55 protein-coding genes (2 of these 55 cut by a window edge) are annotated in these 57,161 nt (G+C 68.4%); 19 read left to right on the top strand and 36 right to left on the bottom strand.

The window, feature by feature from the left end:
• Together ACIQI8_RS23205 and ACIQI8_RS23210 are read right to left on the bottom strand one after the other, a co-directional pair.
• Positions 1-1,122: the 5' end (the start) of a bifunctional polysaccharide deacetylase/glycosyltransferase family 2 protein gene (locus ACIQI8_RS23205; RefSeq protein ID WP_402353590.1), read on the bottom strand. It extends 1,215 nt beyond the left edge of the window; only the first 1,122 of its 2,337 coding nucleotides appear in the window; its start codon is at positions 1,120-1,122; its stop codon lies beyond the left edge, outside the window.
• An 18-nt stretch (positions 1,123-1,140) separates the two neighbouring features.
• On the bottom strand, positions 1,141-1,530 hold the full coding sequence (locus ACIQI8_RS23210; RefSeq protein ID WP_402353593.1) for a hypothetical protein: 390 nt from the start codon (positions 1,528-1,530) through the stop codon (positions 1,141-1,143).
• A 335-nt stretch (positions 1,531-1,865) separates the two neighbouring features.
• Here ACIQI8_RS23210 and ACIQI8_RS23215 point away from each other — a divergent pair, with 335 nt between their 5' ends.
• A complete protein-coding gene (locus ACIQI8_RS23215) occupies positions 1,866-2,903 on the top strand; it encodes a chitinase (protein ID WP_402353596.1) in 1,038 nt (345 codons plus the stop codon).
• 37 nt (positions 2,904-2,940) lie between these two features.
• Here the strand turns inward: ACIQI8_RS23215 and ACIQI8_RS23220 are convergent, their stop codons facing one another.
• From ACIQI8_RS23220 to ACIQI8_RS23235, 4 genes are all read right to left on the bottom strand, one after another.
• A complete protein-coding gene (locus tag ACIQI8_RS23220) occupies positions 2,941-3,354 on the bottom strand; it encodes an imidazolonepropionase-like domain-containing protein (RefSeq protein WP_402353599.1) in 414 nt (137 codons plus the stop codon).
• A 7-nt stretch (positions 3,355-3,361) separates the two neighbouring features.
• Positions 3,362-4,561 (bottom strand): cyclic dehypoxanthinyl futalosine synthase, encoded by a 1,200-nt coding sequence (mqnC, locus tag ACIQI8_RS23225; RefSeq protein ID WP_402353602.1) that lies wholly within the window; start codon positions 4,559-4,561, stop codon positions 3,362-3,364.
• 71 nt (positions 4,562-4,632) lie between these two features.
• Complete coding sequence (locus ACIQI8_RS23230) at positions 4,633-5,379, bottom strand: prepilin peptidase (RefSeq protein WP_402353604.1); 747 nt, start codon at positions 5,377-5,379, stop codon at positions 4,633-4,635.
• A gap of 54 nt (positions 5,380-5,433) precedes the next feature.
• The gene (locus ACIQI8_RS23235) at positions 5,434-8,463 is read right to left on the bottom strand and encodes a BTAD domain-containing putative transcriptional regulator (protein WP_402353607.1); all 3,030 of its coding nucleotides are present in this window, start codon (positions 8,461-8,463) and stop codon (positions 5,434-5,436) included.
• Between the two features lie 296 nt (positions 8,464-8,759).
• Between ACIQI8_RS23235 and ACIQI8_RS23240 the strand changes: the two genes are divergently transcribed.
• Positions 8,760-9,413 carry a hypothetical protein gene (locus tag ACIQI8_RS23240; protein WP_402353609.1) on the top strand — a complete coding sequence of 218 codons (654 nt, stop codon included), beginning with the start codon at positions 8,760-8,762 and terminating at the stop codon, positions 9,411-9,413.
• Positions 9,410-10,459 (top strand): hypothetical protein, encoded by a 1,050-nt coding sequence (locus ACIQI8_RS23245; protein ID WP_402353611.1) that lies wholly within the window; start codon positions 9,410-9,412, stop codon positions 10,457-10,459. The genes ACIQI8_RS23240 and ACIQI8_RS23245 overlap by 4 nt, the downstream gene beginning before the upstream one ends.
• Before the next feature lie 17 nt (positions 10,460-10,476).
• Here the strand turns inward: ACIQI8_RS23245 and ACIQI8_RS23250 are convergent, their stop codons facing one another.
• The 5 genes from ACIQI8_RS23250 to ACIQI8_RS23270 form a co-directional block, all read right to left on the bottom strand.
• Entirely contained in the window at positions 10,477-10,788 is a 312-nt protein-coding gene (locus tag ACIQI8_RS23250) for a hypothetical protein (RefSeq protein WP_402353614.1), read from the bottom strand.
• Positions 10,789-10,962: 174 nt separating this feature from the next.
• Positions 10,963-11,442 (bottom strand): hypothetical protein, encoded by a 480-nt coding sequence (locus ACIQI8_RS23255; RefSeq protein WP_402353617.1) that lies wholly within the window; start codon positions 11,440-11,442, stop codon positions 10,963-10,965.
• A gap of 10 nt (positions 11,443-11,452) precedes the next feature.
• Positions 11,453-11,995 carry a barstar family protein gene (locus ACIQI8_RS23260; RefSeq protein WP_402353620.1) on the bottom strand — a complete coding sequence of 181 codons (543 nt, stop codon included), beginning with the start codon at positions 11,993-11,995 and terminating at the stop codon, positions 11,453-11,455.
• Between the two features lie 7 nt (positions 11,996-12,002).
• Entirely contained in the window at positions 12,003-16,559 is a 4,557-nt protein-coding gene (locus ACIQI8_RS23265; RefSeq protein WP_402353622.1) for an RHS repeat-associated core domain-containing protein, read from the bottom strand.
• A 167-nt stretch (positions 16,560-16,726) separates the two neighbouring features.
• Positions 16,727-17,374, bottom strand: a complete 648-nt coding sequence (locus ACIQI8_RS23270; RefSeq protein ID WP_402353625.1) for a hypothetical protein — start codon at positions 17,372-17,374, stop codon at positions 16,727-16,729.
• 66 nt (positions 17,375-17,440) lie between these two features.
• Here ACIQI8_RS23270 and ACIQI8_RS23275 point away from each other — a divergent pair, with 66 nt between their 5' ends.
• The gene (locus tag ACIQI8_RS23275; protein WP_402353628.1) at positions 17,441-17,761 is read left to right on the top strand and encodes a hypothetical protein; all 321 of its coding nucleotides are present in this window, start codon (positions 17,441-17,443) and stop codon (positions 17,759-17,761) included.
• Between the two features lie 61 nt (positions 17,762-17,822).
• On the opposite strand, the gene ACIQI8_RS23280 is transcribed toward ACIQI8_RS23275, so the two are convergent.
• The 10 genes from ACIQI8_RS23280 to ACIQI8_RS23325 all read right to left on the bottom strand — a co-directional run bounded on the left by ACIQI8_RS23280 (position 17,823) and on the right by ACIQI8_RS23325 (position 25,250).
• Positions 17,823-18,239, bottom strand: a complete 417-nt coding sequence (locus ACIQI8_RS23280) for a pilus assembly protein TadG-related protein (protein ID WP_402354142.1) — start codon at positions 18,237-18,239, stop codon at positions 17,823-17,825.
• A gap of 41 nt (positions 18,240-18,280) precedes the next feature.
• Positions 18,281-18,691, bottom strand: a complete 411-nt coding sequence (locus ACIQI8_RS23285) for a TadE/TadG family type IV pilus assembly protein (RefSeq protein ID WP_402353631.1) — start codon at positions 18,689-18,691, stop codon at positions 18,281-18,283.
• Positions 18,691-19,152, bottom strand: coding sequence for a TadE/TadG family type IV pilus assembly protein (locus ACIQI8_RS23290; RefSeq protein ID WP_402353634.1), 462 nt, complete (start codon positions 19,150-19,152; stop codon positions 18,691-18,693). Before ACIQI8_RS23290 ends, ACIQI8_RS23285 begins: the two co-directional genes overlap by 1 nt.
• A 31-nt stretch (positions 19,153-19,183) precedes the next feature.
• Positions 19,184-19,435, bottom strand: coding sequence for a hypothetical protein (locus tag ACIQI8_RS23295; RefSeq protein WP_402353637.1), 252 nt, complete (start codon positions 19,433-19,435; stop codon positions 19,184-19,186).
• A 58-nt stretch (positions 19,436-19,493) separates the two neighbouring features.
• Positions 19,494-20,417: a type II secretion system F family protein gene (locus ACIQI8_RS23300; protein ID WP_402353640.1), complete on the bottom strand. Its 924-nt coding sequence runs from the start codon at positions 20,415-20,417 to the stop codon at positions 19,494-19,496.
• Complete coding sequence (locus tag ACIQI8_RS23305) at positions 20,414-21,388, bottom strand: type II secretion system F family protein (protein WP_402354145.1); 975 nt, start codon at positions 21,386-21,388, stop codon at positions 20,414-20,416. The genes ACIQI8_RS23300 and ACIQI8_RS23305 overlap by 4 nt, the downstream gene beginning before the upstream one ends.
• 70 nt (positions 21,389-21,458) lie before the next feature.
• Positions 21,459-22,763, bottom strand: coding sequence for a CpaF family protein (locus tag ACIQI8_RS23310; protein WP_402353643.1), 1,305 nt, complete (start codon positions 22,761-22,763; stop codon positions 21,459-21,461).
• Positions 22,760-23,608, bottom strand: coding sequence for a hypothetical protein (locus ACIQI8_RS23315; RefSeq protein ID WP_402353646.1), 849 nt, complete (start codon positions 23,606-23,608; stop codon positions 22,760-22,762). The genes ACIQI8_RS23310 and ACIQI8_RS23315 overlap by 4 nt, the downstream gene beginning before the upstream one ends.
• Positions 23,609-23,625: 17 nt before the next feature.
• Positions 23,626-24,339: a hypothetical protein gene (locus ACIQI8_RS23320; protein WP_402353649.1), complete on the bottom strand. Its 714-nt coding sequence runs from the start codon at positions 24,337-24,339 to the stop codon at positions 23,626-23,628.
• 455 nt (positions 24,340-24,794) lie between these two features.
• Complete coding sequence (locus tag ACIQI8_RS23325) at positions 24,795-25,250, bottom strand: hypothetical protein (RefSeq protein WP_402353651.1); 456 nt, start codon at positions 25,248-25,250, stop codon at positions 24,795-24,797.
• Between the two features lie 273 nt (positions 25,251-25,523).
• Between ACIQI8_RS23325 and ACIQI8_RS23330 the strand changes: the two genes are divergently transcribed.
• Together ACIQI8_RS23330 and ACIQI8_RS23335 are read left to right on the top strand one after the other, a co-directional pair.
• Complete coding sequence (locus ACIQI8_RS23330) at positions 25,524-26,204, top strand: hypothetical protein (RefSeq protein ID WP_402353654.1); 681 nt, start codon at positions 25,524-25,526, stop codon at positions 26,202-26,204.
• Complete coding sequence (locus tag ACIQI8_RS23335; RefSeq protein ID WP_402353657.1) at positions 26,197-26,694, top strand: hypothetical protein; 498 nt, start codon at positions 26,197-26,199, stop codon at positions 26,692-26,694. Before ACIQI8_RS23330 ends, ACIQI8_RS23335 begins: the two co-directional genes overlap by 8 nt.
• Here the strand turns inward: ACIQI8_RS23335 and ACIQI8_RS23340 are convergent.
• Genes ACIQI8_RS23340 through ACIQI8_RS23350 form a run of 3 tightly spaced genes read right to left on the bottom strand, consistent with a single transcriptional unit; the run spans position 26,684 to position 29,167 of the window.
• A complete protein-coding gene (locus ACIQI8_RS23340; protein WP_402353660.1) occupies positions 26,684-28,162 on the bottom strand; it encodes a hypothetical protein in 1,479 nt (492 codons plus the stop codon). The genes ACIQI8_RS23335 and ACIQI8_RS23340 overlap by 11 nt on opposite strands.
• Before the next feature lie 5 nt (positions 28,163-28,167).
• Positions 28,168-28,860: a hypothetical protein gene (locus ACIQI8_RS23345; protein WP_402353663.1), complete on the bottom strand. Its 693-nt coding sequence runs from the start codon at positions 28,858-28,860 to the stop codon at positions 28,168-28,170.
• A complete protein-coding gene (locus ACIQI8_RS23350; protein ID WP_402353666.1) occupies positions 28,850-29,167 on the bottom strand; it encodes a hypothetical protein in 318 nt (105 codons plus the stop codon). The genes ACIQI8_RS23345 and ACIQI8_RS23350 overlap by 11 nt, the downstream gene beginning before the upstream one ends.
• A 379-nt stretch (positions 29,168-29,546) precedes the next feature.
• On the opposite strand from ACIQI8_RS23350, the gene ACIQI8_RS23355 reads away from it, so the two are divergent.
• The 10 genes from ACIQI8_RS23355 to ACIQI8_RS23400 all read left to right on the top strand — a co-directional run bounded on the left by ACIQI8_RS23355 (position 29,547) and on the right by ACIQI8_RS23400 (position 37,312).
• Positions 29,547-30,230, top strand: coding sequence for a hypothetical protein (locus tag ACIQI8_RS23355; RefSeq protein WP_402353669.1), 684 nt, complete (start codon positions 29,547-29,549; stop codon positions 30,228-30,230).
• A gap of 164 nt (positions 30,231-30,394) precedes the next feature.
• Positions 30,395-31,054, top strand: a complete 660-nt coding sequence (locus ACIQI8_RS23360) for a hypothetical protein (protein ID WP_402353672.1) — start codon at positions 30,395-30,397, stop codon at positions 31,052-31,054.
• Positions 31,039-32,076, top strand: coding sequence for a hypothetical protein (locus tag ACIQI8_RS23365; protein WP_402353675.1), 1,038 nt, complete (start codon positions 31,039-31,041; stop codon positions 32,074-32,076). Before ACIQI8_RS23360 ends, ACIQI8_RS23365 begins: the two co-directional genes overlap by 16 nt.
• 62 nt (positions 32,077-32,138) lie before the next feature.
• The gene (locus ACIQI8_RS23370) at positions 32,139-32,441 is read left to right on the top strand and encodes a hypothetical protein (RefSeq protein ID WP_402353678.1); all 303 of its coding nucleotides are present in this window, start codon (positions 32,139-32,141) and stop codon (positions 32,439-32,441) included.
• A gap of 1 nt (position 32,442) precedes the next feature.
• On the top strand, positions 32,443-33,693 hold the full coding sequence (locus ACIQI8_RS23375; RefSeq protein WP_402353681.1) for an enoyl-CoA hydratase/isomerase family protein: 1,251 nt from the start codon (positions 32,443-32,445) through the stop codon (positions 33,691-33,693).
• A 53-nt stretch (positions 33,694-33,746) separates the two neighbouring features.
• A complete protein-coding gene (locus tag ACIQI8_RS23380; protein WP_402353684.1) occupies positions 33,747-34,664 on the top strand; it encodes a hypothetical protein in 918 nt (305 codons plus the stop codon).
• A gap of 267 nt (positions 34,665-34,931) precedes the next feature.
• Positions 34,932-35,471 carry a hypothetical protein gene (locus ACIQI8_RS23385; RefSeq protein WP_402353687.1) on the top strand — a complete coding sequence of 180 codons (540 nt, stop codon included), beginning with the start codon at positions 34,932-34,934 and terminating at the stop codon, positions 35,469-35,471.
• An 85-nt stretch (positions 35,472-35,556) separates the two neighbouring features.
• Complete coding sequence (locus ACIQI8_RS23390; protein ID WP_402353690.1) at positions 35,557-36,171, top strand: hypothetical protein; 615 nt, start codon at positions 35,557-35,559, stop codon at positions 36,169-36,171.
• Between the two features lie 65 nt (positions 36,172-36,236).
• A complete protein-coding gene (locus tag ACIQI8_RS23395; protein WP_402353693.1) occupies positions 36,237-36,710 on the top strand; it encodes a hypothetical protein in 474 nt (157 codons plus the stop codon).
• Positions 36,707-37,312 (top strand): hypothetical protein, encoded by a 606-nt coding sequence (locus ACIQI8_RS23400; protein WP_402353696.1) that lies wholly within the window; start codon positions 36,707-36,709, stop codon positions 37,310-37,312. Before ACIQI8_RS23395 ends, ACIQI8_RS23400 begins: the two co-directional genes overlap by 4 nt.
• Before the next feature lie 584 nt (positions 37,313-37,896).
• Here ACIQI8_RS23400 and ACIQI8_RS23405 read toward each other — a convergent pair.
• From ACIQI8_RS23405 to ACIQI8_RS23430, 6 genes are all read right to left on the bottom strand, one after another.
• Positions 37,897-38,505, bottom strand: coding sequence for a hypothetical protein (locus ACIQI8_RS23405; RefSeq protein ID WP_402353699.1), 609 nt, complete (start codon positions 38,503-38,505; stop codon positions 37,897-37,899).
• Positions 38,483-39,130 (bottom strand): hypothetical protein, encoded by a 648-nt coding sequence (locus tag ACIQI8_RS23410; RefSeq protein WP_402353702.1) that lies wholly within the window; start codon positions 39,128-39,130, stop codon positions 38,483-38,485. Before ACIQI8_RS23410 ends, ACIQI8_RS23405 begins: the two co-directional genes overlap by 23 nt.
• Before the next feature lie 40 nt (positions 39,131-39,170).
• The gene (locus ACIQI8_RS23415; RefSeq protein ID WP_402353705.1) at positions 39,171-40,550 is read right to left on the bottom strand and encodes a hypothetical protein; all 1,380 of its coding nucleotides are present in this window, start codon (positions 40,548-40,550) and stop codon (positions 39,171-39,173) included.
• A 12-nt stretch (positions 40,551-40,562) separates the two neighbouring features.
• Positions 40,563-42,083, bottom strand: coding sequence for a putative T7SS-secreted protein (locus ACIQI8_RS23420; RefSeq protein WP_402353708.1), 1,521 nt, complete (start codon positions 42,081-42,083; stop codon positions 40,563-40,565).
• Positions 42,080-42,295, bottom strand: coding sequence for a type VII secretion target (locus ACIQI8_RS23425; protein ID WP_402353710.1), 216 nt, complete (start codon positions 42,293-42,295; stop codon positions 42,080-42,082). The genes ACIQI8_RS23420 and ACIQI8_RS23425 overlap by 4 nt, the downstream gene beginning before the upstream one ends.
• Before the next feature lie 209 nt (positions 42,296-42,504).
• Positions 42,505-42,810 carry a WXG100 family type VII secretion target gene (locus ACIQI8_RS23430; RefSeq protein WP_401714300.1) on the bottom strand — a complete coding sequence of 102 codons (306 nt, stop codon included), beginning with the start codon at positions 42,808-42,810 and terminating at the stop codon, positions 42,505-42,507.
• 245 nt (positions 42,811-43,055) lie between these two features.
• Here ACIQI8_RS23430 and ACIQI8_RS23435 point away from each other — a divergent pair, with 245 nt between their 5' ends.
• Positions 43,056-47,630 (top strand): FtsK/SpoIIIE domain-containing protein, encoded by a 4,575-nt coding sequence (locus ACIQI8_RS23435; RefSeq protein ID WP_402353713.1) that lies wholly within the window; start codon positions 43,056-43,058, stop codon positions 47,628-47,630.
• Positions 47,631-47,648: 18 nt separating this feature from the next.
• Here ACIQI8_RS23435 and ACIQI8_RS23440 read toward each other — a convergent pair whose 3' ends face one another.
• Positions 47,649-49,466 carry a serine/threonine-protein kinase gene (locus ACIQI8_RS23440; RefSeq protein ID WP_402353716.1) on the bottom strand — a complete coding sequence of 606 codons (1,818 nt, stop codon included), beginning with the start codon at positions 49,464-49,466 and terminating at the stop codon, positions 47,649-47,651.
• A 91-nt stretch (positions 49,467-49,557) separates the two neighbouring features.
• Complete coding sequence (locus tag ACIQI8_RS23445) at positions 49,558-50,406, bottom strand: menaquinone biosynthetic enzyme MqnA/MqnD family protein (protein ID WP_402353719.1); 849 nt, start codon at positions 50,404-50,406, stop codon at positions 49,558-49,560.
• Positions 50,407-50,702: 296 nt separating this feature from the next.
• Here ACIQI8_RS23445 and ACIQI8_RS23450 point away from each other — a divergent pair, with 296 nt between their 5' ends.
• Positions 50,703-50,906 (top strand): cold-shock protein, encoded by a 204-nt coding sequence (locus tag ACIQI8_RS23450; RefSeq protein ID WP_003992177.1) that lies wholly within the window; start codon positions 50,703-50,705, stop codon positions 50,904-50,906.
• 166 nt (positions 50,907-51,072) lie between these two features.
• Complete coding sequence (locus ACIQI8_RS23455; RefSeq protein ID WP_402353721.1) at positions 51,073-51,726, top strand: class I SAM-dependent DNA methyltransferase; 654 nt, start codon at positions 51,073-51,075, stop codon at positions 51,724-51,726.
• A 6-nt stretch (positions 51,727-51,732) separates the two neighbouring features.
• On the opposite strand, the gene kstD is transcribed toward ACIQI8_RS23455, so the two are convergent.
• From kstD to ACIQI8_RS23475, 4 genes are all read right to left on the bottom strand, one after another.
• Positions 51,733-53,538 (bottom strand): 3-oxosteroid 1-dehydrogenase, encoded by a 1,806-nt coding sequence (kstD, locus tag ACIQI8_RS23460; protein WP_402353724.1) that lies wholly within the window; start codon positions 53,536-53,538, stop codon positions 51,733-51,735.
• Between the two features lie 118 nt (positions 53,539-53,656).
• Entirely contained in the window at positions 53,657-54,790 is a 1,134-nt protein-coding gene (locus ACIQI8_RS23465) for a sugar ABC transporter substrate-binding protein (protein ID WP_402353727.1), read from the bottom strand.
• A gap of 144 nt (positions 54,791-54,934) precedes the next feature.
• Positions 54,935-56,848 (bottom strand): AMP-dependent synthetase/ligase, encoded by a 1,914-nt coding sequence (locus ACIQI8_RS23470; RefSeq protein ID WP_402353729.1) that lies wholly within the window; start codon positions 56,846-56,848, stop codon positions 54,935-54,937.
• Positions 56,849-57,054: 206 nt separating this feature from the next.
• A protein-coding gene (locus ACIQI8_RS23475; RefSeq protein ID WP_402353732.1) for an acetyl-CoA C-acetyltransferase crosses the window boundary here: on the bottom strand, positions 57,055-57,161 show its final stretch. The gene runs 1,204 nt beyond the window's last position; 107 of the gene's 1,311 nt are visible here — the last part of the coding sequence; its start codon lies off the right edge, out of view; its stop codon occupies positions 57,055-57,057.

The following is a 57,161-nucleotide window of genomic DNA, read 5'->3' on the forward strand; positions in this document are numbered from 1 at the left end:
GGGTACGGTCCACTCGGCGACGGCGACGGCCATCACAAGTGCCTTGCCCTCGTAGAGGGTTGTGCCGGTGGCGGTGCGGTGGGCGGCCTGGAGGCGGGCCTGGGCGACCTGGGTGCCGGTAGGGGCACTCGCGTTTCCGTTCGCGTTTCCGCTCACGTTCCCCTCGACGCCAGCCGCTCCGCCCGCGCCCGGCACCCCGGTCGCCGAACCGGCTGTCGCCGCCCGGCGGTTACTGGCGCCGTCCTTCTCCACGACCCCGCTGATGGTGGTGAAGGTGTAGCCCTTCGCCTTCATCTTCTTGATGTACGTCGGCAGCGCCTCGACCGTCTGCTCACGGTCACCGCCCGCGTCGTGCATGAGGACAGCCGCACCCGTCGTGCCCTTGGGCGTGGCCCAGCTGACGATCTTCGAGACGCCCGGCTTCTTCCAGTCGTCGCTGTCGGTGTCGACGAAGACGCTCGTGTAGCCGTCGGCGCCGAGCTTCTTGTAGACGGGCCAGCTGTAGTTGTCGATGGCGTCCGTCTCCGAGGAGTACGGCGCGCGGAAGAGCGTGGTCGTGATGCCGGCCGCGCCCGCCAGCGCGAGCTGCGTCTGCTCCATCTCGCGCTTGATGCGGGAGTCGCTCTGGTACGACAGGTCGACGTGCGTGAAGGTGTGGATCCCCACCTCGTTGCCCTGCTGGACCATGTCCTTCACGATGCTCGGATACCGCGAGACCATCGAGCCGACCAGGAAGAACGTGGCCGGGACGTCGTTCTCCTCCAGGATCTTGAGCACCTGGGGCGTGTACGTGGGGTTCGGGCCGTCGTCGAAGGTGAGCGCGATCGTCTTCTTCGGTACGGAGATCGTCGTGGCCTGGCCGCCCCGGAAGGTGACGATCGGCCCGCCGTTGAGGATCTTGTCCGGGACCTTGCTGGAACTGGCCCCGTCGCGCACGCGCTGGTCACCGCCGACCTCGGCGCGCAGATAGCCGTCGAGCAGCATGATGCAGGTCAGCGCGAGAAGGAGCAGCAGGGCGAGGATGACTCGCGGTTTCTGCAACGCCGCGGCCTTGCCCGCCGCCCGCTCGATGCGGGTGGGGGCACGCCGACGGCCGCGTGAGGGCGTCGTCGTCGTGGACATGTGGGTGTGCCGTTCCCCTCAGTTGGCGTTCGCGGCGGCGGACGCGGACGAGGACGAGGTCGGTGAGGGGGACGTGGAGGGGATGCCCGACGGCGGTGCGGACGGGAGGCCGCTGGGACGGCCGCCCAACTGACGGCCGATGCCGCCCTGTTGGCGATATCCGGCGGGGGCGTCGCCGTTCCCTGGTCCCGCCTGGCCGGTGCCGAAGGGCAGGAGCGAGGACGGGTTGATCGACGTGCCGATGCCCATGAAGGCGAGGACGAGCACGGCCGCGTACCCGAGACACAGGACGCTGACAAAGAGACCGATCCGGCGCAGCAGCTTCGAGCGGCGTCCGGAGTTGTCAACGAACACGGGTCCCTCGGCGGACTCGTTGCCGCGTTTGCGGCGGCGACCGCGTACGGTCACGCGGTTTTCGATGGCAGGCTCGGAATGCATTCCCCGGACATTAGAGAGCCTTTATGTGTCCGGGTTCTGTTTTCTTGTGAGGCGCATATGAGAGACCTCATAACCTGTCTCTTGCCTATGAGATTCCACGAACGCCTGCACGGTCCCACCTGAGGGAGTAGGCGCCCAATGCCCCATTTATTCCGCCCGATTGACCCGATTCACGCCACATCTCCCATGTGTTTCCTGTACGTTGGCCGTCTTCATGAACAGCAGTCCCGTGTGAGACGTTCTCTATTTGAATGGGACTTTGTTTCACGCCTGAGACAGAAATCACGAGAGCGGGTGCATGTTCAATGCGGGGTTTCCTGAAGCCGGCGGCCGGGGTCACGTGTCTGTTTGCCCTGGCCACGACGGGATGCTCCAGCGCGGCGTCGGATCCTCCGAAACAGGCCGCGACCGCCGGTTCGACCCCCTCGCAGGAGGCGACCCAGGGGGCGACCGAGGAAGCGTCCAGCACGTCCTACGCCCCGTACGTCAGCGCGACGACCGCGTCCGACAACGACGCGGCCGGCTCTCCGACGACGTACAACCTTGCCTTCGTGATCGCCTCCGGCAGTACGTGCACGCCCGAGTGGAACGGCACGGAGGCCATCGGCGATTCGGCGGTGACGTCTCGGATCTCCGAGCTGAAGGGTGAGGGTGCGAGTGTTCGGGTCTCCTTCGGTGGGGCTTCCGGGAAGGAGTTGGCCTCGACCTGCGGCAGCGCGGCTGCGCTGGCCGCCGCGTACGGGAAGGCGTTGGACGCGGCCGGTTCCTCTCAGGCCGACTTCGACATCGAGGGCGATGAGTTGAGCGACTCCGACGGGGTCGCTCTGCGGTCGGAGGCGATTGCGTTGCTGCAGAAGGAACGGAGCGGCCTTCAGGTGACGTTCACGCTTCCCGTGATGCCGAGCGGGCTCGACTCCGACGGGGTCGCTCTGCTGGAGTCGGCGAACAAGTACGACGTTCAGGTGTCCACGGTGAATCTCATGACCATGAACTACGGGGAGTCGTACGACGCCGACATGGGGGACTATGCGGTGACTTCGGCGAAGGCCGCGCATACGCAGTTGGAGAAGGTGTTCGGGCTGTCCGATGCGGATGCCTGGCGGGGGATGGCGTTGACCTCGATGATCGGGGTCAACGACGTGGCCGGGGAGACGCTTTCCCTCTCGGACGCGGCGGATGTCCGGGCGTTCGCGGAGGAGAAGGAGATCGCGTGGGTTTCCATGTGGTCGACGTTCCGCGATCAGCAGTGTGAGGACGGCTCCGCCGGGGCTGACGATGCGGCGACTGATTGCAGTGGGGTGACCCAGGACGCGGGGGCGTTCGGGGAGGCGTTCGCGGGGTGACGCTGGGTGGGATCGTGGGCCAAAAGCAGGGGCGTTGCTAGCGCCGCCGGTGCACCAGTCGGCCTGCGCATACTGTCGCGATGCAGGCGCCGGTCTCGTCCAGTACCGCCAAGTCGGCGCGGCCCTGCTCCTGTAGGACCGGGGTATGCGTTGCCGAAAGGACCCGCACGTCGTTCCGGCCCGCCGCCGCCCGCAGCTCGGGTGAGTCGACGTACCGCTCCAAGACCGCCGTCGCGCCCGACTTCAAGACCCCGTGGATACGTTCCCTCGGGCTAGGGGCATCCGGCAGCGGGCCCTCGTGGATGCGGGCCGGGCCCAGGACGCCCGGCCAGGTCCGTACCCGGGCGTCGGGAAACCGTGCCCGGACCTCCGCCAGCGTTCCCACGCCCGCGATCCGGGCGCCCTCGACCGCGACCGCGTCGCCTTCGTCCGCCGTGTGGATCGTCAGCACAGGGGCGTCAGTTGGAAGCGAGGAGCTTCAGCTCGGGGTGGGCCGTGCCGCCGGCGATCGCGGTGGAGGAGATGTGGGACATGACCCGCTCGTCGACGGGGTCGTTCGCCGGGTCGTCGTGGACGACGAGGTGCTCGTACGTCGTGGCCCGCTGGGCGGGGACGCGGCCCGCCTTGCGGATCAGGTCGATGATCTCCATGCGGTTGGAGCGGTGCTTGGCGCCGGCGGAGGAGACGACGTTCTCCTCCAGCATGATCGAGCCGAGGTCGTCCGCGCCGTAGTGCAGGGAGAGTTGGCCGACCTCCTTGCCGGTCGTCAGCCAACTGCCCTGGATGTGGGCGATGTTGTCCATGAAGAGACGCGCGATGGCGATCATGCGCAGGTACTCGAAGAGCGTGGCCTGCGTGCGGCCCTTCAGATGGTTGTTCTCGGGCTGGTAGGTGTACGGGATGAAGGCACGGAAGCCGCCCGTCCGGTCCTGTACGTCACGGATCATCCGCAGGTGCTCGATGCGCTCGGCGTTCGTCTCGCCGGTGCCCATGAGCATGGTCGACGTGGACTCGACGCCCAGGTTGTGCGCCGCCTCCATGATCTCCAGCCAGCGCTCGCCGGACTCCTTGAGGGGCGCGATCGCCTTGCGGGGGCGCGCGGGGAGCAGCTCGGCGCCGGCGCCCGCGAAGGAGTCGAGGCCGGCCGCGTGGATCCGGGTGATGGCCTCCTCGACCGACACCCCGCTGATCCGGGCCATGTGCTCGACCTCGGACGCGCCGAGGGAGTGGATGACCAGCTGGGGGAACGCGCCCTTGATCGCCGCGAAGTGCTTCTCGTAGTACTCGACGCCGAAGTCCGGGTGGTGGCCGCCCTGGAACATGATCTGCGTGCCGCCGAGCTCGACGGTCTCCGCGCACCGGCGCAGGATGTCGTCCAGATCCCGCGTCCAGCCCTTGGCGGTGTCCTTGGGAGCGGCGTAGAACGCGCAGAACTTGCACGCCGTGACGCACACGTTCGTGTAGTTGATGTTGCGCTCGATGATGTACGTCGCGATGTGCTCGGTGCCCGCGTACCTACGGCGGCGTACGGCGTCGGCGGCGGCGCCGAGCGCGTGCAGCGGGGCGTCGCGGTAGAGGTCGAGGGCCTCTTCCGGGGTGATCCGCCCGCCGGCGGCGGCACGGTCGAGGACGGACTGAAGGTCGGCCTTCTCAGTCACCGGGGCGTGCCTTTCGTCAAGGTTCGGGACGGACTCGGCAAGCCTACGCCAGCCCTCCGACAAGGTCGCCGTCAGGCCGCGTACGCCCCGATCAGCAGTCCTACGAACGCCCCCGCGAGCAGGAACGGCCCGAACGCGATCGCCGTCTTGCGCCCCGCCCGCCGCCCGACGACCAGCGCACCGCCGTACAACCCGCCGAACAGGAACGCGGCGAACGTGCCCAGCATCACCGTCGCCCACCCGTACCACCCGAGCACCGCGCCAAGGCCGAGCGCCAGCTTCACATCGCCGAAGCCCATGCCACCGGGGTTGATCAGGAACAGCAGGAAGAACCCGCCGCCGAGCGCGAGGGCGCCGTACAGCGCGGTCAGCCAGTCCCCCGCGTGCTCCGGTACGAACGCCACGGCCCCCAGCAGCGCGAGCGCGGCGCCCGCCAGGGGCAGGGTCAGCGGGTCGGGCAGCCGTTGCACCCGGAAGTCGACGAGCGTCAGCAGCACCCCGACCGGCGCGAGCAGCAGCCACACCCCGAGTTCGGGCCGGGTACCGGTGGCGGCGGCGAGTGCGGCACAGACGAGGGCGGTGGACACGGCGGTCACGGGGGTACGGGGGCCGTAGCGGGACTCCGTCGCAGCGCACTCCCGGCACCGGGCCCACCCGATCCAGCCGCCGAGCCGGCCACCGATCGCATGCCCGCGCGGGCACGTGTCCCGCCAGGCCTCGCCCATCGGCGCGGAGAAACGGTAGGCGGCGCGCGGCAGCAAGGCTCCCGCCACCGCGCCCCACAGCGCGGAGACGGCGATCAGTACCCCCGTACTCACTCCGTGCTCATTCCGCAGTCACTCCGCCGCTCACTCGGCCGTTCACTGCGTCGCTCAACTCACCGCCGCGACGCCGTTGCGCCACGTCGGCAGGAGTTCGTCGAGCAACGCCTCGGTCCGCGGCGGCAGTCCGCGCGCGCCGCTGCGGGTGATGAGGTCGGCGGCGACGGACTGGAGGCGGGCCGGGTCGCCGGTGGCGTGGGTGGCGCGGAGGAGTTCGTTCCAGAGCCGCTCGTCGCCGGGGGCGGAGTTGAGGGCCGCGTTCAGGGCCTCGATGGCCTTCTCCGCGCGGTTCTTCTCCAGATGGAACGCGGAGAGGGCGAGCCCGATGTCCGCGACGAGCAGCGGGAGTTGGGCGTCGATGATCTCGTGGGTGAGCCAGCGGTAGCGGCCCTCGGGCCGGTCGGCGAGCAGCGGCCCACGGACGAGGACCAGCGCGTCCGTGAGCAGACGGCCGCGCACGGCCCGGCTGTCGATCCCCTTGCCCTGTGTGGCCTCGTGGTACAGCGAGCGCAACACATCCAGATCGGAGACGACGGACTTGGCGAGCACGAGCCGTCCGGTGGAGTCGGCGGTCAGGCGCGGGGTGCCGTCGGGGTCGGCGCCGAGCCAGGCGCGCAGCCGGTCGAGGAGCGCGTCCCGTACGTCCGCGGTGACGCCTCGGGGCCACAGCGCGGAGGACAGCACGCGCGGGTGCACGCCCTCACGGTGCAGGAGCAGCAGCGCGAGCGCCTCGTGCAGCAGTGCGCTGCGCTCTCCGTCCGGCGTGTCGAGACCGATGATCTCGTACGGTCCGACGAGCCGCGCGTACACCGCTGGCCGTCCCTGCTCGCTGATGTCGACGAGGAACGGCGGTGCGGTCGTGGGCCCTTGGGGATCGCGCTCGGGGTCGGCCTCGACGAACAGGTCGACGACCGCGCGCTGTTGGGCGGACGGCAGCATCTGGGCGTCGAGTTCGAGCCCGAGGAGGGGCGCGAGGAGCTTGCCCTCGTCGGTGATCTCCATCTCCCAGGCGGCGCCGGGCAGTTCACCGGTCTCGGTGCCGACGAGGTAGCCGATGCCCAAGTGCCCGGCGCCGGAGGCGAGTTCGGCCAGCTTGACGGCGTCCTCGGCGGACGGGGTGGCGGCGAGCAGGACCAGGTGCGGGGCCCAACGGGTGTGCTGGGCGGGCCCGGTGCGACCGGTCAGTACGGAGTGGTGGCCCGCCGCCCCGAGCGCTCCGCGCCGCTGCCGGGTCTCGGCCTCCATGGTCTCGATCAGGTCGTCGATGCCGTCGAGGTGGCGCAGCCGGTTGGGCGCGAGCGGGGTGAGGTCCTCGCCGAAGCCGACGAGGGTGATGGTCATGCGGTCCGACCACCCGTTGGTCGCCAACTCGGCGGCCACGGAGGCGAACACGGCGGCCCGGTCGGCCTCCCGCCCGCTCAGCGAGACGATGCCGGGCACGGACTCCAGATTCAGCAGCAGCCGCGAGTCGTCCATCGTGCCGAGGCTGACGAGCCCGGGATAGGGAGCGGCGGTGTCGACATCCTCGTACCGCTCACCGTCCGTGCGCGACAGCATCCAGAAGGTCTGATCCTGCCCGAGCTGCCAGGGGGCCGGGGGCTTGCCCGCGGGCTGGGCGAGTTGCAGATGCAGATCGCCGTTCGTCAGCCAGGCGGCGTAGACGGTCGGCAACGCCCGCGACTCGGCGGCGAGTTGCGCGGACAGCCCACGCAACGACCGATCAAGCAGTCGTACGCCTTCGGGGTCGGCGCCGACGAGAAGGGCGTCCTGCGCGTCGGCGGCGTCGCCCGTGGGCGTGGGCGGCTCCATCCCGCGCCGCCCGCCGACGGCACCGAACGCCGACTGCCACAAGGCCTGTCGGCGGCGACGGCCGAGGGCGAGGAGGAGACCGGCGGCGAGGAGGGGTGCGCCGAGGAGAGCCTCGGGAAGCCCGAAGGAGTCACTGCCGGCAGAGTGGGAGGCGGGGGCGGAGGCGTGCGGCTGTCCGGCACTGCCTCCGCCACCGGCGTCGGCACCGGGTCGCTGCGCGGGCAGGGTGAGGTGGGCGGTGCCTTCGCCACGACCGCCCTGCGCGTGCTGCCCCCCGCTCTGGGCCTGGTCACCGCTCTTCGCGTAGTCATGGATCTGCTGCTGAAGCTGATCCGAGGCGTTGGAAGCGTTGGACGCATTGGCGTCGGGCGCGTTGGCGTCGGGCATCTCGACGAGTTCGCCGCCGTGGGCGTCGCCGGGCATCTCCATGATCCAGCCGGGCCGGATGAGACTGGCCTCGGACAGCTTGGACCCGTCGGGCTGCACGCGGTCCTTGTTGAGCTGGTAAATCTCCTTGTACCGGCGGCCGTCGCCGAGGTGCCGCTGGGCGATCTCCCAGAGGGAGTCGTGGTGGCGCCCCTCGGGCGGCTGGATCCGGTAGTACTTCGTGTCGGCCTGCTGGGCGGTACCGCCGGCGTCGGCCTGCGCGGCCGCGTGGGAGGCCTGTTCGGCGAGCGCGGCGGCGGTACCGGCCGCCTGCTCCTGCTGCCGCGCGAAGAGCCCCGGGGTCTGCTGGGCAGCGGCGACAGTGGGCTTCTGGTTCCCGTCCATGCTGTGCTGCCCGAGCTGCGAGAGCCCTGGCGTGAGGCTGGCCGCGGTGGCCCCGACCAGCAGCAGCGCGGCGACGAGCTGCCGGGCGAGCAACTGACTGGGCCCGGCGCCGGGCACGCGCCCCGGCACGCCGACCCCGGACATGGCGGCCTTCACTTCCACCAGCACACAAGCGGTGAACTGCGCCCAGGCCAGCCAGACGATCACCGTGAGGATGTTCAGGAAGGTGGTGACCGTGATCTCTTTCTGCAGCCAGTCCAGACTCGGCGCCCCGCCGGGGAACGGCCACCCGATACCCATGGCGAGCGCTGCCGGCACGCCGACGACCAGCACGAGCAGCGCCACGAACGCGAAGAACGCCTTCACGAAGTCGCCGAAACTACGCCGCCGGATCCGGACGGGCTGGGGCGTCCGGTTCCGGGGTGCCGACGAGCTGCCCGTCGAATTGCCGGTCGAATTGCCCGTCGAGCTTGATGAGCTTGCGGTGCGGCGTCGCGGCATGGCGGGTGTCCTGGGTCGTGTCGAGGTGTGTGGGTCGTACGGGGGCGAGGCGCGGGGGCGGGGTTCGAGACGGGTACCGAGCCTACAGAGATCCTATTGACTCTTATTTGCATCGTCGAAGGTCTGATACGGAGGTGAGACCCACCCTCGCCCGATACCGCACCGCCCGCCCCAAAAGCCCGACTCACCCCCCACGTTCCCCACACAATCCCCCCACCGGCCCCCAAGGCCCCCTTACCCACCCCTGATAGCTTCGTTCTCTCTTGCACACACGCCAACCTCGGGGGAGATCAAACGTGGCCCGCCGCGCTCTGACCACGACCGCCACCGCACTCACCATCGCGGCGAGCTTTCTGCTCACGGGGTGTGGTGGGGGTGACGATTCGTCTTCGGGGGACATCAAGGGGGCGGACACGGGGGCGGGGAGTCCGTCGGCGTCCGCCTCGACGTCCACCGCGTCGTCCGACGTCAAGCGTCCGGTGATCACTCTTCCGAGCAGCTTCAAGCTCACGTTCGAGAACTGGACGAGCGGCGACGGTGAGGAGCGGGCGGTGTTGAACGACGCCAGGGAAGAACTCCGGGCCGGGTACGCGGCGATCATCGCGAACGACCCGGACAGCAAGGCCGTCGCCTTCTACGACACCGAGGGCGTCATCAGGCAGACCAAGAAGTGGATCAAGTCCTACACGGACAAGAACGTCACCGTCATCGGCGCGTTGCCCGCCTTCGATCCCAAGGTTACGATGGCGAGCACCGGCGACGGCGCGTCCCTTACCTACTGCACGGACGAAAGCCAGGCGAAGACCAAGAACCGGAAGACCGGCGAGGTCCTGGGGAATCCGGCGGGTACGGACCCCGAGGTCGCCTATGTGGTCTCGCTGGCGAAGAGCGCCCAAGGGGTCTGGCAGAACACGTCCGTGAGTTCGAAGCGTGGCGGGTGCTCCAAGTGAACCTGGGGCACAGGGCGGTACCGGTTGTCGCCACGTCGCTCGTCGTGGCTTTGCTGGGCTCCACTCCCGCTGATGCGTTCGGCGGTTCCGACACCCGAGGCGAGGCGGAGGGCAACCAGATCTCCGCCTCCGCCAAGCACTCCCGCATCAGAGTGACCCAGGTGAGCGGTCCCACCGGTGGCAAGCAAGGCAGCCTGTCGTCGACGGACGTCAACTGGAAGCCTCCGCCGTGCTGGTACGAACCCGTCTTCTCGCCCGAGCAATTGAAGACCTTCTCGGAGAACGAGGGCGACGGTGATGTCGGCCTGCGGACGTCCTGGTACGGAACGGAACTCTGGACCGACCACTTCCGGGACGAGAAGGACGCGAACAACATCTTCCGGGCCCCGTCCACCGTGAAGGGCTACAAGAACTACAACCTCGGCAAGGACGGCTACTTCTGGCGCGGCGTGGCCCCGGACGTCTTCAACCTCGACGACACGTCACTGTGCACCCGGCTCATGTTCTGGCAGGACGCCGGCACGATTCCCGACGATCCGAACGCCCCCACGCCGAAGACCCTCGCCGAGTACGCCTACAACAAGGTGAAGGTCCCCAGCACCGAGATCGAGGTGAAGCCGGCAGCCAAGTCGACGGTGAACCTGCCGACTTGGGTATGGCTGGACAAGGGCACCTTCAAGGACGTCAAGGTCCGCGCGGAACTCCCCGACACGGGCCTGTGGGCGGAGACGACGGCCAAGCCGGTCGCCCTGCACCTGGACCCGGGCACGGCCGACGCCATGACCTACCCGGGCTCCGGCAACTGCACGATCAACGACGACGGCTCGATCGGCACCCCCTACACCAAGGGCGACGCCGACAAGACCCCGCCGTGCGGCATCAGTTACCTCCGCGCCACGGACGGATCCCCCTACCGCCTGAAGGCCAGCATCACCTGGCAGATCACCTGGCAGGGCAGCGACGGAACCAACGGCGACCTCCCCGACGGCACCTTCGACACGACCCAGGACATGAACGTCCAGGAGATCCAGGCGGTCAACCGCTGAGCGGGCGAGGACCACCCTTACGAGTCCTCACCTGACTCCCGCACCACCACAACGAGTTGCACGGGCGCCTCGACGTCATCGTGCTTGACGCCGACCAGGACGACCTTCCCCGAAACCCTCCACGCGGTGGGGTCGACACAGTCCGCACCGCCGGTCAGGTCCTCGCCGTCGACCGTCTCAGGCCGATCTCCGACAGCCCCGGACTCCAACTGGGACACAACGCGCGGGAGTTCAGCGGAAGCGGCGTCGTAAAGGCCGTCGATGTACGTGTCCGGGTCGGGCCACTCGTCCTCGACCTCGCGGTGCCACACCGTGAACTCCACCTGCACGGACGGCCCATCACCCTGAATCCACGCCGTGACGTCACCCCGACTCCAGGTCGTGGCCCACGCCTTCGCGGGATTCCTGCGCTCCCCCGTCCACCCCGCCCCGACAAGCACCGCTTCCACGGCCGGACCGGTGAGCTCGTCAAGGCCGACCACCCGTCCAGTTCCCCGCCGACGTCAGGACCGGCGCCCACGCACACCCCGCCACGCGTCCCCGGCCACGTCCTCGGCCCGCAGCCACCAGCCCTCCAGCGTGTCCCGCACCGTCGCCCGCAGCCATCGCCACTTGAACCACGGCGGCAGCTTGCGGATTGGGACGAACGTCAGGGTGTCCCTGATCGCGTTCGCGGCGACGCCCCGGGGGCCCTCGGCGCGGAGCGCGGCGTACAACTCCGGTGTCAGTTCGCCGTGGAGTCGCGCCACAGTGCCCGCCGCGGTGAACGCGAACTCCCGTCGAGGACCGTCCAGCACTCGCATCGCACGCAGGATCCGTGGTGAGGACACGTCCGGCGGGCAGGTGGCCGCCAGGCCGATCACCGCGGTGCCGAGATGCTCCTCACCGCGCTCGAACGCGGCGTCGACCGCGGCGGGGTCGTCGATGCGAGACAGCCCTTCACCGCTCAGCCAGCTGTACGGGACTCCCTTCGCCGTGCTCACTCGGCCGACTTCAATGCCACTCCTCGGGATCGAGAGCGGCACCGACAAACCCGTCACCCACCGTGATGGTGAGGTCGGGTTGCCCGATGCGAAGTGCGATTCTGTCGGGATCGAAATCACGGAACTCGAACACGAAATGCTCCGCGATCGCGGGCCGGTCCAAGGGAAAGCCGTCTAGGTCCACGGCGGAATTCGCACGGTCCGCCCCCTGGCAGAGAACCGACACGAACAGGGGAAAGAACTCCGCTTCCAGAAGCTGATCCGCGGCACCGATGACGCCCGCGATCCCCACGCCACCCGTGACCGCACCACAGAGGTCGTCCAGGCAGTCGACCAGGGCGTCCCAGTTCCTGCCGAAATAGGCCGGGAACTGCAGGACTTCCGCGAACGAACGGTAGATCCCTTCCTCGGTCATGAGATCTCGCGAGTCAAAGCGGTGGACACGGCCGCCTTTCGCCTCCAGGGCCGCCAGCTGCCGTTGCACCTCGGCCATGCCCTGCGGCCCGAAGATGACCCAGGGGGCCGAGGTTCCCGTGATGTCGAAAGTGGTCATTCCTGGATCACCCTGTGAATTCTCCGACGTAGTAGAAGGTTCCATAGTGGTCCGGCGTGTAGTACGCGGGGCCGGGACCGTCCTTAGGGGTGAGGAGGCGTTCGGGGCCTCTGATCTCCTTGCCGCAGCCAGGCGCACTGCACTGCGGGAGGTCGACCTTGGCGTTGACATCCCATTCCTTGTACTTGCCCCCGGGCAGGACAGACTTGTTGTTACCCCAGTTGGCGTTGCCATGATATCCGTCGACCTTCCCGATTCCGCCGGGCCGGGAATTGACCTTGTCCAGCATGTCCGCTGCGTGCTGCGGCGCGGGGCCGGGGAGAATTCCGAGCCCCTCGGGGCTCCCGGTGTCACCACCGTGCTGATGGCACAGCGGGGCGAGACCCGACGGGTCGGACCAGCTATGGGGATTGTGAACGTAGGCGACGGGGTTGGGCGCCGGGAGCAGGCCCAGGGGATCGGGGCTGGTGTAGCGGGCGGTCTCGGGGTCGTAGTGCCGGTGGTGGTTGTAGTGGAGACCGGTTTCCGGGTCGTGGTACTGGCCGGGGAAACGTAGCGGGGTGTATGCCGTCGCCTCCCGGTTCCAGGCCGTACTTCCCCAGAGGGTGGACCGAGTGTGCCAGGCGACCTCACCGTCCGGGGAGACCAGTTCGGTGGGGGTACCCACAAGATCGGTGACGATGGCGAAGAAGCGCTCGTCGATGGACTCCTGGGGCGTCTCGGCAGACCAGATGCGTTCGGCCTGACTCAGGGGAGAGAGCCCGTCGTGGTCCCAGGTGAGCGTGGTGCGTACGCCTGTGTCACTCTGCTCTGCGGTCTGCTCGCAGAGTGTGTTGCCGTCCCAGGTGAAGACGGTGTGCTCCAGAACGGTCTTCCCGTCGCCCCCGAGACGGAGCTTTCCGGTTCGTCGGCCCAGCGGGTCGTAGGTGTAGTGCCAGCGGCTGCCGTCCGGTGTGGTGACGGCAGTGATCCGGTCCTCGGCATCCCATTCGTACCGCCAGATGTCCGGTTTACGGGACAGCCGGGTCTTGCGGCGTACGACCACGCGTCCCTGAGCGTCGTACTCGTAGTGGACGCCGCCGGCCCTCGTCAGCCGCGTACCCGCGTATGCGCGCGACCCGGTGGCGTCGTGGCCCGGGTGCTTGGCGGGCCACGAGGCCTCGGTCTGGTTGCCCGCGGAGTCGTAGGCATAGCGCTCGCTCCAGTCCGCCGCGTGTACCGCCGTGACGCGGCCCTGGGTGTCGAGGTCGAAGCTCCGGCTGCCTGTGCGGGAGTCCTGGACACCGACGAGATAGCCGTCAGGGCTGTAGGCGTAGGAGCGCTCAGCGCTCCTGTGCTCTCCGGGAGCGGTACTCACCTGTGTGATCAGTCGGTCAAGGCTGTCGTAACCATGGGTGAGAGTGAATGCACCGTCGATACGGCGGGTGACCTCGCGGTCCGCCGCGTCGTGCACGAAGTCGATGACGTGCCCCGCTGTGGCGAGGCGAACACCGCGCCCCGCACCGTCGTACGCCCATGTGCTGCGAGCGCCCGACGGGGTGGTCCGCAGCGTCCGGTTGCCGGCTGCGTCGTAGGCGAAGCTCATGGTCCGGCCGTCGACGGTCTCCCTGACGCGACGGCCGGCGGCGTCGAGTTCCACCCGCACGCTGCTGTCCGGACCGACGGCCCCGGTCAGTGAACCGTTCGCCGTGTACGTATAGAGAGTTGTCGTGCCGTCCGCATGCTTCGCGACGGTCTGACCCAGCACATCCCTTTCGTAGCGGATGGTTTGGTGAAGGGCATTGGTTCGGGTGGCGAGGCGTCCCGTGGCGTCGTAGGTATAGCGGGTGGTGCGTCCGTCGAAATCGGATTCGGCAAGGAGTTGGCCGGCCGGGTCGTAGGTGTAGTCCCAGGTCAGCCCCTGCGGGTTGGTCACTTGGGTGAGGCGGAGCTGGGCGTCATGCGTGAAAGCGTGGCGTTCGCCGCCGGGACCTGTGCGCGCGATGAGCCGGTCGAAGTGCGTGTACTCGAATGTGCTCGGCCGCCCGACGGCGTCGACATGGCGAACGCAGTTGCCTTCGCCGTCGTAGTCCCAGCTCTCCTGCGACCCGTCCGGGTCGGTACGGCGGGCGAGCAGGCCCTCGACCGTCCATTCCAGGCAGGTCTCGTGGCCGAGTGCGTCGGTCACCGTGGTGGTCAGGCCGGCGGAGTTGTACACGTACCGCGTGGTGCTGCCGAGGCCGTCGGTTGCTGTCAACGGAAGGCCGGCAGCGTTGTTCACGTAGGTGGCGGTACGGCCGGACGCGTCCCGCGCCTCGACCAGGCTGCCGTCCGTCCCCCGGATGTAGTGCGTGGTGGCGCCCACGGGGTCGGTGATGGCGGTGACGTTTCCACGCTCGTCGTTGGTGTACTGCCAAGAGGAGTTGTCCGGCAGGATCACCTCGGTGGGAACGTGCCGGTCGTCGTACGCGACGCGGACGACCGATCCGTCGGGCCGGGTCACCTCGACCGGTTGCCCCACCGTGTTGTTCACGAAGGTTGTGCGATACCCGAGTTGATCCGCGGTCGCGATGACATGCTGGTGGTCGTCGTAAGTGGTGACGACCGTGCCGCCGAGGTGGTCGGTCTCGGCGACGACCAGACACCGGTCGTCGACGACGAAGCGGGAAACGGCGCCCTCGGCCGTGGTGACGGTGGTGACACGGCAGTCGGGCCGGGCGGGATCCGTCCCGTCGTACGCGACAGTGATCGCGATGTGCCCGGCCTCGCCGCCCTCGGCGACACAGCGGTCCTGGTCGTCGTAGGCGTAGTGGTAACGACTGTGGTTCGTGTCCTCCCACGAGGTGACCCGCAGTCGCTCGTCGTACGTGAACTGGAGCGGCAGACCCGAGGAGTTCGTCACCGCGGTGAGATTGCCGTCGGTGTAGCCGTACTGTTTCACCGCGAGGTCCGAGCCGTCCTTCGCCGCACCCGCCAGGGCGAGCAAGGTGACACGCCCCTCGTCCACGGTCAGCTTGAGGTGGTAGCCACCGGAGTGGCGGACGGCCTGTGGGGTGCCCTCGGCGTCGTAGTCGAAGTCGACGGTGTTGTCGTTGCGGTCCGCTATTCGCGTGAGCAGACAGATTCCGTCACGTGGGGCGGCGAACAGCCGACTGTGCCCGGTCAGCGGGTCCGTGATGCGGTAGCCGCCGTCGGCCAGACGCGACAGTGGTCGGCGGGGCCCCTGTCCCGGCAGTACCGGCGTCTGGGGGTCCTCGGGGTGCGGATAGGCGAGCAGCAGCCCGTCCTCGGTGACGAATACGACTCCATGGGCGTCGACTTCGAGGCGCTGGTCGATCGTCGAGGCCCAAGTGGGGCCGAACCACCAGCCGCTGCGGTAGTCCGAGGCGACCCGACGCGTGAAGGCGAGCGGGAGGACGCCGGGCAGGGTGACGTCGGTCTGCGGCAGGTACATCGCGCCGGACGCCATGTCGATGGGGTCACTGCCCTTGGAACGCACAAGGTTTTTGAGGCGGTTGTACGCGCCTTCCGCGCCGTCTGCGAGCATGCCGCGCGCGTTCTTGCCCAGCCCACGCAGGCCGAGCCCCACGGTCTTGAGATCCTTCGCCGCGGCCAACCCGCCCTTGAGCCCCTTGGCAAGACCGCCCAGAGTCGTCAGACCCTTCATGCCGGGTATGCAGTCCAGCGCGGCAAAACCCACATCCCATAGAGACGCCTGTCCCTTGGAATACTTGTAGAGCGTGTCCGCCAACACCACCAGTGCGGCGATGAGCACGATCGCACCCAGAATCGGCCCACCGATGATCATCGCGACGATGCCCAGCACCGCCACGACCACCTTGCAGACGGTGACAATGGTGTCCCAGTTGTCCTCGAACCAGTCCCCCACGTCCTCCCACCACGACCGGTTCTGAATACCGGCATCGGAAGCCTCGTCGATCTTCCGCTTCGCGTCCCGCGCCGCCTCGTCCCGCATCTGGCGTGCGTCGGCGGCCATCTTCTTCGCGGCGGCGAGGGCATCCTGGGCGTCGGAGACGTCCGACTGGGCCTTGGTATGGGCGGACTTGGCGTTCTGCACGTCACGCGTGGCCGCACGGACCTTCGCCTCATCCGGCTTGTCCGCATCCGACTTACTGCCGGTGGGGTCGTCCTTGTACTTGTCCGCTTCCTTACCGGCCCGCGTCACCCACGAATCAGCAGACGACAGACGCGACTGCGCGGACGACAAGTTGCTACGGGCCTCCCGTGCCTTCACCAACGCCTTGTCCGCCAGCGCCTGCGCCCGCTCCAGCCTCGGCCAGAAATCCGCCAGCGCACTCCCGCACAACTCGTACGACTTCTTCAGCTTCTTCAGATTCTTCGGCACACCCGAGAACTGATCCCGGAACACCTCCGCCGACTTCCCCGCCCACTGCAACGTCGCATCGTCCTCAGCCATCCCCTTGACCAGACGCAACGCATCGGACACGTCATCAGCGAAGTCGTGAAGGGTCTTGGCCAACGTCCGCACACGATCCGGATCCCCCGGCGTCGGGTCCTTGTCCAGATCCAGCACATGCCAGTCCGCCGGCCGATACCCCGCCATCCCGCAACCCCCGTCACGCGCACCACACCATCAACATCTGTATGCACACGCGAACTTACACGGCACCCACGCTCGAAGCGAAGGACGCCGTCAGCACAACCGGCGCACCCCGACACAATCCGCTAGCGGGTGGTCCAGAAGGGCGACCCGGGGTGCCCCTCGCCCCGTCAACCCGTGAACCGGAACGTCGACGTGATCGCGTCGAAGATGTCGAAGAACGAGTCGGCAAGATCGAGCACTTGACTGCTCCCCGCCACCAACGCCGCCTTCCCCTCCTGCCCCGGCACCGGAATGAACGTCTGCATCAGTACGGCCCGCACCGTCCGGTTCAACGCGTCGTCCGGTACGACGATGTCCTCGACGCCGAACGTACGGGCCGCCGCCCCCACCCCCGGCAGGTCGACCGTCGTCACCTTGCGCCAGGAGTCGCCCTCCTTCTTCGCCTCCTTGGCCGACAGGCCGGCCGCGATCGCCGCGGGGTCGGTGGAGAGCGGAGCGCCGTCGCGGGTGCGGCCGCCGACCATGGAGACCGTCACCGACGCGGTGATCGGAGTCGCGCCGCCGAAGGTCTCCGCCATGCAACCGCAGTACAGCGCACCGGACTTCCAGGCCTCACCGGCGGCCTTCTGCAGGAAGGCGGTGTACGTGTCCCGGTACTGCGCCAACTCCGGGTGCTGCTCGACCCGTTCGGTCACCATCCGGTGGATCGAGTCGTCCCGCGACTCTGGCCGTACGTCGAACTCCCACCATGATTCGGGCACCTTGATCAGGAACCCTCCGCGCTCGATCGTGAGCGCCTCCATGTATCGGGCCATGACGTCGGTCTCCGTTCCGTTGTACGGTGCCGCCAGACTACGAGATCGGGATCGGGGGACGGTCACATGGGCAAAGGCAAGAGCGACCTCGCGCTGCCGCTCAGCGAGCTGGAGGAGTACGGGGGCAAACTGCGCTCCCTCAAGACCCGCCTCAACCACACCAAGAAGCTCTTCGAGTCCTACCGCGACGACATCGGCGACGGCGGTGTCAACGACGCCCTCGGCGACTTCGAGTCCAACTGGGAGGACGGCCGCGAGGACATCACCCAGCAGCTCGACTCCCTCGCCGAGATGTCCGACGCGGTCGTCCGGGAGTTCCGCAAGCTGGACCTCGACCTGGAGAAGAAGGTGAAGGACGGGGTCAAGGAGGAGGAGCAGAAGAAGTGACCGGCCATTCCCCCTCGAGAATCCTCCGGGGCCACTCGGTGTCCTCGGTGTCCTACGCCCCTCACCCCACCTCGTTCCGCGCCACCGCCTGTCCGTGCACGACCACGTCCCCGCCGTAGAACATCCCGCTGAAGACGGGCGCGTACGTCAACTGCACCTCGACCTCGACCTGTTCGGCGTCCGCCTGCACACAGTGGGTCGCCGCGATGTCCGCGCCCCGCATGTCCATCTGGCGGGCGAAGGTCTTCACCCGGGCGTCGCAGTCCTGGTAGTTGATCGGCGCGGGACCGCCCTCGTCGTCGTAGAGGGCGTCGAGGTCGATGTCCTGGGCCGCGTACCTGGCCGCCTGTTCCGCTATGTCCGCGGCGCGTTCCCGCTTGGAGATGGACAGGCCGCCGTCGATGACGAAGGCCGACAGGGAGAGGAAGACGAGCGCGAAGATGATGACCGCGCCGGCGCCCGAACCCCGGTCGTCCATACGGGTGCGGCGGAACGACAGCCACGTACGCACAAATCGGCTCACACCGTCCTCCGGAACGGATCCAGCGGCGAACTGAAGCTCGCCGTAAGCCGCGTCGGCACGTCCAGGCCGAGCATCGCCAGACCCCGCACCTCGCAGCTGACCTCGACCGTGAAGATGGTGTCCGGCTCGAAGCCCTGACTGGTCTGTACGACGCTCACCGGGCCCGAGCAGACGTCCTCAAGGTCCGCAGAAGCCGCCTTCCTGGCCTCGGACATGGCCGTCCCGTGGTCCTTCTGGATCGAGCCGGCCCGGGCGGCGTCCCGAGCGGCACCGTCCAACGCGCCCCGCCCGTCCACCAGTTGGCCGAACGCCACCAGCACCAGGATGAACAGGATCATCACCGGCGCCAGGATCACGACCTCGATGGTGGACAGACCCCGGTCATCATCACGGGTGGGGAGTCGCATCAGTTGCCGTCCTCCCGTACAAACCTCTCCACCGGCCCCTCCGACTGCGCGTGGACCGTCAGATCCAGCCCGGGAAAGACCGTGGGCACCCGTGCCGTGATCTCCACGCCGACCGTGTTCTGCTCCGGCTGGAGCATCGTCACGCGCGGCGACAGGACCAACTGCGGGCCGAGTTGCTGGATATAGCTGTCGACCACGTCCTGGGCCTCGCCCCGCCACGCGCCCGGCTGGTCGTGCGCCGTGGCGCGGGCCTTGCGGGCACCGGCCTGGGCCGCCGCCTGGGCCACGTGGTCCGCGAAGAAGTACAGCGCGAACTGGACCGTGGCGAAGATCATGAAGAACAGCACCGGCGTGAGCAGGACGAACTCGATCGCGGTCATGCCGGACTCACCGCGGGTGACTGCCGTCTCGCGTGCGGTCCTCACCCTGCGGCGCATCCACTCGACCGCGTCCACCGGCATCCCCGTCAGCTACTTGTGTACGTGAGAACGATCAGCAGGTGCCGGTCGCCTTGGCGCCTTCGATGCAGGTACCGACCTTGGTGGCGCCCTTACTCAGTGCCGCGTTGATAATCGCGGCCACCACACCGACGATCGCCACGACGACCGCGGAGATGATGACCCACTCGACGGCGGAGGCACCACGGTCCAGTTCGCCGGAACGGGCACGCTGCACGCGGCCCTGCAAGAAGGTGACCAGGAAGTCCACCGCCGGAATGCCGGTGTTGAAGTCTCGTCCGCTCATGGTGAGTTGTCCTTTCAGAAGCATTTGTCGCCAGTTGTCGCCAGTCCTCGAACGCGCGTCATTGCACCTGGAACACCCGCATCGCCGCCGGATAGATCAGGAACACCAGAAAGCCCGCGCACAGCAGCAGCTGCGCGACGAGCATCGACTGCGACTTCTCGCCCGCGCTGCCCTCGATCTCGGCGAGTTCGCGGTGCCGCATGGTCTCGGCGCGGGAGGCGAGGGACTCGCGGACCTTCGCGCCGTCGTCGGCCACCAGGGCGAGGGAGGCGGAGAGGTCCTTGAGCTCCTCCACGCCGATCTCCTCGCCGAGTTGGCCAAGGGCCTGCCACTGGCTGATGCCGGTGATCCGGGCGTCGGCCAGCGCGTTGCGGATGCGCTGCGTGGCCCACCCGTCGGAGACCTCCGCCGCGGCCATCAGCGCCTCGGGCAGACCGCGGCCACCGGCCAGGCTCATGGACACCAGGTCCAGGTACGCCCCGATCACGCGCCGCAGGTCGCGCCGCTTCTCGGCGGCGTCGCGCCGCACCTCAAGGTCGGGCAGGAGGAAGAAGACGAGCGCGAACGCGAGGGCCAGCCAGACCGGGATCATCGGGCTGCTGCCGACGCCCAGCGTCCAGACCACCGCGAACAGGAACGGCCCGAAGAACAGCCCCGCCACGGACAGCACCACCTTCGTCGCGAGGAAGTTCTCCCAACTGCGGTCCAGGACGGCCAGATCCGCGCGCAGCGAGCGCTGCTCCCAGCCCTGCTGCAGGTAGAACTCGGAGACACGCGCGCCGACTTGGGCCCGCAGCGAGCCGATCCGGCCCGCGTCAGGGGCCGTTCGGGACGATTCGTACGCCGCTCCGCGCGCCCGCATCGCGTCGATCCGCGCGACCTGTGCGACCGCGCTGCGCTTGGACGGCATGAGGGCGCGGACGAGGGCGTAGATACCCAGGCCCAGAACCGCGCCGACGACGATCGGCATCGTCAGGTTCACCGTCGTCCCCCCTCTTCCTGGTGACCCGGCCCGGGCGTACCGGGCCCACCCGGCGTGCCGGCGGGACCGGCCGGTGTGCGCGGGCGGACGAACTGCACCGCCGACTCGTCGCGGACCAGGAAGCGTTCGGGTGTCTCGATGGTCGACAGCTTGCGCAGCCACCAGAAGCCGAGCGCGAACAGCCCGCAGACGCAGGCGAGTACGAGCTGGCCGACGGGCGTCCCGTAGGGCTCGACGAACTCCCGGTTGAAGATGGACAGTCCGAGCACGAAGGCGATCGAGACGGCGACGACGATCTGCACCGAGCGGCGGGTGGAGGCCCGTTGGGCCATCACGCGCTGGCGCATGTCGACCTCTTCGCGCGCCGACTTGGCGAGCGCGCCGAGGACCTGGCGCAGACCGGGGCCGCGCAGCCGGGCGTTGAGGATGAGCGCGGCGACGATGATGTCGGCGGACGCGTCGTTGATCTCGTCGGCGAGGTGCTGGAGTGCCTCGGGCAGCGGGGTGCGGGAGCGCAACCGGTCGACCAGGGCGTCCAGATGGGGTCGCAGGACGGGCGCGGAGGCGCGCGCGGACGCGGGGATGGCCTGCTCCAGGCCGACCGCGCCGGCGATCGTGTCGCGCAGCGACTCCGTCCAGGAGGCGAGGGCCTCCACCCGCTTCATGGCGGCCCGTTCCTCCCCGGCGCCGCCGAAGAGGCGGTCCCAGAAGAAGACGAGAATGCCGGCCGCGATACCGGCCACCGCCCAGCGGGTCAGCAGCAGCACGACGAGTCCGACGATGGCCGCGAGCGAGCCGCGCTGTCCGGCGAACCGGATGAGTTCACTGGCGCGTTCGGCCGCCTTCTGCTTCTCGTGGGCGGGCTTCGCGGGCAGTCCGCGTACGGCGATGATGAGCAGCGCGAGTCCGCCGCCGACGGCGACACCGCTGCCCACCGAGTACAGGACGGTCGTGGAGAACAGGCCGCCCAGGGAACCGAGCGAGCCCAGTGCCGTGTAGGTCGTATGCGCCGTGTAGGTCGTATGCGCCTCGTAGGTCATGTCACCCCCATCCCGTGGGCCGGTAGCCCTGTGCGATCAGATCCTCCAGGCAGGCCAGCGGCGCGTGCGGGACGACCCGGCCGTCCGGGGTCTCGGCGAACACCTCGCTGGACAGCACGCGTCCGTCGACGCCGTTGACCTCGCGGACGGAGGTGACCATGCGCTGGAGCCGGCCGCCCGTCTGGAACTCGTTGCGCCGCTGGATGAAGACGACGAAGTTCACCGCGCCCGCGATGAGCATCTGGCTGGCCTCGATGGGCAGCCGCTCGTTGGCCTGGAGGGCGTAGGTGGAAATGCGGTTGAAGACCTCGCTGGAGCTGTTGGCGTGGATCGTGGACAGCGAACCGTCGTTGCCCTGCGACATCGCGTTCAGCATGGTCACGATCTCGTCGCCGAGCACCTCACCGACGATGACGCGGGAGGGGTTCATACGGAGGGACCGGCGGACCAGTTCGGCCATCGAAATGGCGCCCTGCCCCTCGGAGTTGGGCAGCCGCTCCTCGAACGCCACGACGTTGGGGTGGAGTTCGGGGAACATGTCGAGCCCGAGTTCCAGCGCCCGCTCCACCGTAACGAGGCGCTCATGCGGCGGAATCTCGTTCGCCAGGGCGCGGAGCAGCGTCGTCTTACCGGCGTTGGTGGCACCCGCGATCATGATGTTCTTACGGGCGCGGACCGCGCAGGCCATGAAGTGGGCGACCTCGGGGGTGACGGTGCCGTTCCCGACGAGGTCGGAGATGAAGACCTTGCCCATCCGGGCGCGACGGATGGAGAGCGCGGGGCGCCGGGCCACGTCCATGACGGCCGACAGACGCGAACCGTCGGGGAGCCGCAGGTCGAGTTGGGGGTTGGCGGAGTCGAAGGGCCGGGAGGACAACCCCGAGTAAGCACCGAGCACTTGGATGAGCTCGATGAGCTCCTCGTCGCTCTCGGCGACGGGATCGGCTTTCACTTCCTGCCCGTTGGCGTACCCGACGAAGACCTGGTCGCACCCGTTGATGTCGATGTTCTCGACCTCGGGGTTGTCCAGCAGCGGCTGCAGCCGCCCCACGCCGAAGAGCGCGGCGTGCACGGCGGCGGCGTACTGCTCCTCGGTCTCCGCGTCCAGGGGCGTACGGCCGGCGTTGATCTCCGTCCGCGCGTACTCCTCCAGGATCTGGGCTATGACCGCGCGGGCGTACTGCCGTTCGTCCTCGTTGGACATCGGCGTGACGCCGTCGGCCTGGTCCAGGCGACGCTGTTCGGCGATCCGGTCACCGGCGTCCTGCCGGAACCGCTTGACCAGTTGATGGTCGACAGCCGTCATGTCCCGGCCCCCGCATGCCCGTTGACATGACCGTGGGTGGGTGCGGACCAACTGGCGCCGAACTGCTGATAGAGATCGGCGGTGACCTTACGGGCGGACCGGATGAGCAACGACTTCTCGAGCCGCCCACGCTTGCGCCCGGCCAACTGGTCGGCTCCGGCCGGGTCGTCGGCGATGGTGCCGACCACTCGGGCGCCGGTCTGGGCGTGGACGAGCATGTCGTTGACCTGGTTGGCGACCTTGCCGGCGTTGTTCGTGTCGGCGATGAGCACGACGCCGATCAGCGGCGTACCGAGACTCGCGGCACCACGAGGGCCGCCATGCAGCTTGTTCGTGAGAGCGGCGGCGCGGTCCCGCACGCGGGCGATGGCCTCGGGCTCGGTACGGCTGATCAGCAGCACGAGCGCGGCATGCGGAAACAGCTCAACAGCAGGGGTGTCCCCACTGATACGCCCGCAGTCGGCGATGACGTCGGCGGGCGCGTTCGGGGAGTCGGCGAGCGCGGAGAAGGCGTGCCCGAGGGTGGGCCACAGCCCGGCGAGCCCGGCGGCGTGCTCGGCTATCCCGAGCCCGACGAGCACTTCGAGCCCCCCGCTCAACGGCTGTACGTGGTCCCAGAGTTGATCGGGCACGAGCCCACGCCGAGCGGTGGCGGCGATGGACAGCATCCCGGTATTCGGATTGAGCGGCCCACCGTGCGCGGCGGCACTGCGGTACACGAGGTCCCCACCCGCCGGATCGGTCTCGGCAAGCAGGACGCGGCGCGGCCAGACAGCGGCGAGGGCGACGGCCGCGGTGGTGACGCCGGGGGAACCCTTGTCGGCGGCGAGGGCGATGAGGGCCATTTTCTGGGGGTCGCCTTCTAGTTGGCCGGGACGTGCACGATTGCGACCGAGTTCGCGGCCGCAGCCCGGGCCACGGCGGCCGCGTCGTCCTGGTCGACGAGCAGCGTGAGCGAGAGGTTGCCGGTGGTCACGGTGGAGTCGCTCTCCTCGGCCTTGGTGTCGACCTTGGCGTTGTCGACGATGAGGCCGCCGGACGAAGTCGAGGTCGACGAGCCCGTCTTGTCCCCGCCGGAGCTGCTGGTGTCGACGTTGTAGACCGCGACCGTGTCACCGGGCTTGATGTCCGAGGGGTACTGGCCCTCCTTGAGGGCGACCCCGACGGCGGCCTTACCCGCCGGGAGGCTGGTGCCCTCGGTGAACATCTGCCCCATCACGACGGTGTCGGCGTAGATCGTGGACCTCGCTTTGAGGTTCTTGAGACCACTCAGCTGCGACCACTCGACGTAGTTGATGCTGTCGTCCTTGGCCACCATCACCGAGGTCACGTCGCTGCTCTTGACGGACTCGCCGGCCTGGATCTCCTTGGTCACCTTGACGACCTCGATCCGGTCGCCGGCCTGCAGCACAAGCATCGTGGCACCCAGCGCACCGACCAGGATCAGCAGCACAGCCAACGCGGCCAGCGCGGGTTTGCGCTCGCGAGGAGGGGTGGGAAGCCGGTCACCGACCCCCGCCTGAGCCGGTACCGCGGAACGTCCCGCGCCCGCCCCCGTACGCTCTTGGATCTTCACGCAACCGCTCCCCGTACGCCCCAGATGGTTTCTGCCACCACGATGGTGTCTGCCACGCCTGTCAAACTGCTTCTAAAACCGGACACTTCACCAGATCCCCTCGCGACCTGGGCGAATGCCATCGCCGGGGGTGAGTGTCAAGCCATGGCACCGTATCAGCCACACATAAGCCCCTCAAGGCACATCCCAGCCCTCGCCCCGCCCCGGACCCGCCGTTATCCATCTGCAACGAGAGGCACAGGTTTCCCGGTTACGCCCGCCTCCCGCAGCGCCCCGCCTCCTGTGCGGTCGCGAATCCCCGCCCGCCCCTGCATCCTTCCCGTAGCGGGATGTTCGTCACGGGGTGGCCATGAGGCCTGCACGAATCACTCACGAGGCTGAGGGGGCGTCGATGGTCCACGCCCACGTGAGCCAGGGGCAGTCCACAGCTTGCCCCAGGCCTGGCGGGTCTCTGTCTACAGCCGTCCCGGCAGCGCATCCGCAGGAATCTCGGCGTCCTTGGCCTTGTCCCCCACGACGAGTTGATCGGCGTAACCGGCCTCGGTCCACACCAGCTTCTTGAACTGTTCCGGTGCGAGAACCCCTCGCCAGGGTGTGTCGCCCGGGCAGAAGACCGAGGCGCAGCCGTAGCAGTACCGCGCCGGTTCCCACAGCCGCTTCGCACGCGGGGCCCCGGCCTCGGCGGCGGACTTCTCGCGCCCGTCGCCGCGGACGACCGCGATGGTCCCGAAGAAGCAGATCAGGGCGAGAAGCACACCGCCGACTGTGTATAGAGGCTTGGACTGGTGGACACCCGTGTACGCGAGGGCGACACCGATGCCGGTCAACACCATGCCTTCCGCGAAGTGCGTCAAACCGTCGCCGGACTTGTCCGGCCCAGGTGCCAGTCGCCCGTACAGGTCACCACGCAACGCGCCTTTGCCCAGGCGCGCTTGTTCAACCGTCCGCACCTCAGTGCCACCGCAGCCCGGACACACCACGGCATTCGACTCTCCGACCACCCCGTATTCCATGCTGATCAGCATATCTATGTCCCGAATCCCGGGTTTCGACCAGCGCCAACGCCCCCCGGGAAGACGTCGCCCGGCTGCTACCGTCGGCCTGTTGCAGCCGAGAATTCACAGATCCCATCAAATCCCGCAACGAACCAGATCAATTGATCAGCCGTACGGAGGACTTACCCCATGGGGGACGAAACGCCTCGGGTCGCCTTCGACGATCCGGACACCTTGCGCGCATGGCTGCGTGCGCGACGGCGGGCCGTCGCGGCTACGACTTTCTGGGTGCTGTCCGTTCCAGGCTTTTTCGTGCTGGAGACGATTGGCTGGGAGTCATGGGCGGGGGGTTCACTTCCGGCGTACGTGATGGTCGTCCCCATCCTGGTCTCGGTCATCGGGATCGCTGTGTCCGACTCCCGCCGGGTGCAGCTCAGGAACATGGGCGGAATTCTCGCCACCTATCCCTGGCAGGATCGCCATCCGCTCGAACGCAGCGGTCCGACCGATCCGAGCTGTCTGAAAATCCCCGACCCCGACGACCCGGACAAGAGCGTCAGTGTCGCTGTCCGCCGATACGGCCTCCTGACCAAGCGACGGCGAGACGCGGTGGCCAACGCCAGGACGAGTGGCTTCAAGTTCGCCGGAGATCCGCGCTTCGCAATCGTGCTCGCGCTGCGCGGAGTTGGCGAGTTGGGCGCCGCACGGCCCGTGCATGCGCTCAACGCGAGCAAGGGAGACCGGCCGGACAGCGTCAGCGAGGCGGCCTGGCAGCACGCCCGAGCGGCCGGTATCTCCGGAGAATCGCCCTTCACGGCCGCGCAGTTGAAAGAGTTGCAGCAACCGGGAAAGCGGGGTTCCGGTGCCTGAGTTCGTCTACACCCCGCTCCCCGATCAGGAGGACATCGATGACGGGCTCTTCCTGGGGCACCTTGACGTCACGGGAAATGCGGGAACCACCACCACCCGCGCCTCCCGTAGGCCGGACGACGGCATGGGGATCCTCCTCTTCCCCGCCCTGCTGGACCTCCTCGACGGCGTGGGAGGCCTACTACGACGCGGGCGCGGCAGGTTCGCGTCCTGCGACATCGGCCTGCCTCTGACGTTCAAGCTGAAAGGCCAGGTCATGTCGATCAGGCGGCGCTTGACGGTCCTCGATGAGTCGTCACCACAAGCTGTCGCGGACGCGGTGTGGGTCGCGGCGCGGAAGCTGTCGGACAGTCACCTGGCGCGCGTCGTGACAGCGACCGAATACACCGACATTACGGCGGACGGCGAAGTCGAATACATCGACTACCGCGTTCGGCTACCGGCAGCCATGTCGAGATTTCAGGACGCACGCAAGTCGCTCACTGGCTGAACTGCGCCTTGGCAGGCAGGATTCCGGGGCTGTAGCCCACCCCGCCACCGGCACCGCCCAAGCCATCCAGAATGACGCCGTTGGTATCAAAGTCCGCTCCAAAGAAAGCCGAGCTCACGGTGGCTCGCGTCAGACTCTTCACCAGCCCTTCGGCACCACCCGTGATCATCCTTCCCTTGGCGTTCTTTCCAGCGAGGGTCATGCTGAGTTCGCTGTACTCCCTGCGGGTCAGGTTGGTGAAGCTGCTGTCATTGATGATCTTTGGAAGCCGCTTGAAGCCCTTGCTGACCATGGGAGTCATGCCGGCTCCGATGGCATTTCCGACAAGGTTGCCCTGCGTGTTCTTCCGCATCTCACTCCAGCCGCCGTTCAAAGCGTCCTTGAGTGTGGTCTTGAGCTCCCCGGTGACAAACGCGTGGCCGACCTTGCGAAAGCCCTTGAGGTCTTCGCCCATGCGCCACACCTTGATGAGCCGGCCGGCGGCGATCTCGGCCTTCCTGACCCTGAGCGCCATCTTGAACCCACCCACCAGCTTGCCGGCCTTCGCCAGCATGGCCAGCTTGCCGACCAACGGGAGGCAGTCCAGTATCGCGAAAACCAGATCTCCCCAGCCGGCCTTGCCCTGCGTGAACTTGACGATCGTGTCAGCCAGAACAATCAATGCTGCGGCCGCAATGAGGATCATGAGCCATGGGGCCGCGACGAAGAGCGCGACGATACCCGCGACCGCGACTACGAACTTGCAGCCGGTGACAATGTCGTCCCAGTGGTCCGCGAACCATTCGCCGACCTTCTCGAACCACTTCTTGTTGTGGATACCGGCATCAGAGGCCTCGTGGATGTCCTGGACCAGCTTCGTGGCAGCCTTGTCCTGGTCCTTTCCGGCGTTCTCCGCTTTCGTCCTCAGCTCCGCCAACTGGGCGTGCAGGTGGTCGACTTGGCCCTGCGTCGCCTGCCGGTGCTCCTGCGCATGCCGGGCGTCACGCGTCGCCCTGCGGACCTTGTCCGGGTCGGGCGCGGGAGCGCCACCGGCGGGATTCTGGAGTCTGCTCTGCGCCGACTTGGCGTTGTTCGCCGCGGTGATGGCACCGGCCAACCGGGACTGCGCCTTGGAGAGGTCGCCGCGCAGCGTCCGGGCCTGGGCGAGCGCATGGTCCGCCGTCGTCTGGCAGTGCTCCAACTTGCCGGCGTAGGCCACCAGGGCCGTTGCGACCAAGTCGTACGAGTCATACAGCTTCTGCAGTTGGCCGGGCAAGTTGCCGATCTGACCCTTGAACGCGTCCATGGCCTTGCCTGCCGCGTCCTGAAGGGCGGAGTCCTTGGAAGCGGAGCGCATGCCCTTGAGGGCTGTGGAGATGTCCTCGACGAAGAGTCTGTACCGCCGCCCCTGGAGTTTGACCTCGTACGGATCACCGGGCGTCGGATCGTCGTGCAGGTCGAGGTTGTGCCAGTCGGTGGGGCGGGCCATCGAGCTCAGCTCTCCGTGTCGAGGTCAGCGCGGTGTACGAAGCGGAAGGTGCCGGTGATGAGGTCGAAGAGCTCCAGCATTGGCTCGACCAGGGCCAGTTGGGGCGTGCTGGCGCTGATGACGGCGACCTTCGGACTGCTCACGGGGAAGGGCACGAAAGTCTGCATCATCACTGCGCGATAGCTGCGGTTGTCGTCGGGGATCTCGATGTCCTCGATGCCTTCTGTGCGCACCGCGCGGCCGGCCTCGGGCAGATCCACCACTTGCACGCGGCGCCATGGATCCGTGGGCCGACGGCCGGGGGCGATCGGGGCCAGCGATCCCATGAGTGTGTCCAGACCGGTGGGGGAGGACTCGCCGGTGGTCTCGTTCACGGCCTCGGTCACGCTGACCAGGAGACTGGCCACCATGGGCTCGTCGTCGACGATCTCGCACATGGAGCCGGAATAGACGACGCTCCTCTTCCTGGCCTCCCGGGCCACCTTCTTCAGGGTCCTGACCAGTTCGGCCTGGAAATCGGCCAACTCCGGCCTGTCCTTGACCCGTTCCGCCACCACATCGCGGATCGAGCGATTCACGGAGACGGGATGGACGTCGAACTCGTACCACGTATGGGGGACTTGGATGTTGACGCCGATGACGTCTCCAGGGAGGGCGCTCGCGAAGGGGGCCTCTGCCAGACGCTGCTCACCTTCCACCCTTGACCTCCTTCTCGTGCCGGCGGAGGGAGTTTCTGAGCTCGACATCGAGCTTGGTCATCTTGTCGACGATCTCCTGCGCCGTCTTTGCCACACATTCGAGGCCGACGTCGATCCCCTTGCGGCCGTCCTTCCAGCCGCGCATGAAGTCCTCCATGGCGTCGAACGCGGACTTCGAGCCGAGCTCCCCATGCCCCAACTTGCGATCGACCTGACCGGTGTCATCCATGCGCCTTTTGATCGCGCGCAGTTGAACCGCCAAGGCGTCGAGCCCTGCCAGACTCAGGACGAGGTCACCCTTAGCCATGTCCGTTTCCCCCATGGACCAGAACGAGCGTTCGCAATGCGAGTTGCCTTCGGAAATGCGGCAATTGAATGCTACTGGGCTTCCTGGGCCTGCCGGTTGCGGTCGTGTCGTCGCGCAGCAGGCGCGCTACAGGCGGGAACACTGCGGAACGTGCCGCGGGGAGCACCCAGCGGCCTGGCGCACCTGCTTCGCGGGCAGCCGCCAGGTATGGAGCGGCCTTAAAGGCTTGCAAAGACGGGCGGAAAAACTCGGCTTCACCCGATGTCGTGAACGCCCGGTACGGTCTGGTGTCCAGCGCGGCGGATGAGCTGTACAACGACGGTGCCCTGATCGGCCTCGCCGGGCATGCGTTCTGACTGAGAGGCGAGAGAGAACCGATATGAGCCCGACAGACCACCCCGTGGCATGGGAGCACCCACCGACCCGTCGGGCCTGGCTGAGGCAGCTGGCGGTGAACGTGCTCGGTCTTGTCGGCTGGGTCGCTCTGTGGTTCGCGCTACTTGCCGTCCTGTCGGTTCTCCTGTCCCCCGGGTACGCGATCCTCGTCGCACCTTTCCTCGTGTACGCCTTCTACCGAGCCTTCCTACAGGTGTTCGCCCTCCCCGCGATCTTCCGGATGCGGCGCACTCTGCGGGTGTACCCGTGGCACCTGCGCGGCGACGCTCCGCGTGGTCTCACCGACAGGACCGACGTCGTCGGCAGGCAGTACGGCTGGTTCGAGTTCCCGAACCCGGCCCGACCGGAGCGGCGACTGCCCATGGTGTTCCCCCGGCATTGGGGGGTCGGGTGGTGGAGCCGGCGCATGGCCCCACGTGCGGCTCCTGAGCTGAAGGCCCAGATCGACGTGGTGTGGTTTGCGGGAGACCCTCGTTTCATCGGCGTACTCGCGGCGCCGTCACCCGACGGCTCCGCGCCCCGACGGTTCCGTTTCCTGCATCAGCAGACGGGCGGGGACGGCGGCCGGATCTCTGCCACCGACTGGGGTGCGACCGTCGAGGACATCGAACGGGGGCACCGCGCCGGGGTCCGGCCCAAGGCGCGGTACTGCTCCCCAGCGGGGTGACGTCCTGGCGGTGGTCTATCGGGGCGCAGGACACATCACACACCCAAGTATCTGCAATGCCCCCAATTAGCAAACTTTGCTGGGAACTTCGCGGTGGCGAAACCCGGAACCGCACCGATAGCGTTTGTCCTCTTGCCGATCTTCAGTCTCACGGGGAGTCCACAGTGAAGCGCCGCACTTTGCCCACCGCTGTCGCGCTGGCCGCAGCCACAGGTCTGATGTTGACGGCTTGCGGGGGCGGGGACGACAGCTCCAAGGCCAACGACAAGATCGCGGGGGCCGACAGCGGGGAGCCGGGGTCGACCACGCCCTCCGCGTCGGCGACGGCCGAGAAGAACGCGCCGGGTTTCGACTCCCCGTCCGACGTCAAGGTGACCGTCGACCGGGATTCGACGGGGGACACGACGAAGGACGCGATTCTGCGAGACGTGGCGTACTCGACGCAGGCGAACATCGAGGCCTTCGCCCGAGGCAAGAGCCAGACCGCCAACATGAACCGCTACTTCGCGGGTGCCGCCTTCACCTACTGGGTGCAGCAGGTCGCTGACTTCAAGAAGGACGGTCTCACCCTCACGGGTAAGTACCGGTACTACGACTTCGAGGTCACGGACGTCGCGAACGGCAAGACCGCGGCAGCGCGTTACTGCGAGGACCAGAGTCAGGCGTTCAGCAAGGAGATCAAGACGCAGAAGGTGCTGCGTACCAAGGTCAGCGACAAGAGCTTCGTCCTGTACACCCTGCAGGCCCAGAAGGACTCCGCCGGTGACTGGCAGGTCACGCAGCAGAACTGGAAGAAGGCGGAGGCGTCGTGCGTGCAGCGGTAGGGGCGCACGCTCTTCGTCCCGTTCTCCGGACGGCGGCCGCCGCCGGGCTTGTCGTGGCGCTGGGGACGACATTCCCCGCGTATGCCGACGACACTCGAGGGAGCGGTGGAGGCACGGGTACCAACCAGCCCGAACAGCCGGCCGCCGACTCCGGCGCCGACTCCGGGAAGGGCACGATCGGCGCCCACATCCGCATCAGCCAGAGCAAGGCCCGTTCCAGCAACGCCACTTCCAACGCCACGTCCTCGAACGCCAACTGGAAACCCCCCGTCTGCTGGTACGAGCCGATGTACTCCCCCGAGGAGTACGAGGAGTTCATGAAGACCGCCTACAAGGGCGCCAAGGAACCTGCCGCGAGCTACGCCAAGGAACGCGCCGCCGAGGATTACCACAAGGGCGACAAGGGCCTGTGGTGGCAGGTGAAGTTCCGGGACGACAGCTACACCGAAGCGTGCCCCGTCACGACGGACAACTGGGAACTCTGGGTTCCCCCGGCCCAGCCGAGACCGGAGCCCAACCAGCTGACTCCGCAGATCCTTTCCGAACTGGCCTACAACTCCACGAAGTTGCCCACTCCGCCCGTGGAACTGAGCCCGCGCGCGGACCGGCTCATCGTGAACCTCGGCACCCGGGTGAAGCTCGAGAACGACTTCGACCGCGTGTGGACGACGGCCAGCATCGACTACAAGGGCGTCCAGATGGCGGCCACCACGGTCGCCACCCCCGTCGCCCTCAAGGTCGAGGCCGGCACCGCGGACGCCGACCCGCAGAGCTGCACGTACGACCTGGTCAAGGCCAAGAACGGCTACACCGTCGACAGCACGGACGCGGCCTGCAACATCACCTACCGCCGTTCGTCCGGCAGCGACACCTACCCGTTCAAGACGTCGATCACCTGGAAGGTGACCTGGACCGACTCCGCCGACCCCGACGGAGCCCCGCAGCAACCGGCCCTGCCGGACGGTCTGTCCACGTACGAGCAGGACGTGACCGTGAAGGAAATCCAGGCCGTCAACCGCTGATGAATCGGTGGCCGGCCCGCGAAGCCCGGGCTGTCCACCCCGCGTAGAAACGGGGATCCGCCATGAGCGACCTGCGTCTGGAAGACACGATCTTCCAGGACCTGAAGAAGACCTTCTCCTCCATAAGCGACCGGATGGAGACCACGCGCCGCACCCTCCGCGGCACCGATGCCTCCGCCGTCGGCGAGGGCAAACTCGTCGAGGACGTACAGGACTTCGCCGACGACTGGCAGTACGGCATCAAGCAACTCGGCAAGCACACCCAGGGCGCCGTGAAGATGATCAACAAGATCGGGGAGAACTTCGGCAAGCTCGACCTCGACCTGGCCGAGTCCCTCAAGGCCCCTCAGAAGAAGGGCAAGTGACGTGACCGGGCAGCGGCCCGCCTTCCCCCACATAGGCTGGGACCCCACGCCGGGGAGCGTGGAGGACACCCGGGACCTCGCCAAGCGACTCGGCAAACTCGCCGGGGAACTCGGCACGGCGCTTGGGGAGTTGGAGCGCATCGAGTGCGGCGCCTGGAAGGGCAAGACCGCGCTCGCCTTCACCGAGTACATAGGCAAGGACGTCACCCCGCTCATACGCAAGAGCCACGAGTCCTTCGACAAGGCCTCGCGCGCACTGCACCGCTGGGCAGACGAACTCCAGGACTTCCAGGGCCGGGCCGACCGACTGGAGAAGAGCGCCGGCGAGAAACTCGATGCCAGGTCGAAGGCCGAGGCCAAGGCCGACGGCAAGGGCAGCGACGACCTCGGCAAGGCCTCCAGCGCGGTGGACGGAGTCATCCAGCAGGTCCACGACCTGGAGGAGGACTACCGACAGGCGGCCCGGAAGATAAGCAAGGAACTGGACAAGGCGGGCGACATCGCCCCCGACGAGCCCGGATTCTGGGAAAAGCTCGGTCACGGGATCGCGAACGCCTGGGACGCCACCGGCGACTGGCTGCAGGAGCACGCCGACCTGATCAAGATGATCGGCGATGTCCTCAGCGACATCACTGCGGTGCTTGGCATGCTGGCCATCGTCACGCTTCCTTTCCCGCCCCTCGCCGCCATTTTCGGTACGGCCGCCCTCATCGGCAGTGGTCTCGCCCTGGCTGCCCACGGCATCGCCATGGCAGCGGGTGCGGATGTCAGCTGGATGACGCTCGGCACGGACGCGCTGGGGTTGCTGCCGGGCATCGGCATGTTCGGCAAGGGTGTCAAGGTCGCCGGTGAGACCGCGAAGCTGGGCAGAGCCGCGGCAGTGGCCAAGGCCGGTGCCCTCGGAAAGGGATTTCAGGTCACGGAGCTCGGCAGTTCACGCATTCTGATGTCCATGGGCAAGGCTTCGAACCTCGTCCATGACGGTTACGGCGTCAGTGGGTTGGTGAAGATCGGCGGTTCGTCGGACTTCGTCTACGAGGTCTCGCATGCAAGCAGCGGCTTGGCATCACGCATGGGAGGCCTGGCGAGTGCCGGATACCACGAGGGTCAGTGGCTGGGCACAAAGGGCATCAATACAATCTTCAAGGGGAATGTCGATCCGTTCAGCGGTCTCGGAAGGGCACTCGACGGTGGCTTGAAGATCGCGCCCAAGGTCGGCACGCATATAAAGGACGCCGTATCCGGAGACTGACAGGCCGGAACCGAGTCCGCCACGAGATCCGCCTTGAGAGAGGTCACGCATTGATGAACGTCTGGGAGCCCCGTCCGGACGAGACACTCCTCGCCCGCGCCCCGGTCACCTTCGCCACCGGAGCCGCGCCCCGAGTCAGGGGCATGCGATGGTTCCGTGACACCGAGCGCAACGATATCCAGCACGAGTTGGCGGGCTGGCCCGAGGGGCCGTCCTTCACACCCCGCTCGACCGGGGAAGCCATCGCCCAGAAGTCGTTGAGAGGTGCGGCGCTGACGGCAGGAATGGCCGTCATGGCCTTCCTCAGTTCCGCAGGGGGCAATATCACCGGCGGTGGTCAGGCGGGAGACGAGGGATCGGACACTCCGGACGACCCGTCGGACGAGGTGGAGGACTTTCCGGTCATCTGGGCCGCCCCCGACACCATCGCCCGCACCTTGCCCTGGCAACTTGATCCCGGCCGCCTTGACCAGAAGCATCAGGTCACTCACGCGATCTTCACCGACCGCAGGCTCGTCTTCGTCGAACTTCCCTATGACAAAAAGAACTTCGAGGCAATTGACGATGACGTCCTCTGGGAGTGCTCCCGTACCGACATCGACCGCGTTGAACTCAGGAACTTCAAGGACGGGACCGACTTCAACGTCGTGTTCGAAGACGGATCGTGGTGCAGACTACGCTCCAACTGGCGGCGGAAGCTGACGCGCTATCTCGCTCCCCCACGGGAACTCATCGCCCTGGAATCCCTGACTCCGCAGCAACGGACGACGGTGTTGAGCTTTGCCGCGGAGAATGAGATGCCGAGTTCGGTGACCCCGATCATCACCCGGAATCCGGGCGGCCGCTATTCGGTCGACATCCTCCTTCCGAAGCGGTTCACCTCTGCATTCGGCGCCTCGGAAGTAAGTCTCGTAATGGACTCCGTGGGGCAAGAGGTCGCTGTTGAGGACTACCACCCCGAGGACTTCTGACCCCGATGGCGCATCACTTCCGAAACGGCTTCCCGCTCCATGACACCCTCTCCTGACCTCACCGCGCCGACCCACCTGCCGACCCCACCCTCCGACCCTCCGCCCGTCTGGTTCCTGACCCCCGAGGGCTTCTTCCCGCTCCCTCTCGCGGGCGACCCCGAGGAGCGCTCCGCCCGAGCGGATGCCTTTGTCCGCGACCTCTACTCCCGCGGCGACGAATCCATCTGGGCCCCGGCCGCCCCCTACTACACGGCGATAGCCGAACTCATGGAGAACACGGGCCTCTCCTACGCCGCGATAGGTCTGTTCTCCGCCTCCGAGGAAGAGCGGACCCCGGACGGAGAAGTGGCACTACACGACCTCACCGACGGTGCCGCCCAGTGCGCGTTCACTCTGGCAGCCGTACCCACGGATCAGACAGACGCCGACATCGCCGCTCAGGGAATTCTCGCGGTCCTCTGCAAGGACCCGTTCGACGAGGTCCAGTGGCTCGATCTGCCATGCGGTCCTGCCGTTTCCTGTGTCACCTGGCGTGAGTTCAAGCTCAACCCGGAAGTGACCGCGAATGGCGAGCCGGCGGACCTCGTCACGGCGCAGATACAGGTCCACGTTCCGTTCCCCACGGGCCCGTTCACCGCCGTCTTCACCCTCTTCACGGCTTCAGTGGATCATTGGCCGGGGTTCATCGACATGATGGGCGCCATCCTCCGGACGGTGTCCTTCGTAGATCCACTGGGCGAGCCTTCCGACGACGACTCGCCTGCGCCTGGGTCAAGTCTGCAATCATCTTCTACCTCGATGAGCTGACAGCAGGACGGCAGCAGTCCGTTCGAGGCAACCCCGTCGTTCGGTGATCAAGGAACCACAACACGACGTCAGGGGGAACGTACACATGATGATCGTCGAAACCGACTCCGATCCTGCCCTGTGGTTCCACATGCCGATCCGCGGCAGCAGGTCGGAGTTCGCGCAGTGGCTCGATCTTCAGCTCGATGCGAGCGGCCTGCTGCATCGGCGGAAGCTGACCTGGCGCGAGAGGCGTCGGATGAAGAAGTTCCTCGTAGGCTCGGCAGCGATGCTGCGCGACCGTGTCGAAGCGGATCAGGCGTTTCTCTTCGGGCCGATCCCGCCCCAGGCGGCACCGCTCGTGTTCTTCACCAAGCAGTTCGGCTGCGACGAGGAACACAGCCCTCTCCATCTGAGCATGCTCGCCGAACCCGATCCCACGGTCGCCCTTGCGAGCGAGCGCGTGGAGACCGTCCCCTTCGTCTCCCCGTACTTCGGCGAGGGCCTTCGCTGTCTACGCAGTTGGACCGCGCTCGACGGCGGGCTGATGCTTTCCGTCACGTATGCCTGGAACGATCCGCGGCACGACATCGATCTGGTCCTCAAGGGCCACTACGACGACCCCGCTCTCCTCGACGCCTCCTTCGACGCCATCGACGACTTCGCGAGAAGCCTCAGGCTCAGAGCCGCCGAAGGGCAGCCCGACTCGGTCGGCCAGTGAGCCTTTCCAACCTGAAGTCGATGCGTGGCGATGGGCATGGCCCGCCCTCCGAAACAGGAACGGACATGACACACACCACGGACGGACATGCCTCCGCCTCCGCCCGCGGCCCCCTCCCGGAACCTCCCGGCCCACCCGGCACCTGGCGGGATCGCGAATCCCGACTGCGCGACCAGGCCAACGCACTCGACGTACTGATCCGCGAGGATCTCTCCCGCGGTCGCGCACTCGCCTTCCTCCTGTGCGCAGGCGTTGTCACCCTCGTGGCCGCCTTCGTCCCCGTCATGGTGGTCGACGCCGCCGGCTCCGAGTCGAGGGAAGCTACGGACGTCGCCGTGGCGGCCGCGCTGAGCGTGCTGCTCGTTGCCATCGCCGTATCGGCTCTTCTCGTCCTGAAGAAGCTGCGGAAACGGTCGGTCCAGCGCCACGAGTCGCTCCAGCAGTGGGCAGCCGTGGATCGAGGACACGACGCCGAATTCCCCGCGCGCTGCAGCACCCAGGGCTACCCGCACGGCCGCTTCTTCTACACGACCGAGTGAAAATCCGCTTCGCTCTCGACACGGACAGCGACCCGACGATCTGGCTGGGGTTGCCGATCGTCGACGGCCGGGGAGCCTCAAGGGAACGCAAGAAGTGGGCTCGTAGGTCCTCGGAATTGCTCTGGAGCCTCGCGGACGGAGCAGCGGCCGAGAAGGCCGACGTCAAGAGGTTGGCCGGACAACGGGAGGCGGCATGCGAGCTGCTCCCCGAAACCGTCCCTGTCCATCAGGCCTTCATCTTCGTACCGGACCCGCGCCGCGACTTCCTGATGTTCGTGACCCACCTGGCCGCGAGCGAGGGAGCTACTGAATCGGTCCTGCCCGAACTTGTGCAGAAGGACGCGCCCGGAGCGATCCAGGACCCGGAGGTCATCGATTTCGACACCGACCGGCTCGGCCGTGGTACGCGCTCGATCCGATACTTCGAGTCGGCGAAGGCCGAGGCCGTCTGCTGTTCCGTGAACTACGCATGGCGGATCGAGTCCCACGGAGTCGACCTGATCCTTCGGACCGTCAGCGACAACCTCGGCTGGGTCACGGCCAACATCGACGAGTTCGACGAGTTCGCCCGCAGTCTTTGGGTGCTGAGCGAGGAGGGATAAGGCAATCGGGCCAGGCACCCCTACCGCCCACCCGCCGCCCGGCTCTTCCCCTTCCCCTTCTTGCGCAACCTGCGCAAACGGTCCCGCTCCCGAACCGCCTCTGCCTCTCGTGCCGCCCGGTTCAGCCGGAAGAGAACCCACCCCAGCAATGCCGCGCTGACCGCGCACGCCACCAACGCACTGCCCGTGCCCGGAATGTACGCACACCCCGCCTCGTACGAACGGCAGTTCTTTCCGGGAAGGGCGCCCAGTAGATAGAAGGGGGCACCGAAAGCGACCGCCCAACAGGCCACCGCTCCCACGGCACGCACTGCCCGCCCTGTAGTCGGCCGGCCCTGCCCGCCAGAACCCCATCGCAGTCCTCCGGCCACTCCGAGCACCGCAACCAGGCCGAGGACGGCGCCTGCCGTCCAGGATCCGCCCGGGAGGTCCACGAGGGTGGGTGCGGTCGCGCGGACCATCCGTTTCCACAGGCCCATAACCAGCAGCAGGACGAACAGGGCGGCCACCAGGCAGAAAAGACCGATGGCGATTCCGAATCCGTCCCTCACGCGGGTCCGGGTTCCGACCTCTTCTCCCATCAGTCAGAAACCCACCGTCAAGGTCTGCACGATGCTGTCCGCCGCCTCTTCCATCTCTTCGTCGACGCCCGGCAGCGACCACGACACGAGGACCACGACAGCGTCTTCCGTGGCCGTCGGACGAATCCCGTATGTGACCGACTGCAGCAGTACCCCAGGGCCACGGCGCGGTGAACCGTCGGCCGCGAAGTTCTGGCGGAGGCGTACGGCCGGGCCGATCGGCAGTTCGGGGTGGGAGATGTGGGGAGGCCCGAAGTCATCCGCGCGGAAAGCGTCCGCCAGCCGGTCGAGGGAGATGTGCGGCAGTGTCTCGTCCGGGCGGAAGACCTCGACTTCCAGAAGGGCGAGCGCCGTGTCGAAGCCGTCGGGGTAAAAGGCGAAGGCGTACAGGGGCGCGCGGCCGCGGCTGTCGTCGGCCCACCCCCGCAGGTCCTTTCGCAGCGCGCCTTCGTTCAGCTTGTGACCCGCCGCGTTGTTTCGCTCGCGCAGATCTCCGGCAGTTCTCTTCGCCCACCGCTTGACGTCGTCCGACGGGTCCAGGGGGAGCGGCACCCAATCCGTCGGACATTCGATGCCGCACGTCTGGATGTCATTCATGCGCGCCGGCACCATCCAGCCAGGTCAGTGAACCGGCCACCGCGTCGAAGAGTTCGACCATCGCGTCGCCGATCTGGATGAGGGGGGTGGAAAAGGTCAGAAGCAGGTGTGCGCCGGTGGCGGGTACCGGCAGCTGGTAGTCCAGGGTGATCGACGCGAGTGCCTCGTCCGGGCTTCCCGGAGCTCTTGTCGGGGCCGGGCGATCCGGTCCCGACGCCCGGCGGACGCGGACAGCCGTTCCCGCGGGCAGCTCAACGACCGAGACCTCCCCTTCCCCGTCGGCCGAAAGGCGGGTGGTGAGATCAGTCGCGGTCGGCAGGGAACCGTCTGGGAACGGAGGCACCAGCGTGATCAGCAAGGAGGCGGGAATGGTGAGCGGACCCGCCTGCTGAAGGCTCAGGTACAGCTCGATGCCACCGCCCCGGTAGGCAGCGACGGCCTGCGCCAGAAGGGACTCGCGTGCTTGTCGCTTGAGGTGCGGCGCGTTGTCCACCCCCTCGAACTGCCGGTCCACGAGGGCGTCGACCGACCGTTCGCGCCCATCGGGATCGATACGGACCCGGAACCAGCCGTCCGGCAGCAGCAGCCGGTAGTCGGCGGGAGGTGCGGCGCCGGGGGCGCTGCCTTCATTCGGTGTCATGACGGCTCCGGGTTCGTCGAGGCGGATCGCAGGTCTCTGGTCACTGGTCCTGGCCATGCTCGACCGGCTTGTCGTAAGAGGAGCGGCTGATCAGCGAGGCGACCGCGGCGGGGACGAGTTCGGCCACGATGGTCAGGAGGGAGAACAGACCCGCCAGGCGTGCCACCGCGCTGTCGCCGAAGAGACCGGCCAGCAGAACGAGGCTGAAGAGCGGAACCAGCAGCAGTTCGTTGCCGCCGACGACCGTGCGGTGCCAACTGGTCTCCGCGCGGGCCTCCTTGGCCGGCAATGGCGACATCATGCGGGCATCCGCGGCAAGCGAGTGCCCCTTCCACCAAGGCTCCGTGGCCGCCGCCCGACGCCCGAAGCTCCGTGCTTCCTCGTCCGCGACGGAGACCGACAGCGCGGCCACCAACTCACTCCAGCGGTCCTGGCCTCGTGGTCCGGCGAACCAGTGGCGCCAGGGCAACAACGCCCGGCTCTCACCGTTTCGGTCCCGGAGCTCCACTCCCAGAGGCTGCCGTCCGGCACCGGGAGCGACCAGACGCACCACCCGCGCGATGCCGTACGCACCGTCTCGCGCCAGCCAGCGCTCCCGGCCGACGGTGTCCGTCAACACCACGTCACCGGACAACACACGGACGGACGCCGTACGACAGAACCTCCGCGTCACTCGTTCGCCGGCCGCTGGATCGGGTGTGATCACCACGGCGTCCGCGAACCGCGTGCGCAGGTACCGCCGGTTGCGCCACCACGCGCCGAAGCGCACCACGGCGTCGCTCGCCGGTACGAGGAACAAGGCACCCGCGGCCACCGGCAGGCACCAGTCGACGTCAGCGGCGAACGCGACGACGAGCGCGAGGAACCAGCCGAAGACACCCAGTCCCCTGGTCCAGCCGTACCAGCGGGGCAACTCGCCGTGCACCGCCCGGTCGGCCCCGCTCCAAGGGTCCGTCGCGACCGGCTCGTTCCCGCGCGGCTGCGCACTCTCCTCCAGCGGAATCCCGAGCGCGGCGGCCAGTTCCCTGAGTCCCGTCCGGTCCAGACACTTCTCCGGTCGCAGTTCCAGGACACCGACGACATGCGCCTCGGGCAGCCACTCCGCCAGGGGTACCCGCAGCACGCCCCGGCCGTCCTCCTGCTCGAAGACCACCGTGCCCCAGCGCTCGGCGGGTCGCTTGGCCACGGTCTCCCACAGATCGGCGGAGGGCGGGACGAAGACCGCCCTCGTGATGTCCCCGCCACCGACGGGATATCGCCGCTCGCGCAGGCGCCGGTCGCGTACGACGAGGCTCTTGCCGTCGGCGTAGATCCGCGCCAGCCGCACGACGTCGGCACTGTGCGGGCCGGTGCCGCGCGGGCGCACAACGGGTTCAGCGCGCGGCTCCGGCTCTGCTCCGTCTCGTCGCTGCTCGGTCATGGACCGTCCTGTTCATCCATTGCTCGCCGTCGTGGCTTCCTTGATCCCGGTGGCCGACCAGAGCCCGTCGTCCAACCCGCCTACCCCCACATGGTCACCGATCCAGCCGGTGATCTCCCCCTTGTCGACAAGGTCGGTGGCCGAGGCGAGACCGGTCGAGCCCGCCCAGATCCGGGTCTGGGCCTTGAAGACGTCACCGGCCGCCCGCACCGCGTCATCCGCCCGCAGGGATTCCGAGATCTGCCCCATGCTCTTTTCGAGATCGGCGATACCGGAGTCCCCGATTCTCGGGCGGACCCCCGCCCATGTCTCGCTCTGCCCCAACTGCCGGACGTTGCTGGGCCGGAAGTCCTTGACGCCCTTGAAGCCCTCTTTGAACTCGTTGTAGATCGACTTGGGGTTGAAGGCTTCCTTCAGTCGTGCCGCCCCGGGAAACCAACCTTTCGGCATCTCGTCGATCACCTTGACGCCGGCCTTGCCACGCAGAGCACCGCCGCTGAGCAGGTTGGCCTTCTTCCACGTCTCGTTGAGGGCCCTCTGATACGCAGCCGTGCCGGGCTTCGCCCTGATGCCCGCCCTGAGCGCCCTTCCCGCTGCCGAACGCGCGGTCGCCTTCGCGGCGAGCGAGGCACCCTTGGCGCCGGCGATGGCTCCACGGCCGATGCCCAGCGTCACGAGTCCGACGACGTCCAGGGCGACATCGAACCAACTGCCCTCACCGGCGAGCGCCAGCAGCGTGTGGCCCACCAGAGAAACGAGGGTGGCGAGGAGCGCGATGCTTCCGAGGACAGCGGCGAGCGCCTGGCCGATCACCGGAATCCAGCCCACCAGCAAGGACAGGGTTCCGCAGATCGTCGCGATCCAGCCCGACCACTTGAGGACTTCCTCGATGAATCCGGCGTTGTCGTGCACCCAGTCCTTGAACTTGTCCCAGCGGCCGTCCTTCAGCCCGTCGTGGTCGATGGCGTGACGAATGGAGTCGCGTGCCCTCTTGGCCGCCGCGTCACGCACGTCCTTGGCCGCTTCGAGATCCTTCTTCGCCCGTTCCATCGCGGAAGCCGCCGCTTCCTGGCGCTTCTTCAGCTTGTCCCGACCGGGATCGTCGTCAGGTGTGTCCTTGGGGAGTTTCCCGATCGCGGTACTGCTCGCCTGGTCCTCGTCGTGAGCGTCCTGGGCGTCGCGCAGCGCCTTGTCGGCCATCTTCTGTGCACGGTGGAGTTCGGAGGCGTACTCCTTGGAATCCGTGCCCTCGGTCACCTTTTCTCCGAGAGCGTCCGCGGCGGCGTCGTAGCGCTTGAACGCCTTTCGGAGCTTGCCCTCGGCTTCCTCGGCCTGTTGGCGGAACTCGTCCGCCGCCTTGCTCTTCCAGGCCTCGACGGACGAAAGAGCCTTGATCTCGCCCGCCTGCTTCCTGATGGCTTCAGCCGTCTTGCGCAGGTCCCTGCCGAGTCTGGCGACTTCGTCCGGATCACCCGGGACCGGATCGGCAGACTCCCCGATCGCCGCCCACTCGTCGGCCCGAGGGCGCGTCACCTGGGCCCCTCCTTGGCGGTGGGTTTCTTCGGGTCCGTACCCCGGAGGGCATCGGCGAGTTGGTGGTCGATGTCCTCGTAGGCCTTCGCTGCCGTGGTCAGGATCTTGGAGAGCTTCTCCAGTTCGTCCGTCAGACGCTCCCGGTGGATCCTCCAGTTGTCACCGAAGTCGTCGAAGACGTCGACCAGGCCCTTCTCACCGAGGACGGGCACGCCCAGTCCGTCAGCGGGGTTCGCGTTGCTCTTGAACTCCCGATGGATCCTGGAGAGAGAGCGAGCGCTCTCCTTGATACGAGAGAGATCAGCTGTCTGATCCGACATGGTCCCCCGCTGAGAATTCCGAGAAGTCCTGACACAGCGACGTCGGTGCGGCCGCCCAGAAGGCCCGCCGCACCGACGTCCCCGCGCATCCGCCGAGTCGATCAGCCCTTGGCCGACTTCGCCAACTGATCGTCCAGCTGCTCGTACGCTTCCTTCGCCTTCTTCAAGAAGTCCGAAAGCCCGTGCAGCCCCTGGATCGTCTTCGTCGCACCCTTGGTGAAGTCCTTCATGGAGTCGTCGTACGCTCCGGAGGCCTTCTGGGTGGAGAAGCCGTTCTCGACCAGTGCCGAGACGCGCTTCTCGACCGACTTGATCTTGTCTTCCAGGTCGTGCATGTCCTTGATCAGGTCACCCGCGACCTTCTCCATCTCGGCATAAGTAAGGTCTGCGTCTTTACCCTTGCCCATGACGGCTCCCTCCCGTTGGTGTGGCCTCAGGGCCTTCCCCCGTGGCACCGTTCGCACGAAGCGTCCCACCCGTACCTCGGTACGGCGGTAGTCCGCACGAGCAAAGATCTTACGGGTGCGACCGGTGGGGCCACAGGGGCCTCGTGCAAGGGAATCGTGAACCGTCGCACATCCCGTTGCGTACGGCAAAGGCTCTCGGGCTAAGGTCGCTCCCAGTCTGTGTTGAGTCTGTTGGGGGACCTAGCGTGCGCCTGAGTCTTACCGTCGTCGACCCGCTCGGCGGTGCCAGTGCCGACGTGGTGCTCGACGCCGATCCGGAGTCCACCGTCGGTGACATCACCGGGGAGTTGGCGAAGCATGTCGGTTTGACCGGCAGTGCCCAGATCATTCCCATTGGCGCGCAGCGGGGCACAGCGGCCGGCGCCGGCTCCTCCCCCCTCGCCTACGTCGACGGTTACGCCCTCGACCCCGCCGCCGACGTCGTCGGCTCGCCGCTCCGCGACGGCGTCGTCGTCAGCCTGCACGACCCGGCCGGGTGCCTGCTCGGGGAGCCCACCGGCGTCGTGGAGTTCCGAGTGGTGGGGGGTCCCGCCGCCGGTGCCGTGCACCGGCTCGGGGTCGGGAAGTACGACATCGGCAGCGGACCGGCCGCGCATCTCCGCGTCGACGACCCCGAACTGCCCGCCCGCGCCGCCACTCTCTCCATCGCCATCGACGGCACCTGCCAACTCGCCCTGCACAGCGGCAAAGACACCAAGGACACCAAGGACCAACCCCGCCTCGACGGTGAGGACTTCACCGGCGGCGAATGGCCCCTCACCTCCCAACTCTCCCTCGGCAACAGCCTGTTGGAGATCAACGCCTACGCCCCGCCCAACGCGGCCCTGAAGTGGTCCGAGGACGGTTCCGCGCTCGACTACAACCGGCCCCCGCGCCTGCGGCCCGCCGACCGGCAGACCAGCTTCTCCCTGCCCAACCCGCCCAGCGACTACGAAGCCCGGCCGCTGCCCTGGCTGATGGCGGTGTTGCCGCTGGTCGGCGCGGTCGTGTCGGTGATGATGTTCGGGCGCTGGTACTACCTGATCATGGCGCTGATGAGCCCGCTCATGCTCTTCGGCAACTACTTCATGGACAAGAAGCACGGGCGCAAGTCCCACGCCAAACAGCAGAAGGAATACAAGGAACACAAGGCTCGGATCGAGGCGGACGCCCAGGAAGCTCTCGTCACCGAGCGGTCCGATCGGCGGCAGGCCGTGCCCGATCCGGCCGCCGTGCTGACCTTCGGCACCGGGCCGCGCACCCGCCTGTGGGAGCGCCGGCGCACCGACGCCGACCATCTGCTGCTGCGCTTCGGCACCGGCCGCCTCCCCTCCGAGGTCGAGCTGGACGACCCCGAGCAGGACGAGCACAAGCGCAAGGTCCGCTGGTACATCGAGGACGCGCCCGTCGCGCTGTCGCTGCGGGACCTCGGGGTCATCGGGGTCGCCGGGCCCGGTGACTCCGCGCACGCGCTGGGCCGTTGGGCCGTCGCCCAGACCGCCGTCCTGCACAGCCCGATGGACGTGCAGTTCTACGTCCTCACCGACAACGACGCCCACGACCGCTGGGACTGGGTGCGCTGGCTGCCGCACTCCCGCCCGACCGGCGGCCAGGACGTCAACGTCCTCATCGGCACCGACGCCGAGACCGTCGCGGCCCGGGTGGGTGAACTGACCCAGCTGCTCGACGGCCGCCAGAAGGCCCTCCAGCAGGGCGGCCGCAACAAGACCGACGGTCCCGCCTTCACCGACCCGGACATCGTCGTCGTCTGGGACGGCTCGCGGCGGCTGCGGTCCATGCCCGGTGTCGTACGACTGCTGCGGGAGGGTCCGGGGGTCGCGATCCGGTCGGTCTGCCTGGACGAGGAGGAGCGGTTCCTGCCCGGCGAGTGCCAGGCCGTGGTCGTCGCCGAGCCGCACCGGACCGAGGACTCCTCCGCCGCCGTTCCCGTCGCCGCGCAGTCCGCCGGCGGCTTCCCCTCCTTCCAGGCCTGGCATCCCAACGCCCAGCAGGACGACCAACAGGCCGAGCAGGTTCTGGAGTTGCGGCTGCGGGTCGAGCAGAGCGGGGCGCTGCGCAAGCGGAACGTGCGGCCGGACTTCGTCTCCGCCGCCTGGTGTGCCCGACTCGCCCGCTCCCTCTCGCCCCTGCGCGACATCAGCGGCGAGACCGAGGACTCGGCCCTGCCCGGCGCCAGCCGGCTGCTGGACGTGCTCCAACTGGAGCCGCCCACGCGGGACGCGGTCGCCGCGCGGTGGCGGATGGGCGGGCAGTCGACGATGGCCGTCATCGGTGAGTCGTACGACGGTCCGTTCGGCATCGACCTGCGGCGGGACGGCCCGCACGGGCTGATCGCCGGTACGACCGGTTCGGGCAAGTCGGAGCTGCTGCAGACCATCGTGGCGGCGCTCGCCGTCGCGAACACGCCGGAGAACATGACGTTCGTCCTGGTCGACTACAAGGGCGGCGCCGCCTTCAAGGACTGTGTCCGCCTCCCGCACACCGTCGGCATGGTGACCGACCTCGACGCCCACCTCGTCGAGCGCGCGCTGGAGTCGCTGGGCGCCGAGCTCAAGCGCCGCGAGCACATCCTCGCCGCCGCCGACGCCAAGGACATCGAGGACTATCAGGACCTCGTGCGCAGGGAGCCGAGTCATCCGCCGGTGCCCCGACTCCTCATCGTCATCGACGAGTTCGCGTCCATGGTGCGTGATCTGCCCGACTTCGTCGCCGGGTTGGTCAACATCGCGCAGCGGGGGCGTTCGCTCGGCATCCATCTGCTGCTCGCCACGCAGCGGCCAAGTGGTGTGGTCTCCCCGGAGATCCGCGCCAACACCAACCTCCGCATCGCGCTGCGCGTGACCGACGCCGGTGAGTCGACGGACGTCATCGACGCGCCCGACGCCGGGCACATCGCGAAGAGCACACCGGGACGGGCGTACGTCCGCCTCGGCCACGCCTCCCTGGTGCCCTTCCAGTCGGGGCGCGTCGGCGGTCGGCGTCCCGGTGCCGCCGACCCGGCGACGCTCGCGCCCTGGGCCGGGCCGCTGACCTGGCAGGACCTGGGGCGCGGGGCGCTGCGGAAGCCCAAGTCCGAGACCCGTGAGGACGACGAGATCACCGACCTCAAGGTGCTGGTGGACGTCGTACGCGAGGCCAACACCGCCCTCGGCATCCCCGCGCAGCACTCGCCGTGGCTGCCCGCGCTGGACGACTCGCTGCTGCTGGACGACGTCCCGGCGGTGCAGGCCCAGGGCTCGCTGCCCGCCGCCCCGTACGGTGTCGAGGACCTGCCGGCCGACCAGGCCCGGCGTGCGGTCGCCGTCGACTTCGCGACCTTCGGGCACCTCATCGTGGCCGGCGCCCCGCGCACCGGCCGCTCGCAACTGCTGCGCACCATCGCCGGTTCGCTGGCGCGCACCAACTCCTGTGCCGATGTGCACCTCTACGGCATCGACTGCGGCAACGGCGCGCTCAACGCGCTGACCCGGCTGCCGCACTGCGGCGCGGTCGTCAGCCGCAACCAGCTGGAGCGGGTGGAGCGGCTCATCGGGCGGCTCGGCAGCGAGCTGACCCGTCGTCAGGACCTGCTGGCCGACAAGGGGTTCGCGGACATCGGTGAGCAGCGGGCGGCGGTCACCGAGGAGGAGCGGCTGCCGCACATCGTGATGCTGCTCGACCGCTGGGAGGGCTGGCTGCCCACGCTCGGTGAGCACAACCACGGTGAACTCACCGACCAGGTCATGGTGATGATGCGGGAAGGCGCGAGCGTCGGCATCCATGTCGTGATCACCGGTGACCGCCAGCTGCTGGCGGGCCGTATCTCCTCCCTCACCGAGGACAAGTTCGGTCTGCGGCTCGCCGACCGTGCCGACTTCTCGATGTTGGACATCAACTCCCGCAAGGTGCCCGAGGAGATCCCGCCGGGCCGCGCCTTCCGCAACGAGACGGCGGCGGAGACACAGTTCGCGCTGCTCTCCGAGGACACCACAGGACAGGGCCAGAACGCGGCGCTGGTGGCGATCGGCGAGGCCGCGGCCGCCCGGGACGCCCAGGTCCCACGCGAGCGGCGCCCGTTCCGGGTCGACGTGCTGCCGAGCCGGATCTCCTTCGAGGACGCGTGGGCGATGCGCGAACCGGCCACGTCCGGCACCCCACTGTGGGCGCTCGCGGGCGTCGGCGGCGACGAACTCACCGCCTTCGGCCCCGACCTCGCCCAGGGCATCCCGGCGTTCGTGATCGGCGGCCCCGCCAAGTCCGGCCGCAGCACGGCGCTGTTGAACTTCGCCCGCTCGTACCTCACGCAGGGCGTACGCCTGGTCATCGCCGCCCCGCGACCGTCTCCTCTGCGTGAACTCGACGGCCAGGAAGGCGTGTTGAAGGTCTTCACCGGCCGGGACGTCGACGAGGACGAGCTGACGGAACTCGTCGACACCGCCACCCCGGCCGAGCCGATCGTCGTCCTGGTCGACGACGCCGAGGTGCTGGACGACTGCGACGCCGAGGACGTCTTCAAGCGCATCGTCGAACGCGGCGTCGAGGAGGGCCTCGCCGTCGTCATCGCCGGTGACGAGGACGAGATCTGCGACGGCTTCTCCGGCTGGCAGGTCGACGCGAAGAAGGCCCGCCGCGGCATCCTGCTCTCCCCGCAGGAGTCGGGCTCCGGCGAACTCATCGGCATCCGCACCAACCGCAGCATGGTCGGCGGCCCGGTCACCCCCGGCAAGGGCATGCTCCACCTGGGCGGCGGCGACCACGTCACGGTCACGACCCCGCTGTAGGGGGAGGGGCCCTCACCCCTACTTGATCTTCGACATCCGAGACGTCGGGTTCCCCTCCGCCTCGCTCTCCGACACGTACGTGAGGTCGTCGCCCACCAGCGACAACCGCACCGGGTGCGGTGTCGGATTGCAGCCGTCGTGGTTGGAGGAGGAGCCGGTCGACGTGGCGACGATGTTCTTCGGGGTCACCGACCGCACGGTCAGTACGTCGTTGCAGACGCCGCCGAGCTGGTCGGTCTGGCGCAGGGTGCCCAACTCCTCGCCCACGGCGGCCTGTCGGACGGTCAGCCGGAAGGTGCCGACCGGGAGGGTGCCGTCGAGGGCGAGCGCCTGGCCCTCCCAGGTGCCGAGGTACTCGGCGGGAATGCCGGCCGGGAGGCTCTGCTGGGCGGTGGTGGCGCCGGGGCTCGGCTCCTTGCTGCCGCTGGGACCGGAAGTGGGCTTCGCACTCGCGGAGGAACCGGGCTCGCTGCCCGAAGTGGCCGCCGGCGGGGAGGACTTGGAGCTCGTGTCGCCCGACGCGTCGTTGTTGTTGCCGCCGTTGGGCATCAGGTCGAACAGGAACACCGACCCCACCGTCACCGCCGCCAACGCCCCCGCGACCGCCAGCGCCACGGTGCAGCTCATCCGCCGCCCCCGCCCTCCCGCCCCCGGCGCGGAAGACGCCGCCACGGACACGGACAGCTTGCCCGGGCGCTCATCCGCGGGACCGGACGACCCGGCCGTCTCATGCAGAGGGGCGTCACGCGGCTCGGGAACACCGGTGGGCGCGGATACGGGCGTGGATGCAGGCGCAGCCGTCGGCATCGGCGGAGCCATCGTCGGCGGCGGCCCGAACTGCCCCACGGAAGCACTCGACTCCACCGATGGACTGCTGAACCCCACCGGCCCGGACGCGGCCTCCCTCAGACCCGCACCCTCCTGTCCCGTCTCCCCCAGCACCGCCTCAAGATTCAGCAGCTGTACGGCACTTCGGCTCACCTGCTCCACCAGCGCCCCCGGCAGCCACCCGCCCGCCACCAGCCGGGCCGCCCCCTCGGGAGCGAGCCGTCGGGCGAGTTCCGGTGGGGTCGGCCGGGCGGTGGGGTCCTTGACCAGGCAGGACTCGACCACCTCCCGCAACTCGCCCTCAAGCGAGCCGAGTTCGGGCGGCTCGTGGACGACCCGGTAGAGCAGGGCTGCCGACGAGTCGCCCGGGAACGGCGGTTCGCCGGTGGCCGCGTACGCCAGTACCGCGCCGAGCGAGAAGACGTCGGCCGCCGCCGTGGCGCCCTTGCCGAGGATCTGCTCGGGGGACATGTAACCGGGCGAGCCGATGGAGACGCCGGTCGAGGTGAGGGACGCGGTGCCGTCGGTGGCGCGGGCGATGCCGAAGTCGATGAGCAGGGGGCCGTCCAGGGTGAGCAGCACGTTGGACGGCTTCACGTCCCGGTGCACCAGGCCCAGTTCGTGCACGGCCGTCAGCGCCTCGGCGAGACCGGCACCCAGCACCCGTACCGAAGGGGCGGGCAGCGGGCCGCCGTCGGTCACCGCGCCGGTCAGGGACGGGCCGGCCGCGTACGCCGTTGCCACCCAGGGGACGGCGGCCTGTGGGTCGGCGTCGAGCACCGGGGCGGTCCAGGCGCCGCCCACCCGCCGGGCCGCGTCCACCTCGCGCCGGAAGCGGGCGCGGAACTCCTCGTCGAGGGCGAAGTGCGGGTGCACGATCTTCACCGCGACCGTGCGGCCTCCGGCACTGCGGCCCAGGTAGACCCGGCCCATCCCGCCGGAACCGAGCCGGCCGAGCAGGCGGTAGGGCCCCACGACGGTGGGCTCGTCGACTCCGAGCGGTTGCATGACGTCCACCCCTCCCCCGTAACGAGTAGAAGGGTAGTGCGCCGACCGCGCCGGAAGGCTCCCCGCAGGCTACGGAACGCCCACGGATCGGCTACGGCTGCAGCAGATTGACCTTAAGGTCCGCCGGGAGGCCGCTCGTGGGGCCGATCCGGCGGGCGAACTCCTCGACCGCCGCCAGCTGGGGGGCGCCGAAGTCGAAGTCGAGGGTCGTGAAGTACTGCTCCAGGACCTGCTCGTCGAAGACCTCCCAGCGGGCCGCCTGCTCGGCGACCTTGCCGACCTCCTCCAGGGAGAGGTTGCGGGAGGCGAGGAAGGCCTCGTGGACCTTGTGGGTGATCTCCGGCTCGCGTTCCAGGTAGTCGCGGCGGGCCGCCCAGACGGCGAAGACGAAGGGCAGTCCGGTCCACTCCTTCCAGAGCGCGCCGAGGTCGTGCACCTGGAGGCCGTAGCGCGGGCCGTCGTGGAAGTAGGCCCGCAGCGCCGCGTCCCCGATCAGGACCGCCGCGTCCGCCTCCTGCATCATCAGGCTGAGGTCGGGCGGACACGTGTAGTACTCGGGCGTCACGCCGTAGCGGTCCGAGAGGAGCAGCTGGGCGAGGCGGACGGAGGTGCGGGAGGTCGACCCGAGGGCGACCCTGGCGCCGTCCAGCTCCGTCAGCGGGACCTGGGAGACGATGACGCAGGACAGGACGGGACCGTCGCAGCCGACGGCGATGTCCGGGAAGACGACCAGCTCGTCCGCGTGCTTGAGGAATTCGGCGGTGGCGATGGGACCGATGTCGAGATCGCCCCGCACCAGCTTCTCGTTGAGCTTGTCCGGGGTGTCCTTCGTCAGCTCGATGTCGAGGAGGGTGCCCGTCCTCGCGAGCCCCCAGTACAGCGGCAGGCAGTTCAGGAACTGGATGTGTCCGACGCGCGGCCGGGTGCGAGAATTGTCCACATCGCGAGGCTAGACCCTGGGGCTCGTGGTATGGCGACCGCCCCCACCGGCTCGCGGTCAACGCGACACGCCCGGGATCAAACGTTCCAGTGACGTGATCTTGGCCTCTATTGCTTTCGGGTGCCCCCATGCTAGGCTCGCCGCAAGTTGCAGTTTGGTTTCCCTTGCAGTACAGAGCCTGCGGAGCATGTAACCGCGGGCTCTAGTCGTTTTCAGACGTATGCAGTAGTGCGGGACTTGTTTTCACACGTGCAGGGTTCTGGAGCAGGGCGACCCTTTGGGCCCAAGGAGGGCTTATGGCTACCGGAACCGTGAAGTGGTTCAACGCCGAAAAGGGCTTTGGATTCATCGCCCAAGAAGGCGGAGGCCCCGACGTCTTCGTTCACTACTCCGCGATCAACGCGTCCGGTTTCCGCTCGCTCGAGGAGAACCAGCAGGTTTCCTTCGACGTGACCCAGGGTCCGAAGGGCCCGCAGGCGGAGAACGTCACGCCGGTCTGACGTGACCTGGGCCGTCGGCCCGGCGATCTGAGTACGAGTTGCACTACCCAAGGAGCCCCGCGCCGCAAGGCGACGGGGCTCCTGCCTTTGCGCTGCGCGGGCCTGAGCGTGGGAGGTCGGTCCAGGTCGGAGGCGTTGTCAGTGGCCGTCGGTAACGTCCGGCGGCATGACCGAACCCGACTTCGTGACCGCGACCCGCACCTTCTACGACACCATCGCCGAGGACTACGCCGACCTCTTCCGTACCGAGCTGACCAAGCCCGTGGACCGGGCGATGTTCGCCGCTTTCGCGGACCTGGTGGGGCCGGGCGGACGCGTGGCCGACCTGGGCTGCGGGCCGGGGCGGATCACCGCCCACCTCGCCTCCCTGGGCCTGTCCGTCGTCCTCGGGCTCGACCTGTCGGAGTCGATGCTCGCGATCGCCCGGCGCGAGAATCCCGGGCTGCGCTTCGAGCACGGTTCGATGCTGGCCGTGGACCTGCCCGACGGGTCGCTCGCGGGTGCCGTGTCCTGGTACTCGTCCATCCACACCCCTGTGGAGAAGCTCCCCGCGCTCTTCGCGGAGTTCCTGCGCCTGCTCGCCCCCGGCGGATATCTGCTCCTCGCCTTCCAGATCGGCGACGAGCCGCGCCACCACGACCGGCCCTTCGGCCACGACGTGCAGCTGGACTTCCTGCGGCGCCGGCCCGAGCAGGTCCTCGCGCTGCTCCTGGCCGCCGGATTCACGCCCGTCTCGCAGACCGTGCGCGAACCCTGGCCCAACGAGTCGACCCCCCAGGCCATCCTCCTCGTCCGCAAGAGCCCCTCGGAAACGCCCTGAGCGCCTCTACAGCACCCCCGCGAGATCCCGGGCCGCGATGTACCCGAACGTCATCGCCGGACCGATCGTCGAGCCGGCGCCCGCGTAGCTGTGGCCCATCACCGCCGCGCTGGCGTTCCCGGCGGCGTACAGGCCCGGGATGACCGAGCCGTCGGAGCGCAGCACGCGCGCCCTGGCGTCGGTCACCAGGCCGCCCTTGGTGCCGAGGTCGCCGGGGACGATCCGGAAGGCGTAGTACGGGGGCAGCCACAGGGGGGCGAGGCAGGAGTTGGGGAGGACGGCGGGGTCTGTGTAGTAGTGGTCGTACGCGCTGTCGCCGCGGTGGAAGTCGGGGTCCTTTCCCAGCAGGGCTTGGGAGTTGAAGCGGTTGACCGTGGTCCGCAGGGCGGCCGCCGGGACGCCGATGGAGGCGGCGAGGGCGTCGAAGGACCAGGCCTTGTGGGCGGCGCCCGAGCCGTACCAGTCGTCGGGCAGGACGAAGGTCGGGGCGATGTCCCGGAAGAGGTAGCGGTTGCGGTAGTTCTGGTCGACGACCAGCCAGGCCGGGATGTCGGGGTCGGTGGGGTTGCGGTCGTACATGGTGTGGACGACGTCGCTGTAGGGGGCGGCCTCGTTGACGAAGCGACTGCCGGCGGCGTTGATCATCAGGCCGCCGGGGAGGGTGCGTTCGGCGAGGCAGAAGTACGGGTCGTCGGGCAGCGGGATCGCCGGGCCCCACCAGGCGTCGTCCATCAGGGCGAGCGCGCCGCCGGCCTGCTGGCCGGCCCTGATGCCGTCGCCGGTGTTCTCCTTCGCGCCGACGGTCCAGTCGGTGCCGATCGGCTGGCGCTGGTACTGGGCCCGCATGGCCGCGTTGTGCTCGAAGCCGCCGGAGCCGACGACCACACCGCGCCGGGCGCGTACGAGTCCGGCGGCGCCCGCGCGCGTGACGACCGCCCCGGTGACGGCGCCGCCCTCGACGTACAGGCTGGTGAGCGGGGTGTTCAGCCATACCGGGACGCCGGCGCTCTGCAGCCCGGCGCGCAGTCCGGCGGCCAGGGACTGGCCCATGGTGAGCGGTTTCTGGCCCAGCAGGGCGGCCTTGGTGCCGCGGGCCAGGCACTCGGCGGCGACGGCGGCGCCCTTGACGCTCACGGCGGAGAGGGCGAGCCATTTGTAGTCGGCGCTGAAGACGACGAGGCCGGCCGGGACGTCCAGGTAGGGCGGGTTGAGGTGGGCGAGTTCGGCGCCGAGGATGGTGCCGTCGAGCTGGGCGGGTTCGATGGACCGGCCGTTCGGGAGGCCGCCGGGGAGTTCGGGGTAGTAGTCGCTGTACCCCTCCATCCAGCGGAAGCGCAGCGGGCTGTTGGCCATGACGAAGGAGATCATCGCCGGGCCGTGGGCGAGGAAGGCCTGCCGGCGGGAGACCGGAACGTCCGGGCCTACGACGGCGGCGAGGTAGGCGGCGGCCTTGGCGGGCGTGTCCGGGACGCCCGCGGCCAGCAGCACCGGGTTGTTGGGGATCCAGATGCCGGCCCCTGACCGGGCCGCCGAGCCGCCGAAGGTGGGCGCCTTCTCCACGACCACACAGCTCAGGCCCGCCTTGGCCGCGGTGAGCGCGGCGGTCATGCCGGCCGCACCGGAGCCGATGACCACGACGTCGTACGTGCCAAGCAGCGGCGGGTCGGCGGCGGTGGCCGTGCCGGCGCCGGTCGCGAGGGCGACGCCGGCCGCCGCCGAGGTGCCGAGCACCTGTCTGCGCGTGGGCCGCCCACCGCTCCGGGTCGGCCGGGTACGTCGTGCGGCTTCCGTGCGCTCCGGGCTCGTGGACATCTCGGGTTCCTCCCGCCGAACGAGGACAAGGAGACCGGAATGTCGCGCGAGGGTCTTGTGAAGTCAATAACCGTCGGGGGCGAAATGCCCTGCCCTGGGGGCCAGTTGACCCTGTGGGTCAGTTGAGGCCGATCTGCGCGCAGTCCGCCGCGTAGGCCTGGGTGCAGATGTCCTTGACGGTGTAGACGCCGTCCGCGATCAGCGTCTGCTCGATGTTGTCCTTGGTGAGGGCGACCACCGGTACCAGGTTCGCGGGGATGTCCTTCTGCGTCGGGCTGTCGACCCGGTCCTGGGTCAGCGCGTCGAACTCGATGTCGCGGCCCTGGACCCGGGCGACCGCCAGCTTCGCGGCGCCGGTGGCCTCCAGCAGGAAGGACTTGTACACCGTCATGTACTGCTCGCCCGAGACGATCCGCTGGACGGCGTCCAGGTTCGCGTCCTGCCCGGTGACCGGCGGGATCTTGTCCGCGCCGGCTTGCTTGAGGGCGTCGATGACGGCGCCGGCCATTCCGTCGTTGGCGGAGTAGACGGCGGCGATGTTGCCGAGCCCGATCGACTGGATCGCCTTGAGCATGTTGGCCTTGGCGGTGGCCGGCAGCCACTGCGGGGTCTCGTACTCCTTGGCGATGACGACCTTGCCCTTGAGCTCGCTGAGCGCGCCCGCCTTGAAGCTGGCGGTGTTGGGGTCGTTGACGTCGCCGTCCATCATGACGATCTTGCTGGTCGCCGCCTTGTCGCCGAGGGCGCTGACGACGGCCCGGCCCTGCACCTCGCCGACGAGTTCGTTGTCGTGGGAGACGTAGGCGTCGATGGGGCCCTGGGCGAGCCGGTCGTAGGCGATGACCGGTATCCCGGCGTCCTTGGCCTTGCGGACCTCGGCGGAGATGGCCTTGGAGTCCAGGGCGTCCACCAGGACGACGTCCACCTGGTCGTCGATCATCTTCTGGAACTGGCTGCTCTGTTTGGCCACGCTCGCCTCGGCGTTGGCGTAGACGACCTTGCCCTTGCCGCTGGTGAGGGAGGTGACCTGCTGCTTGATGATCGGGTAGTCGAACTTCTCGAAGCGTGCCGTGTCCTTGTCCGGCAGCAGCAGGCCCACCGTGAGGTCGTCGCCCTTCGTCGGGGACGAGGAGCTGCCGCCCCCGCTGATGGCGTCGACGGCGCCGCACGCGGTGAGGGAGAGGGCGGTGCCGAAGGCGGCCAGGACCGTGACCGGGCGGCGCACAGCGGTCCGGCGGGGGGAAGCGTTCACGAGGGGGCCTTCCGAGCGGACGGGGCGTGGGGGGAAGCGGTTTCTCGGGGGCCGCGGGGGACGCTGGGAGACCCGAGTGGCCGACAGCCAACCGTCACACGTGTGTTACGTCAAGATGTTGTCGTAACAAGGCGATGGAGCTCCCTACTTCGTGTACAAGCCCTCCACATCCGCCGCGAAGTCCTTCATGACCGCCTCCCGGCGGAGCTTCATGGAGGGCGTCAGATGGCCCTCGGCCTCGGTGAAGTCGCGGGGCAGGACGGTGAAACGGCGGATGGACTCGGGGCGGGAGACCATCTTGTTGGCCTCGTCCACGGCGCGTTGGAGAACCTGGAACAACTCCTCGTCATTGACCAGAAGTTCGGCCGGAACCGGATGCTTGCCGTTCATCTGGCGCCAGTGGGTGATGCCGTCGAGGTCGAGGGTGATGAGCGCGGAGACGTAGGGGCGGCGGTCGCCGAGGACCATGCACTGGGAGATCAGGGGGTGTTGGCGCAGCCAGTTCTCCAGCGGGGCGGGGGCCACGTTCTTGCCGCCCGCGGTGATCAGGATCTCCTTCTTGCGGCCGGTGATCGTCAGATAGCCCTCGTCGTCCAACTGGCCTATGTCGCCGGTCGCGAACCAGCCGTCCGTCGACGCGGGCACCACCCCGCCCGCGTGCGGGTCCCAGTAGCCGCGGAAGATCTGGCCGCCGCTGAGCAGGATCTCGCCGTCGGCGGCGATACGCACCTTCGTGCCGGGCATGGGCCAACCCACCGTGCCCAGACGGGGTTTGAGGGGCGGGGTGACGGTCGCGGCGCCGGTGGACTCGGTGAGGCCGTAGCCCTCGTAGATCTCCATGCCCGCGCCCGCGTAGAACGCGGCGAGGCGGCGGCCCAACGGCGAGCCGCCGCAGATGAGTTGGCGGATACGGCCGCCCATGGCGTTGCGGATACGGCGGTAGACGAGCGGGTCGTAGAAGGTGCGGGCCGTCCTCAGGGCCGTGCCGGGGCCCGGCCCGGTGCCGGCGTGACGGGCCTCCATGGCCTCGCCGTAGCGCTGGGCGACACTCGCCGCGCGGTCGAAGGACGAGGCCCGGCCGCTGCTCTCGGCCCTGGCGCGGGCGCTGTTGTAGACCTTCTCCAGCATGTACGGGATGGCGAGCAGGAAGGTCGGCTTGAAGCTGCCGAGGTCCGCGATGAGGTCATCGGCCTGGAGGCTCGGCGCGTGGCCGAGGCGGACCCGGGAGCGCACGCAGGCCACGGCGACCATGCGGCCGAAGACATGCGACATGGGCAGGAAGAGGAGGGTCGCGGGCTCGTCGGAGGTCTTCGACTTGAAGACGGGGTAGAGGAGTTCGACCGCGTTGTCGACCTCCGCCAGGAAGTTGGCGTGCGTGAGCACACAGCCCTTGGGGCGGCCCGTGGTGCCGGAGGTGTAGATGACGGTGGCGAGGGTGTCGGGGACCAGCATGCCCCGGCGTACGGAGATCTCCTGGTCGGGCACCGGCTGACCGAGCTCCGCGAGCCGGTCCAAGTGCCCTTTCTCCACGACCCACATGTGGCGCAGGTCCGGCAGCCGGTTGAGCTCCGGACCGAGCGCCGAGGCCTGTCCCGCGGTCTCCGTCACCAGGGCCACCGCGCCGGAGTCCTGGAGGATCCAGCGGGTCTGGAAGACCGAGGAGGTGGGATAGATCGGCACGGTCACCAGTCCGGCCGCCCACGCGGCGAAGTCGAGCAGCGTCCACTCGTAGATCGTCCGGGCCATGACGGCGATCCGGTCGCCGGGCACCAGGCCCTCAGCGATCAGCCCTTTGGCCAGGGCCAGCACCTCGTCCGCGAAGGCGGCCGCCGTCACATCGGTCCAATCCCCGTCCTGCGTACGGCGGCTGAGCACCCGGGCCTCGGGGGCCGCGGCCGCGTTGTCGAACGGCAGGTCGGCGAGCGAGCCGTGGGTGGGGGGTGCGATCAGCGGGGGCACCGACACCTCCCGCACCACCCCGTCCAGGCGCACGATCTCGGGTTCCACGAGCTGGGGCACGCCGTCGTAGTCGGCGGCGGACGGGTAGTGCACGGACATGGCAGCTCCTGGGGCGCGCAGCTCGGTACCGCTCTGCTGCTTTGGTACGGATATCGCATACCAAGTCGTTCACCGGCGGCCTGCGGCGGAAGGAGTTACCGGCGGTCAGGTTGGCGATCGTACGGGGCCCACGTGGGGGGTTGGTAAGGGTTCGACGGCGATCCGGGGCCGGGCTTGTGCAACCTCGGGGGTTATGTGACAAGAGTTCACGTTCGCTCCAGAACGGCCGTCACCCCCTGGCCGCCCGCCGCGCACACCGAGATCAACCCGCGCCCCGGGCCGCCCCGTTCGGCCAGCAGTTTCGCCAGGGTCG

Origin of the sequence: Streptomyces sp. NPDC092369 (assembly GCF_044755245.1) — a bacterium.
Classification (GTDB): domain Bacteria; phylum Actinomycetota; class Actinomycetes; order Streptomycetales; family Streptomycetaceae; genus Streptomyces.

Bases quoted from the DNA above. Each gene is read 5' to 3' on its own strand.
- ACIQI8_RS23215 (WP_402353596.1), top strand. From the start codon at position 1,866: ATGCGGGGTTTCCTGAAGCCGGCGGCCGGGGTCACGTGTCTGTTTGCC.
- ACIQI8_RS23235 (WP_402353607.1), bottom strand. From the start codon at position 8,463: ATGCCGCGACGCCGCACCGCAAGCTCATCAAGCTCGACGGGCAATTCG.
- ACIQI8_RS23260 (WP_402353620.1), bottom strand. From the start codon at position 11,995: ATGACCACTTTCGACATCACGGGAACCTCGGCCCCCTGGGTCATCTTC.
- ACIQI8_RS23265 (WP_402353622.1), bottom strand. From the start codon at position 16,559: ATGGCGGGGTATCGGCCGGCGGACTGGCATGTGCTGGATCTGGACAAG.
- ACIQI8_RS23270 (WP_402353625.1), bottom strand. From the start codon at position 17,374: ATGGCCCGATACATGGAGGCGCTCACGATCGAGCGCGGAGGGTTCCTG.
- ACIQI8_RS23275 (WP_402353628.1), top strand. From the start codon at position 17,441: ATGGGCAAAGGCAAGAGCGACCTCGCGCTGCCGCTCAGCGAGCTGGAG.
- ACIQI8_RS23280 (WP_402354142.1), bottom strand. From the start codon at position 18,239: ATGGACGACCGGGGTTCGGGCGCCGGCGCGGTCATCATCTTCGCGCTC.
- ACIQI8_RS23285 (WP_402353631.1), bottom strand. From the start codon at position 18,691: ATGCGACTCCCCACCCGTGATGATGACCGGGGTCTGTCCACCATCGAG.
- ACIQI8_RS23290 (WP_402353634.1), bottom strand. From the start codon at position 19,152: ATGCCGGTGGACGCGGTCGAGTGGATGCGCCGCAGGGTGAGGACCGCA.
- ACIQI8_RS23295 (WP_402353637.1), bottom strand. From the start codon at position 19,435: ATGAGCGGACGAGACTTCAACACCGGCATTCCGGCGGTGGACTTCCTG.
- ACIQI8_RS23310 (WP_402353643.1), bottom strand. From the start codon at position 22,763: ATGACGGCTGTCGACCATCAACTGGTCAAGCGGTTCCGGCAGGACGCC.
- ACIQI8_RS23315 (WP_402353646.1), bottom strand. From the start codon at position 23,608: ATGGCCCTCATCGCCCTCGCCGCCGACAAGGGTTCCCCCGGCGTCACC.
- ACIQI8_RS23330 (WP_402353654.1), top strand. From the start codon at position 25,524: ATGGGGGACGAAACGCCTCGGGTCGCCTTCGACGATCCGGACACCTTG.
- ACIQI8_RS23340 (WP_402353660.1), bottom strand. From the start codon at position 28,162: ATGGCCCGCCCCACCGACTGGCACAACCTCGACCTGCACGACGATCCG.
- ACIQI8_RS23350 (WP_402353666.1), bottom strand. From the start codon at position 29,167: ATGGCTAAGGGTGACCTCGTCCTGAGTCTGGCAGGGCTCGACGCCTTG.
- ACIQI8_RS23355 (WP_402353669.1), top strand. From the start codon at position 29,547: ATGAGCCCGACAGACCACCCCGTGGCATGGGAGCACCCACCGACCCGT.
- ACIQI8_RS23370 (WP_402353678.1), top strand. From the start codon at position 32,139: ATGAGCGACCTGCGTCTGGAAGACACGATCTTCCAGGACCTGAAGAAG.
- ACIQI8_RS23380 (WP_402353684.1), top strand. From the start codon at position 33,747: ATGAACGTCTGGGAGCCCCGTCCGGACGAGACACTCCTCGCCCGCGCC.
- ACIQI8_RS23385 (WP_402353687.1), top strand. From the start codon at position 34,932: ATGGAGAACACGGGCCTCTCCTACGCCGCGATAGGTCTGTTCTCCGCC.
- ACIQI8_RS23390 (WP_402353690.1), top strand. From the start codon at position 35,557: ATGATGATCGTCGAAACCGACTCCGATCCTGCCCTGTGGTTCCACATG.
- ACIQI8_RS23395 (WP_402353693.1), top strand. From the start codon at position 36,237: ATGACACACACCACGGACGGACATGCCTCCGCCTCCGCCCGCGGCCCC.
- ACIQI8_RS23405 (WP_402353699.1), bottom strand. From the start codon at position 38,505: ATGGTGCCGGCGCGCATGAATGACATCCAGACGTGCGGCATCGAATGT.
- ACIQI8_RS23410 (WP_402353702.1), bottom strand. From the start codon at position 39,130: ATGACACCGAATGAAGGCAGCGCCCCCGGCGCCGCACCTCCCGCCGAC.
- ACIQI8_RS23415 (WP_402353705.1), bottom strand. From the start codon at position 40,550: ATGACCGAGCAGCGACGAGACGGAGCAGAGCCGGAGCCGCGCGCTGAA.
- ACIQI8_RS23430 (WP_401714300.1), bottom strand. From the start codon at position 42,810: ATGGGCAAGGGTAAAGACGCAGACCTTACTTATGCCGAGATGGAGAAG.
- ACIQI8_RS23440 (WP_402353716.1), bottom strand. From the start codon at position 49,466: ATGCAACCGCTCGGAGTCGACGAGCCCACCGTCGTGGGGCCCTACCGC.
- ACIQI8_RS23450 (WP_003992177.1), top strand. From the start codon at position 50,703: ATGGCTACCGGAACCGTGAAGTGGTTCAACGCCGAAAAGGGCTTTGGA.
- ACIQI8_RS23455 (WP_402353721.1), top strand. From the start codon at position 51,073: ATGACCGAACCCGACTTCGTGACCGCGACCCGCACCTTCTACGACACC.
- kstD (WP_402353724.1), bottom strand. From the start codon at position 53,538: ATGTCCACGAGCCCGGAGCGCACGGAAGCCGCACGACGTACCCGGCCG.
- ACIQI8_RS23470 (WP_402353729.1), bottom strand. From the start codon at position 56,848: ATGTCCGTGCACTACCCGTCCGCCGCCGACTACGACGGCGTGCCCCAG.